Source organism: Pseudomonas sp. PWP3-1b2, from assembly GCF_049896045.1.
In the GTDB taxonomy this organism is placed as follows: domain Bacteria; phylum Pseudomonadota; class Gammaproteobacteria; order Pseudomonadales; family Pseudomonadaceae; genus Aquipseudomonas; species Aquipseudomonas antarctica_B.
Window position 1 is genome coordinate 1 of sequence record NZ_JAFCTN010000046.1, and the last position, 45,828, is coordinate 45,828.

The following is a 45,828-nucleotide window of genomic DNA, read 5'->3' on the forward strand; positions in this document are numbered from 1 at the left end:
ATCCAGTGGCTGACTGAACCACCGCTATCGCAGGCAAGCCAGCTCCCACATTTTTAAGCCGGTTTCTTCAGGAGGTTTTGCAGGGTTTGGGTGACACCGTTGTCACGCAAGCTCACAAAACACCGCTCAAAAGCTGCCACAAACTCAGGCGAATTGGGAATAGCCGTGCCGAAAATCTCTTCCACGCCCAACAGCCGTTTACTGATCAGCGCATCATCACTCACCAGCCCCTGGCAAAACGCCGCGCGCGGATCCGGGATCTTGTAGCTCACCCCATTCTCATCCACGCCCTTCAAATACAGAGCCCACGCCGCCACTACCAACGCCGCGCGTTCAGTTTCGCGCCCATCGGCAATCAAGCGGTTGATGGTCGGCACGGTGAACTTGGGAAACTTCGACGAGCCATCGGAACACACGCGTTCCAACTGGTCGGCAATTGCCTGGTTGGAGAAGCGGTCGACCAGCGTCTGTTTGTAGTCGGTCAAGTCGATGCCCGGCACTGGCGCCAGGTTGGGCGTGACGTCGAGGTCCATGTAGGCGCGCATATAGGCCACAAACACCGGGTCATTCATAGTGTCGTGAACAAACCGGTAACCCTTGATAAAACCCAGGTATGTCAGCGCCAGGTGGCTGCCGTTGAGCAGGCCGATTTTCATTTCTTCGTAGGGCGTTACGTCATCGGTGAATTGCACGCCGACCTTTTCCCAGGCCGGGCGACCATTCACGAACTTGTCTTCCAGCACCCACTGCACAAAGGGTTCGCAGACCACCGGCCAGGCGTCGTCGATGCCGTGTTCGTCGTGCAATTGCAGGCGGTGGGCGCTGCTGGTCATCGGCGTGATGCGGTCGACCATCGCGTTCGGGAAGCTTACGTTGGCCGCTATCCAGTCATGCAGCTCGGCATCTTGCAGGGCTGCAAATGCCAGGAGCGCCTTGCGCGTGACGGCGCCGTTGTGCGGCAGGTTATCGCAGGACATCACGGTAAATGCCGGCGTCCCGGCCGCGCGGCGTTTGCTCAGCGCGGCGCAGATAAAACCAAACACGGTGTTGGGGGCATCGGGGTGTGCCAGATCATGCTGGATCTGCGGCAGTTGAGCCATGAACTCGCCGTTACTGTCGTCGATGCAGTAGCCGCCTTCGGTGATGGTCAGCGAGACAATCCGAATGGCCGGGCTGGCCAGCTTGTCGATCAGCGCCTGGGCGCCGTCTTCGGCCAGCAGCATGTCACTGATCGAGCCAATGACGCGCACTTCGGTGTCGTCGGTGTCGCCCAGTTCATACAGGGTGAACAGGTAATCCTGGCCGGCCAGATCGTCGCGGGCCTTGCGGTCTTCGCTGCGCAGGCCGACGCCGCAGATGCTCCAGTCCAGGCCCTCGCCGGTGTTCATCAGCGCGTCGGTGTAATAGGCCTGGTGCGCCCGGTGAAAGCCGCCGACGCCAATATGCGCGATGCCCTGGCGGGTGTCGGCGATGGCATAGGCCGGCAGCTTCACTTCGGGCGCCAGCTGGGTGAGGTGCTGTTTATTCAGTTTCATCACAAAGTCTCGCGTAATCAGGCGGCAGCGCGCAGTGGACGGGCCACAGCCACGCCGTCGGAGTCGAACAGGTGGCAGTGCGCCGGGTCCAGGTGTAGTTGCAGCGTCTCGCCATATTGGCTGGCCATGTCGCCGCGAATCCGCATCGTCAACGGCTCGCCATTGGCGGTGATGACGTGGCAGAAGGTGTCGCTGCCCAGGCGCTCGCCGACATCGGCGGTAACGGTCAAGGCGGTTTGCCCAGGTGCGGCGATTTCCAGGTGTTCCGGACGAATGCCCAGGGTCACCGCGCTGCCCACGCTCAAGGTTGCGCCGCTCAACGGCAGGCTGATCGTCGTGCCGGCGTCCAGTTGCACGTCACAGCCCTGGCTTTCGATGCGGGTGACGCTGCCCTTGAGGAAGCCCATTTTCGGCGTACCCAGAAAGCCTGCCACGAACAGATTGGCGGGCTGGTGATACAGCTCCAGCGGCGAACCGACTTGCTCAACGCGGCCGCTGTTCAGCACCACCACTTTGTCGGCCAGGGTCATCGCTTCGACCTGGTCGTGGGTCACGTAGATCATGGTCGCTTGCAGTTCTTTGTGCAGGCGCGACAGTTCCAGGCGCATTTGCACACGCAGCGCGGCGTCGAGGTTGGACAGCGGTTCGTCGAACAGGAAGATCTTCGGGTTGCGCACAATCGCGCGGCCGATGGCAACACGCTGGCGCTGGCCACCGGAAAGCTGCTTGGGCTTGCGCTCCAGCAACGGACCGAGTTCCAGGATGCGCGCCGCTTCGTTGACCTTGCTTTCCACCAGCTTCTTGTCGACACCGGCCAGGTCCAGGGCAAACGACATGTTCTTGCGCACGCTCATGTGCGGGTACAGCGCATACGTCTGGAACACCATCGCCAGGTCACGCTTGGCCGGGGTGACTTCGGTGATATCGCGCCCGTCCAGTTCGATGGTGCCTTCGCTGACTTCTTCCAGGCCCGCGATGAGGCGCAGCAGGGTGGATTTACCGCAGCCCGAGGGGCCGACGAACACCACGAATTCCTTGTCGTTCACTTCCAGGTCGATGCCCTTGATGATCGAGAAACCTTCGAAGCCCTTTTGCAGATTCTTGATTTTCAGGTTGGCCATGGGATGGGCCTCCACGTTGAATTTTTTATAAGGAAGCCGTTATTTCACGGCGCCGAAGGACAAACCGCGCACCAGCTGTTTCTGGCTGATCCAGCCAAAAATCAGGATCGGCGCGCAGGCCAGGGTCGAGACGGCAGACAATTTGGCCCAGAACAAGCCTTCGGGGCTGGAGTAGGAGGCGATCAACGCGGTCAGCGGCGCAGCATTCGACGAGGTCAGGTTCAACGACCAGAACGCCTCGTTCCAGCACAGGATCAGCGACAGCAACACCGTGGAGGCCAGACCGCCTTTGGCGATTGGCAGCAGCACCCGGACCATTTCCTGCCACAGGGTGGCGCCATCCAGGCGGGCCGCTTCGAGGATGTCCTTGGGGATGTCCTTGAAGTAGGTGTAAACCATCCACACCACAATCGGCAGGTTGATGAGGGTGTAGATGATGATCAGCGCAATGCGCGTGTCCAGCAGGCCCATGCTTTTCGCCAACAGATAGATCGGCATCAGCACGCCCACGGGCGGCAGCATCTTGGTCGACAGCATCCACAGCAGCGTGCCCTTGGTGCGCTTGGTTTCGTAGAACGCCATGGAGTAGGCGGCGGGCACCGAAATCAACAGGCACAAGGCGGTGGCGCTGAACGAAATCACCACCGAGTTCCAGGCGTAGGCGAAGTAGTTGCTGCGCTCGTTGATGTGCAGGTAGTTCTCCAGCGTCGGCGTGAAGATGAACTGCGGCGGCGTGGCGAACGCGTCGATTTCGGTCTTGAAGCTGGTCAGCACCATCCAGAAGATCGGGAAGAAAATCAGGATCGCGATGGCCCAGGCCAGGGTGCCGAGCAATACGCTTTGCAGGCGGCGGGATTGTTGAAGCGTCATGGCGCGGCCCTCAAGGCTTGTCAGTCAGGTTTTTGCCGATCATCCGCACCAGGATGATCGCCGCGATATTGGCGATGACCACGGCAATCAAGCCGCCGGCCGAGGCCATGCCCACGTCGAACTGCACCAGCGCCTGGTTGTAGATCAGGTACGCGAGGTTGGTCGAGGCGTAGCCCGGGCCGCCGTTGGTGGTGGTGAAGATTTCGGCGAACACCGAAAGCAAAAAGATGGTTTCGATCATCACCACCACGGCAATCGGGCGCGCCAGGTGGGGCAGGGTGAGGTGCCAGAAAATCGCGATGGCGCCGGCACCGTCCAGGCGCGCAGCTTCCTTTTGTTCCTGGTCGAGAGACTGCATGGCGGTCATCAATAGCAGGATGGCGAAGGGCAGCCATTGCCACGACACAATGATGATGATCGACAGCAACGGGTAATGCGCCAGCCAGTCCACCGGCTCGGCGCCGAAAAACTTCCACACGGCGGCGAGAATCCCCGACACCGGGTGAAAAATCAGGTTTTTCCAGATCAGCGCACCGACGGTGGGCATGATGAAAAACGGTGAAATCAACAACACCCGAACGATCCCGCGGCCAAAGAACTCACTGGCCTCCAGCAACGCGCTGATCAACACGCCGAACACCACGCTGATCAGCAGCACGCTGCCCACCAGCAGCAAGGTATTGGTGGCGCCGGGCAGGAAGCCCGAATCGGTGATGAAGTAGGTGAAGTTCTCCAGCCCCACGAATTGGTTTTCGCCGGGGTAGAGCAGGTTGTAGCGGATCAGGGAGAAGTACAGGGTCATGCCCAGCGGCACGATCATCCACAGCAGCAGCAAGGCCACCGAGGGGCTGACGAGGAACCAGCCGGGGTTGGCCAGGCGGTTTTTGGGTGTTGTATTCATGGTATTCAAGGCCAGTCAGATGCGTACAGAATCTGCGTCAGAGCGCGGTCAGTGTGGGAGCTGGCTTGTGTGGGAGCTGGCTTGCCTGCGATGGCATCCACTCGGCTTAACTGACAGACCGAGGTGTCTGCATCGCAGGCAAGCCAGCTCCCACAAAAGCCCAGCTCTCACATTTTCAGTGGCGAGTCAGAGTTACTTGGGGTAACCCGCTCGCTTCATTTCGCGCTCGGTGGTGGTCTGCGCGGCGGCCAGGGCTTGATCCACGGTTTGCTGACCGGTCAGCGCGCCCGAGAAGAACTTGCCGACCTGGGTACCAATCGCCTGGAACTCAGGAATGGTCACCAACTGAATACCGATGTACGGCACCGGTTTGAGCGTCGGTTTGGTCGGGTCTGCGACTTTCAGCGATTCCAGGGTCACCTTGGCAAACGGCGCGGCTTTCATGTACTCGTCGCTGTAGGTCGACTTGCGCGTGCCTGGCGGGATGTTGGCGATACCGTCGGTCTTGGCCACCAGCTGGCTGTATTCCTTGGACGTCGCCCAGCTGGCGAACACCTTGGCGGCGTCCTTGGCTTTGGAACTGGTCGGGATCGCCAGGCTCCAGGAGTACAACCACGACGTGCCTTTGTCAGTCTTCTCGTGGGGGGCGAAGGTAAAACCGACGTGGTCGGAGACCTTGCTTTGGGTTTTGTCGGTCACGAACGAACCGGCGACGCTGGCATCCACCCAGATCGCGCACTTGCCGCTGTTGAACAGCGCAAGGTTTTCGTTGAAGCCGTTGCTGGAAGCACCCGGCGGGCCGGATTTCTTCATGTTGTCGACGTAGAAGTTCAGCGCGTCCTTCCACTCAGGGCCGTTGAATTCCGGTTGCCACTTCTCATCGAACCAGCGCGCACCGTAGCCGTTGGCCAGGGTGGTGATCAGCGCCATATTTTCACCCCAACCGGCTTTGCCCCGCAGGCACAGGCCGTATTGCTCTTTGGTTTTGTCGGTGAGTTTGGCCGCGTATTCGCCGATCTGGGTCCAGGTCGGGTGCTCAGGCATGGTCAGCCCGGCGTCCTTGAACAGGTCGGTGCGGTAATAGGTGATCGAGCTTTCGGCGTAGAACGGCAGGGCGTAGAGCGAACCTTTGACAGACAGGCCGTCACGCACTGAAGGGAATACGTCGTCGAGGTCGTAGGACGCCGGCAGGTCCTTCATCGGTTCCAGCCAGCCCTTGGCACCCCAAAGTGCAGCTTCGTACATGCCGATGGTCAGCACGTCGAACTGTCCGCCCTGGGTGGCGATGTCGGTGGTCAGGCGTTGGCGCAGCACGTTTTCTTCGAGTACCACCCAGTTCAGCTTGATCTCCGGATGCTCGGTCTCGAAGGTTTTCGAGAGCTTTTGCATGCGGATCATGTCGCTGTTGTTGACGGTGGCAATGGTAAGGGTTTGCGCGCCAAGGCTGACGGCGCTGAGGGTCATGCATGCTGTCATGCAAGAACAGGTAAGCAGAGCTTTTGCTGTGAACTTCATCGCGCACTCCTTTTCTGCGCCCAGGGGCTGCAGAAGGACAGTTATTGTTGTTGTGTCTTCCCACGGGCAGTCAGGAAGAGTGTGCGGTTGATTACAGCCTTGAAATGGGGATGTGACAAATCCTTGGGCGCACTGGGACTGATACTTTTTTGCACTCGGGCAGCGGTTGGCAGCAACCTTTATGTAAGGCTCAGGCGAAAATCGCGGTGATGCATCACCGTCGCTTTCGCCTGGCGTATCTGCAGGTTATAAGCGGTTATAGCCATGAGCGTACGGGGTTTTTGGCTGTACGATGAGCGTGTTCATCCAGTTTTTATCCAGGGGGCTCATTCGCTTGGCTCCCTCCGTTATGACTAATTTTTCACTGCCCCATTGAGCCATCACGTCTTTCAGTTTCTGTGTGTATTCGTGCGCGGGGCAAGCGATGTCTGACCATGGGTCGACGATCCAGGCATCCTTCCAGGCGGGGCCGGAGAAGTCGACCGTTCCTGCAGGAAGCTCGGTCGGGCCGCCTACCACCGTGAACGCGTGAGCGTCTGAGGCGGCCCATTCATAAGCACGGCCTCCGCTCTTCTTAATGGTTTCTTTTGCCACCAGCGCCATTTCTCCACAGTTACCGGCTCCCGTCTTCAAAACCATGTCGGCTCGATTCAATGCATGAGGCGCAACAGTGTTGCGTATCCACTGATTGGTCGTGTCTGCAGCTTGCGCTCGCGCCAAATCCGCCTTCGAAAGCACCTTATTGCCGGCACCCAGCCCCGTGGCTTTCATACTATGGTTAACGCTGGCTTTGGCCTGTTCTGCATAAAATCTGTTTTGCTGTGCTGCTGTCAGCGTTTCGAAGCCAGCAGGCTTGGTCAACGTGGTCACTCGGTTCGGCCTGAAGGCGATCCCCAGCTGGTTGATCGCTGTGCTCCGATGCAACTGATAGACCACTTCGCGCTGCTGTTCTTCGGTGAAGTTTTTGCAGTAAGTTCTGAGTTCATCCACCTCCTGTTTCGGGTAGCCCAAACGCTCCAGCTGTTCAAACGCGGACTTGAGTTTTGGCAAGGCGATGAAGTCGGCGTCAAAGGGTACCCTGGATGTACCCAGGCGCTTGATGAATGCATCTCTGTAGCTGTCCACCAGTGGCTTCTCAAGTGGCGATGCCGCTATAAATTTCAGTTCGCCGGTGGGCGCGTTGTTCAACTTCGCATAATAAAACCTGGCCGTATCCGCCTCTATCACCAGATACTTATCGGCGCTTCCGGCAATCGGGGATTTAACGATCACGCCTCTGATTTCGCGTTTGTCGTCGACCATGTCGCTGATGCTGTTGAGCTTGACCACGCGCGTCTCCTGCGCCAATGCATCACTGCCTTGCGCGCCGAAAAAGCCGAATTGTGGATCGTGTTTGATGCTGCCGCTGATTATCGTTTTGTACTTGATTGGCCTGACATCCGTCGTCGGCATCAACCGGGGCCCCGTTTCACCTTCGACCAATTTGAGAACACGGTTCTCGACAATGACAAATTGATCCTTTCTGAATAATTTCGGGGGCGAGGGAAACAGGCGTGCATGCTCAAGCGCTTGAAGTTCCTGGGCAAACTGCCCACTGGCGTTTGTGATGACCCTGGAGAAACACGTGTCTTCGGCCCCGCGTTTGACTCTGCCACCCATCGAAGGCACTGCGCAGAACGCTTCAAAACCCTCGAGAGGCTTAAAGTGGTCGGCCGATGCCAAGTCAGTCAGTACGCCAGGGGTGCGCGTGTCGTAACGGTAAACTTTGCCTTCATTGACCACGTCGAAGCCATGGCTACGGGGAATGGTATAGGCATCGGCAGCCAAGGACCTTTCAGTCACCAGCGCTTGAGTGCCATCTGCAAAGGTCTCCTGGCGCAGGGCTGATGAAGTCTGCGATACAAAACCTTCCAGCGCCGGCCCATAAGCCGCCTGTGTCTTAGCGTCAAAGGCGTACCAGTTGCCGTCCTGAAACACAGCGCTGATGTTCGCCTGCTGTGCACCTGCGCCAGTTATCGTGCCCTCCGCCCTGTTGGCGGGCGGGGTGATCGCGCTTGACGACTGCGCGCTGCCGGAACTCGTCAGGTCCGTGAGCGCAACGTTTTCAGCCTCTTTAGCCCCAAACTTTTCGATGAACCCGGCAGAGACCTTGGCGGCCGCCCAGGATGCGCCTGATTTTGCCAGGCCCCACAGCTTGCCCGCGCCCTCTGTGGCGGCGTAGATCGCGACATCAATGGCCAGATCAACACCGGCCTTGAGCAATTGGCCGTGATAAATATCCTCCAGGCTGCTGGCGCCCGGCAGGGCATGCCAGACTGCCTTGAAAAAGTCGCTGGGCTCTGTCGCGGTTTCAAGGGTATTGCTCGACGCGTTGCGGTGCAGGTTGAGAAACTGAGTTTTGTTCAGGTAAGTCGAGTCGACCATGGTTCTGGCCAATCGGTCTATCCGCCCCCGCGCGTAATGGGGGGAGAACGGGTCATTTTCCTTGTGCGCAAGGAATGATGTTTCCTGTGGCCAGGGTTCATCATTATCGTCGAGCAGGTGTTGGTCAGTGATGCTCAATACAACGTTGGATGTGACCCCCGCTTTGGGCTCGGCGCCATTCTTGAACGCCTCGGCATCGATCTCGAGGCTGACGTTTTTGCCGAGTGGGGTTGAGGGGGCTATGTCGGCAATCCGCACAATCCGGCCCCTTGCCGGGTAGACCGCAAAATCTCTCCTGACGCCCTTGTAGAACGACGTCATCACCATGCCGCTGCCGGCGCCCGCGACGTTCAGGAACTCCACGTCGCCATAAAGCACGCTCTTGCGCTCTTCTACCGGCAGGTTTGCGAGCATGTCTTTCATCAGCGTTACGGTGTGGCGCCTGCGCAGCTTGAAGTCTTGCTTGATGGCTTTGTCGAATGCATCGTTGATAACCGGAAAGTCGGGTTCTTTGGCTCTGTTACGCAGGCGATCGAAATCAACATGCTGGCCTTCCTGCAGCCATGACTCATCCAGCCTGCCGGCTTCATAGATTTCTGCGAGGCTGTAATGCCTACCGGTGATGACACCCCAGAGTTCGTTTTCCACCATGAACCGGGATTCATAATCAATGTTGGCGCCAAATTCTTCTCTTAAAACCTTAAGTGTCATGCTCCGTCGAGTGGGTGCTTCAACCGTGCTCAACCAGCTTACGCCCTCGGCGGTCGCCTGCGTCTGTGCCTGCAGTTTTACCTGGCTGTCTTTCAGCTGTTCTAACGTGTAGCTGTCCTTGTCGACGTCGTTGTTGAGGGCGGCCCAATCCAGCAGTGGGTTCATCTGCGCGTAACTCTTTATCTGCGCCTCAAGTGCTGAAATGGGTTGGATGGTGTTCTGATCCATGACCTGCCGGTAGGTCATGTTCGCGGTGGCGCCGGGGGCCGTCCATTCAATCCGGTTCACGGCTGCGGTAAAGCTGAACCACTCAGGGGAGCCGAGTGTTACGTGCTGGGGTACCTCTTTTACCAGCAGGTGTGGCGCCGTACCCGATATCAAAAATTGCGTGGCTGCGTGTGCAAGGTTTACCGGAATGCCTTTTTTCGCGATCAACTGCTGGGTTACCTGCTCACGAATGAAGTCGGTGCCATGCCCCGAGTACGCGGCGCCCGCCAGGTCAATGCCTGCGAGGGTCCTGTGCTGGGTGCCGGCCGTCGGGTCAAGCTCCAGCACCAGAGCGGTCAATAGCCACTGCTTGAGGCTGGTGGCGGTTGCGGCGCCCTTCATCTCGGTTTGCAGGTCTGTCCCGAATTTAAGGGCTTGCGGGGTGGAGATGAGTTGATCCAGCGCTTTGTCGGGGTCTTCACTGAGTTGCGCGACGTGTGTGCCGAGGTAGCTGAGCAGGCTGGAGTCAGGGGCGGTGCGTTTTACAAATGCGCTGACTTTGCTGCGTTGGTCGTTACTCAGAGGGATGTCGGTGGACAGGAAACCCCAGTGGTTGCCAAGCGCTGGCGACTTGGGAGTCGGTGTACGCAATGCCGCTATCAGGTTGTCGGACTCGACTTTCGACGTCGGTATGTACCAACCGTTTTCAGCCAGAAAAGCCCTTGCCTCCTTAACACCTTTGGGGTGGTGAGAGGAGTCCGGGTCGACGACAAAACGCATGGAGTCCGCACGGTCGTCTTTATCTATTTCGCCGTTTTCCAGGGTGCTGAGCAACGCATAACGGTCGTTGCTATCGCCCACTGCCATTATCCGCCGGTTCAGCTCATCGGCTGCCCGCGGTAGGTTTTCAGGCGTGCGCGGCAGTTGCTGAGTACGGCCTATGAGTTCCAGCTGTTTTGCGAACGCCGGGCTGCCGGGGTCGGTACTGATGCCGTAGAAATTGAACACCCATTGGAACGGCACGCTGTTGCCATCAGCGAGGTCGACCCTGATCGACTCTCCATTGGCAGAGAAGGGCGTTGCCGCAGCGCTCCTGTGCATCAACGCGTCGGCGTGCTCAGGGAATTTTTTTGCAATTTCGCGGGTTCTGGCATGTTGATCAGCATCATCACGTGGCGGGAGCCAGACCGCGCCGAGTGGGCTGAAGTTGTTTTTCCGGTAGAACTCTGCCATTCCGAGCGAGTTTGCGGCCTTTTTCAGGTAAGTCTTCTGAAGATCGAACAGGCTGGACGGGGTTGACTGCATCACTGTCGACGCGGCCCTGGACGGATCGGCCTTAAGCTCAAGCATGGTTCGATGCACGGCGATCGCCATTTCTGATTCGGCGCGCGCCATAACGTCTTCGCGGGTTTCTACGCTTTGTTCGGTGAAGTCTGGGTTGGCCTCGACAGCGGCCGCCAGGCGTTCCAAGGGCGAGAGCGAAACAGGCTTGTCCAGTTGCACAATCGTGGCCTGTTGGCGTTGGCGCACGGTTGCGGATTCGGGGTCGCTGGAACCCGTGTCGATCAAGGCCTTGAAAGCGTTGTTTTGGTTTATTTCGACTACCCGGCTCAGGGTGGCAATGAGCTGGCGTTGTTGCCTGTTCTGTTGTCCTGTGTTCTGTTGGTGGGACGGCGCCTCGTTGTAAAAACTCATGACTTCATACAGGGGCGCGGACGTGCTGCGGGGGTATTTGACGAGCCCGTCATCGCCTGTGGGCATCTGTTGCGCCGCGTCCTTAATCTCGGCCCAGGCATCGGCCCACCCGGATACATCGTTCAAGGTGAACGTGGTGTTCACACCTCTCACGGTACCCGCCAACTCACCGCTCACCGGGTTAATAGCGATGCTGGTGGGGGCCAGGTCGTTCTCTTGCGCAAAGGTTGTAAAAGCACTGCCGTTGAGCGCGCTCAGGAAGTTTTTGCGCACCAGGTTGAAGGTTGAATACTCGGGAATGTTTTCCAGAACCACCGACGTCTCGTATTGACGGGTTTCTGGAACCAGTTTCATCAGCCCCTGGCTGACCTTCTGCGCCAGCGCCTGATCGGCTTGCTGAACCTTTTGCTGCATCGTGGAAGGCGTAAACCGTTCAACGATGCTTGTCAGCGCTTGGGAGGGTAAATCCACAATGCGCTGGATGGCCTCCCGTTGTCGCTGCTTGATAGGCGCGTCGATTGGGTTGGCGCTGCCTAACGCCCTGAAGCGCCCATCGCTCAACAGTTGCGCGGCGGTGGACAGCGTGTCGTTGCTATTGATGTTGCCCAGTTGCAAACCATAGAAATGCGCAATGGCGCTGGCCGGCGCTTGCTCTCGCCCAAAGAACCGCAGTTCTTTGGGCGGCGCTCCCGTCAGCTTCTTTACAACGGCTAAAACGGCCGCTGAGGCGGCGGACCATTCGGGGTCATCGTGCGAGAAGCTACTGACCAGGGCGCCGTGTTCTTTTTCACTCAAATCGCCGTTGGCGGCAAAGATCAGGTTTGACGTTTCGATCAACCTGGCTTCGGCAAACGATTTGAAAGGCTCCGATTCCAATGCATCGGCCAGCTCCGACCAGCGCTGGCCGAACGCAGAGTGTGGCGGCACGGCAACGTTCTCTTGCGCATCGCTGGAGCGCCCGGTTTCGCTGGCGAGCCTTTGGCGGATCAAACTGTTGCCAACACCCACGGCAAGTTCGCTGTCCCCCTGTTCAACCAGGGCCTCGGCAAACCGACGGATTGCCGCATCGCGTGGCGCGGCCGCCAGCTGCGTATTCTGCAAATCCCGGCGTGAGCGTGACAGCACAGGGCGAACGTACGATTGGCTCGCCGGCGTGCTTTCGAGGGGTTCCGGATTCGGCTGGGCGTTGGCTATTTGCGGCGTACGGTTGCTTGTCTCGGCGGAGCGCGGGAGTGCGGCGTGAAGGGGGGACGGTCGAACGTTGATCATGGAGTTGCCCTTTGCCAGTCAGTCAGAAATAGCATCGGTCAACGTCGGACTGCCCACGTGTGATGCTTGCTTTGAGTGACAGAGCGCTCGATCAGGTTCCTTTGGTCAGGTAAGAAACGCAGCCGTCTTACGCGTATTTTTTTCCAATATGTTTCGCTGGCCCGCTCAAGCCAGGTTTTGTTCCGTCAGCCGCTGCACCGCCAGGCGCCGGTGGGCAGGTTTTCAGGCGTTGTATGCATGGTATTCAAGGCCAGTCAGATGCGCACAGAATCTGCGTCGGAGCGCGGTCAATGTGGGAGCTGGCTTGCCTGCGATGGAATCACCTCGGCGTTACTGAAACACCGAGTTGTTTGTAGCGCAGGCAAGCTCTCACAAAAGCCCAGTTCCTGTATTTATTGCGCTGTCAATCGTCGGCGAAGTCGAATACATCTCGGATCTGCGCGGTGCTGAACACGCCTTTGCCCGTGCCTTCAATCAACTTGAATGTGCCGTCCGGGTTGATATTAACCCCTAGCGAGCTGGCGATCGTGGTCTCTACGCCAGGTTTTCTGAGGAGGGCCAGCAGCGGTTTTTTCCCCTGGTATTCTTGCCCCAATACAGCCCCCATGCCTGTCGCAGATTGTGATTCGATACCGCCTACGAATATCACCTTGCCGCCACCTGCCAGTGAGTCATTTAGTGTTTGCAGTAGCTGATAAGAGTCTTTATCAAATAAACCAAACTCCAGATTGCTGCCGGTCAGGTGCATCAGTGTACGTTTCTGATAAACCCCGTCCTTCAGGTCAGTCAGCACCGCCAGTGCGGAGCAGTCTGTAAGGCTGCGAGTCGACAGCACTGAGTGCGCGTCTTCAGCGGTGTGCGAGTAACCCATCAATACTTCAACTGGCTTTGCAGGCGCAGGCTTGATCTTCGGTGTTCCAAAGGTACGCGGTTGATAATCGACTTTGGTTCTATAGATCACCGGCTTTTCATCACTGCCGATATTGAGCTCGATCTCCGTGCCGGTATCTTTGAAGATATTGAACTTGATATCCCGGCCAGCAAGCTTGCGGTTCAGTTCTGCTTCAGCCATGCGTTGGATCTCACGGTCGCTGAGAGCTGTATAGTTTTTGCGGTAACGTGCCAAGGCGTCTTCGTAGAGCTTGAATGGGTCTTCATCGCCAACGCCCAGGTAGTCTGTAATGATTTCCTGATCAAAACCCTTTACGCGCGCACCTGTAAGTGCGCTGAGTTTCGCCGCGAGAGACTGTTCACCGCCGTTGCCGGAGTAGCAGGCTAATAACCGCACATCGCTATAGTCCCGGATGTCTATGCCGCGCGCCAACAATTCCCGGTCAATGTCTTCTGCCTCGTAATGCTTGCCATCTTCTCCAAAGATGTGTGCCGCTTGCTCACCTATGGGTTTTTCACCGTGGCCCATGATGTTGAGGCGTTGCTTGCCGTTGTAGGTGTCCAGAAAGACTTGAACGTCGCCGGCAAGCGGTTTGATATCCGCCGGACCTCCCAGGGCAATGCGGTTATTGGACGCTGGAGTGGGCGTTGCCACCTCTTCCACCAACAGGCTGCCGCCGGTTGCCGGTCTTGGTGAAAGGGTTGTGGAGGGTTCGGGTAATGACCGCGCCTTGAAATGGATCAACAACGTCGCAAGGTTGACCAACAGATCTGTCAGCGCCGCCTCTTTGCCTGTCGAACGCTCATCGTCCAGAACCTCCAGGTCGTGGATGATGCCCTCAGCCTGCAGCAGCAAGCCGAGCACGGCGCCAGGGCCGCGCAGCACTGGCAGCAGCGCATTGAGTAGCAGCAAACCCCCCGTCTTGAGGGACGCCCAGCGGCTTTGCGCATCGGATGTCGATTGTTGGTCGGCCAGGGTAATCAAGCTGTTCGCGTTGGCTTCGTACAGGTATTCCATCAGTTTGCCCTCCTGCAGTGTTTGCTGCAGGCGGGAGTCCACGGCCAAGGGAACTGTCTCGTTGAGGGTGACGGACCCCAGGTTGAGCCCGAATATCACCAGGTTGGGGTGTTTAAAACCGTTACCGCTGTAGAGCTTTCGCGTATTTTCGTCAGGTAACCAGGCCAGGGTATCGTTTTGCAGCTTGCCTGGCGTCTGGATGGCTTCCAGCAGAGCCTCGCGAGTAGGAAACTGCAGAAGCGGGGCATCCGGAATCAGCGGGCGATACAAAATATGCGGGCCGGTTGTGCTGTCTTTGGGTTCGATCAGGTAAGCCCCTTCAACCACATCGGTTTTGCCATTGGGCTTATTATCGAAAGCCAATGGCCGTATGACGATTTCTTTCCCGTCTACGGACTTGGAGCCTGGCCCCGGCTTGAGTATTTCCTGGATATACCGGAACCCTGTGTTGTTGAAACCGGCTTTTCCCTTGATGCCAAGTTCCAGCGCTTTGAGCTGCAGCTCGATGGGCACTTGCTGGGCAAACAGTGATCGGCGTTCGGCCATTTTGGCCGGGTCGTCGAGTAGTTTTTCCTTGAGTAATGCGGGGTAGGTTTTGCCGATATCAAGGTCGCTCACCAGTTGCTTGAGCACGCCCTCTTTCTCAAGTGCTGGCACCCGGACTTTGACTTCTGCGCCGTTCTCATCGTTGAAACCTGACTTGAAAAAAACTTCGATCTGACCATTAGGCAGCCCCGACAGGTTATTGAGTAGCATGTCAGCCAGGCTCATGGTTTGGCGATCGATAAAGCCGGAGCCCAGCGTCCCGTAAGGTACTTTGAAGACCACCTCCAGGTTCTCGGCGGCGTACTGCGTCAGCTTTTTATTGTCGGGCAACAGGTTGAACTGCTGTTGCGCAAACGTACGGATGTCTTTGATGTCGCTGTTGTACGCACGGCCCTTGTTACGTTGTATGAAGCTTGCCAGCCCCTGGCTGAGCTCATGCATCACAAAACGTTCGGCTTCGCCGGCATTACTCATCCAGTCGGGCAGCTTGATTGTTACTGGCGTCGGGTTCTCTGCGCCAATCGATGGTGGCGGGTTGAACAGGCTGTCGCCTTGATGCTGTTTGATGAGGGTTTGGGCCTGGGTGTCGAACATATTAGCGGTGAGTTCCTGCCGGATGTGTCCTAACTTTTCTACGTCATCCCAGGAGTCATAAGCGCTGATTTTTCCACTGGGCTCCACTACCAAGAGGATGTTGCGGTTTGATTGCGCCAGGTATCGATGAATCAACATGTTCGGGGTTGAATCGCCCAATGAATAGACGGTAACACCCGATGAATTAGGGTCGAGTGGCGCGGGCCGCGTCGATCCTTCGGGATGCCTCACGACACTGTCCACGGTTATACGTTGCTCGTCATCCAAACCGGTTTGTTTCAGGCTGGCCAGTTGCAGGTTGCTGCGCAGCATATGGCTGATCAACGCAAGACGGCTGTCGCTGAAGACGCTGTCGGCATTGGTCGGACTGCTGAACGCCTGTTTGCTCCAATAGTCTCGCGAATCAGCCTCGTAAGCTGTGTTCAGACGCAACGGCAACGCACCTATGACACCGCTTAGCGCTGACACATCGAGAGCGAGTGGGGTGTCGGCAGCGTTGCCCGTGCGGGCCAGTAAATCAGGGCGCGTGTCAAAAGCCCTGTCGGTGCCGGTGAAGTTCGGGGCCTCACTGCCGGCCAGGTAGCCCAGGGCAAGCGCCATCAATTGTGTTCGCTTAACGCTTCCAGGGTTGTCCGGGTCGGGTGTTTCAATGGCGATCTGGTTAACGTCGACGTCCAGTGAAGGGGCGGCCTGCTTTATCCGCTCGCTGAGCAATCGTGCGACCACCGAGTACACGTTGGGCTCACCGGCAAACTGACGGCGTGCAATAGCGGCCATCGGGTCGAGGACGGGGCGGGTCTTTTCAGTCGGCGGTGCAGCCGCTTCAGGTTCAGTTGTGCTTGGGTTCGCGAGCGTCTGGATGGCGGCGCGTTGCCGTTGCTGGACCGCGTGGGAACGTTTGTCTGTTGGCGGGGTGTCTTTGCTCAATGCGCGAAAGCCGTTGCGAGTGAGTGTTGAGGTGTGTGTGAGCACGCCCACCAAGGTTTCGTTATTGCCCGGCTCGGCGTAAAACCGGGTTATCCAGGCGAGGCTGATCTGCGCGTCTTTGCCTGGCGGCACCTTCGTGTTGCGCAGGGTTTGCCCCAGGGTTGAGTGTTCAGGTATCTCAGACATTGCAAAACCGGTGCGCGGGCCTTTGCCGTAACGTGCCATTTCGGGCCTGAGGCTTAACATGGCACTGCTGCACATTCTGGCCAGTTCCCGATCAGCGTCCTCAACCCATTGCGTGGGCTTGCGTTGCGAAGGGGAGAGAAGCGCGGGGTTCAAGGCGATTTCCCCGGCAAAATTTTCTATCGCTTCCCGTTGTTGTTCTCGGATGTGCGAATACGCCGGACGGTTGAAATCGGGTGCCTTGGAGTCAGGCTCACGCAACGCATTGAAGGAGTGGTGGTCTTGCTGTTCGGTGATCAAACGGAAGATGTCCGCTGGTATGTCGCCTGGGCGTACGCCGTAGAAGGTGCCTATTACCTCGGCAGTGGCACGGCTTGCGCCGGTATATTCGAGCGGGCCAAGCCGCGAGGAGAACGCATGCGCGGCGGCGCTAACCGCTGCAGTGGCCTGTTCATAGCCCGTATCGTAGATGCTGAACGTGGCGCGCTTGCCGTTTGCAACACAATCCATAGCCCATCCTGACTGAGTGTTCAGCTTGAGGGTTGACGTATCAATCTTGTGTTTACTGGCGAAACTTGCAAAAGGTTCGCTTTGAATCGCATGGGTGAGCTGAGCCCAGGCTCTACCGAACGTTGAGGTGGAAGGAATATCGGAAATAACCGGGCTTTGCAGCGGGGACTTCCTCCCGGCGGGATCGGCAATGAGCTGATTCATCAATGCAGCGCTATGCAGGGAGGAGAGGGCAGCATCGCCTGCTCTGATGAGAGCCGTTGCGGCTTTTTTGGTCTCCAGATCCACCACTGTGCTGCTACGTTTAGTCCGTGCATGAACAGCCGAGGCTATTTCGGATTTAGTTTGAAGGGCGTATGCAGAAGGGGGGAGCGGGCTCCAGCGTAATGGCTCGATTCTCATGAGAGCATTTTCCTAAGGCGTGCGACAGCTGACGTGTCCGCAGTCGTTATCGAGTGCGAAGATCGCGGATAAGCCTCGTGGAAACTTATCTTTTAACCGTAGGACTATTGGTCGTGAGGGGGGCAGGCGTTCACTTCAACCTGTTGCAGCGTGTTAGCCGCGCCAGGCCGCTGTGCATGAGTGGGCATGGCAGGCGTACACCTAGGCCAAATTCTGCTCGGTCAAACGCTGTACCGCCAGGCGGCGATAATGTGAGGGGGTCATGCCCTTGAGCTGCTGAAAGCGTCGGTTGAAGTTGGAGATGTTGTTAAAGCCTGACTCGAAACACACATCTGTCACCGCCTTATCGCCGTCGGCCAGCAACTCGCACGACTTGCTGATCCGCAGCCGATTAACAAACTCGATAAACGTTCGCCCGGTCGCCTGCTTGAACACCCGCGAAAAGTAGGTAGGTTTCATCCCCAAATACTCCGCCACTTCCTCCAGCGACAACTCCCGCGCGTAATGCGCAAAGATGTAATCCACCGCCCGGTTAGTCCGATCAATGCTGTGTTCATCCGCCAGCTGCGGTGTGGTCACGCCCGACAGCAATTGGTAGTCCTCACACGCACTGAGCACTTCCAGCAAGATAAAGAAGTGCCCCAGCCGCGCCATGCCCTGGGCGTCCTCTATGCGTTGCATCAAGGTCATCGCCTGGGCAATCGTGCGTTTGCAGCGAAACTCGATCCCGTACTGCGCCCGCTCCAGCAACGGCGCCAGTGTCTTGAGTTCAGTAAAAATCTGGCTGCCGCCCTCGAACAACTCATCGGTGAAGTTCACCAACATGTCGCGCTTGGGCACCACCTCGTCTTCCTCCACCTGGCTGATCCAGTTGTGGGGCAGGTTGGGGCCGGTGAGGAACAGGCTTTCCGGGTAAAAGTTGCCGATGTAGTCGCCGATAAACACCTTGCCGGAGCTGGCAACGATCAGGTGCAGCTCGTATTCCTTGTGGAAATGCCAGCGCACCAAAGGGCAGGGGAAGCCGTGCTGACGATAGATGATGGACAGGCCGTTATGGTCGTCCATCAGCTCGTAGGAAGGGTCGGTGATTCGCGTTGCTCGGGTCATGCTGCCGTCGCTTTATTGTGGTTGCTGCAAGGGATAATGCCCCCTTGCGCGCAACCTCGCCAGCAGCGGTGTTTAAACCACGCGGTTTTTTGCCTCGATCCACTGCGACATGTACTGCGTACTTTTATGCGCATGGTGGCGCAACATGCCGCCAGTGAAGTTGCGGCGGCGATGGGCATCCAGGTCGCTGCGGCAACGTTCCAGGCAGTCCACCAGCGCCGGGCCGTGAATGGCGTAAGCATAGCGACGGGCGAGCAACTGGCGGCCGTCTTCCTGGGCCTGGGTCCAGCGCTCGCGGTCCAGATACAGCGACACGGCAGCGGCAGCCAGGGCGGCGGCCGAATTTTCGATCACGCCCGGCCATGGCTGCTCATCGCCCATGGCCTCGGCGCCGATGGGTGTGGTGATGTTCGGCGTGCCACACAGCATCGCATCCGCCAGTTTGCCCTTGATCCCGGCGCCAAAGCGCAGGGGCGCCAGGCAGATACGCGCGGCCGACATCACTTGCAGCGCGTCTTCGGCCCAGTTCATCACGTGAAAACCTTGCGCGGCATTGTGCAGCGCGGTGGCCTTGGGTGGCGTGTAGGAACCGTAGATATGCAGCTGCGCCCCCGGCAATTGCTGGCGGATCAACGGCCACAGGCGGTTCTTCATCCACAGCACCGCGTCCCAGTTCGGCGCGTGACGGAAATTGCCGATACTCAGGAAATGCGCGCGGTCTTCATAGGGTGTGAACGGCTCGCCTGGCGGCGCGAGCATCAACGGGCACCAATGGAGCAGGGCGGACGGCACGTGGAACTGCTCGGTGAGCAGGCGCATTTCGACGTCGGAAATCATCAGGCTGATATCACAGCGGTAAATCGCCGCAATCTCGCGCTTGGCCAAGTCAGTGTCGGCCATCAACAGGAATTCTTCTTCAAGCGCCGGGTTAAACAGCGCGGTGAAGTCGTCGCTGTCGGGATGGGCCTTGAGGTGGTCCTTGAAACGCTGGTGACGTGCGTCGCGCAGGCTTTGCAGGTCGGAGGTTTCCAGCACGCGCAGGGCATTGGGGCAGCATTTTTCCACACGCCAGCCAAACTGTTCTTCCATCATGAAACGGTCGAACAACACGATATCCGGGGCCAGTTCGCGGATAAAGTCATCGAAACTGCTGCTATTGAGCTCAATTGCGCATTCAGCGATATCCAGTGCCGCCAAGTCCGCCTTGTGCTCGCCCACGGTGGCCGGGCTGCTGAAGGTGATGTGCCAGCCCTGGTCCAGAAAACTTTGCAATATCTGCATCATGTGCCCGCCAGCCGCCGAGGAGCGGGGCTCCGGCCAGACGTAACCGATGACCAGGACTTGGGTGGCGGGCTGATTCATCAACGGCGGTTTCCTCGAGCGGGGGCGAAAAGCGCGCAATTAAACCATAGCCGCTCTGAATAGGCCGCTGGCATGACAATTTGCGCGCGAGGATAGGTAGCCACGGCAGTTTGTGGTTAACTTCGGCCTCTCGAATTCGTTTCAATAAACCCAGCATAAGGATTCTGTTCATGGCTCAAGTTACCCTCCGTGGCAACCCAATTAAGGTTGAAGGCGAGCTGCCGCAAACCGGTACCCAGGCTCCAGACTTCACCTTGACCGCCGGCGATCTGTCGGACGCAACCCTGGCCACTTTCGCCGGCAAGCGCAAAGTGCTGAACATCTTCCCAAGCGTTGACACCCCAACCTGCGCCACCTCGGTGCGCAAGTTCAACGCCCAGGCCAACGAGCTGAACAACGCGGTGGTGCTGTGCATCTCCAGCGACCTGCCGTTTGCCCAGGCACGCTTCTGCGGCGCCGAAGGCCTGGAAAACGTGAAAAGCCTGTCGGATTTCCGCGACCCGGGTTTCGCCGTTGACTACGGCGTGTCGATCACCGAAGGCCCGCTGCGTGCCCTGACCGCCCGTGCCGTTGTGGTACTGGACGAGAACAACAACGTGTTGCACAGCGAACTGGTCAGCGAAATCGGCCAAGAGCCTAACTACGAAGCAGCCCTGGCTGTTTTGAAGTAACTGTTTCAACGCATTACTGTCGTTTGGCAGTAACACGTGTGATGCATGATTGCGGCCTGGCCTAGTCCAGGCCGTTTTTATTGGTTGCTCAAACGCTTAGCGAAATAGCGAACGGACTAAGGTCAGAAGTTAAAAGTTGTAAGCCCAAGGTAAATAGCCGGTAAAGGCGCTTTTCTTAATGCGCCCCAGTGCTTATCTTTCAGCCTCCCAAAGAAGAAGCTCTCGCGCCCAATGGTTGATCACTCCATGCAATCCTCCCCCCGTAATTCCCGTCGCTGGCTGTTTGGCCTGCTGGTACTGCTGGTTATCGCCGGCCTGTGCTGGAAATTCTGGCCTGGCACCCACAAGGATGCCGACGCGAAGAAACCCGCAGGGCATGCCGGCAAGTCGGGGATGACGCGCCCGGGCTTCGGAGGTTCCACTGGCCCGATCCCGGTGCGTGTGGCGCCGACGGTGCTGGGTGAGTTCCCGGTGTACTACAAGGCGTTGGGCACGGTTACGGCACTTAACACTATTAATGTGCGCAGCCGGGTGGGCGGCGAGCTGGTGAAGATTGCCTTTGAAGAGGGCCAGATGGTCAAGGCCGGCGACCTGTTGGCAGAAATCGACCCGCGCAGCTACCAGAACGCCTTGCTCCAGGCCCAGGGCACGCTGTTGCAGAACCAGGCCCAACTGAAAAACGCCCAGGTTGACGTGCAGCGTTACCGCGACCTGTATGCCCAGGACAGTATCGCCAAGCAAACCCTGGACACCGCCGAAGCGCTGGTCCTGCAATACCAGGGCACCGTCAAGACCAACCAGGGCGCGGTGGATGACGCCAAGCTCAACCTTGAATTTACCAAGATCCGCGCGCCCATCGGTGGCCGCGTCGGCTTGCGTCAGGTCGACGTAGGCAATCTGGTCGCCGCCAATGACACCACTTTCCTCGCGGTGATCACTCAGACCCAGCCGATCAGCGTGGTCTTCACCCTGCCGGAAAACACCCTGGACACCGTCCTCAGCCGTTACCACGCCGGTAACAAATTGCCCGTGGAAGCGTGGGACCGTGGCGACGTGAAAAAACAGGCGGTCGGCGTGCTGCAAAGCCTCGACAACCAGATCGACGTCACCACCGGCACCCTGAAATTCAAGGGCCGCTTCGATAATAAGGACCAGGCGCTGTTCCCCAACCAGTTCGTCAATGTGCATTTGCTCGCCGACACCCTGCACAACGTGGTGCTGGCGCCGTCCGCGGCGATCCAGTACGGCAACAACGGCACCTTCGTCTACAAGCTCGATGGCGACAAAAAGGTCAAGGTGCAGCCGCTGGTGGTAGGTGACACCGATGGCGACAACACTGTGATCAAGGAAGGCCTGGTCGCCGGCGACCGCGTGGTGCTGGAAGGCACCGACCGCCTGAAAGACGGCAGCGAAATTGAAGTGGTAAACGACAGCAGCGCAGTACAGACCACTCCGACCGAACACTTGCAAGGCAAGCCCGCATCGAAAGGGGAGACCGGCGCTGACGCCGGCAAGGCGCAAAAGGTCGGTTCATGAACCTGTCGCGACTGTTTATCCTTCGCCCGGTTGCCACCACGCTGAGCATGCTGGCCATTGTTCTGGCCGGCATCATTTCTTATCGCCTGTTGCCGGTTTCGGCCTTGCCACAGGTGGACTATCCGACTATCCGGGTGATGACCCTGTACCCCGGCGCCAGCCCGGACGTGATGACCAGTGCGGTCACCGCGCCGCTGGAGCGCCAGTTCGGGCAAATGCCCGGCCTCACCCAAATGGCCTCCACCAGCTCCGGCGGCGCATCGGTGCTGACCCTGCGCTTTAACCTCGACATCAACATGGATGTCGCCGAGCAACAGGTGCAGGCCGCGATCAACGCCGCCACCAACCTGCTGCCCAAGGATTTGCCGGCACCGCCGGTCTACAACAAGGTCAACCCGGCGGATACCCCGGTGCTGACCCTGGCGATTACCTCCAAGACCATGCTGTTGCCCAAGCTGAACGACTTGGTCGACACGCGCATGGCGCAAAAAATTGCGCAGATCAGCGGCGTCGGCATGGTCAGCATCGCCGGCGGCCAGCGCCAGGCCGTGCGCATCAAGGTCAACCCCGAGGCCCTGGCGGCGAATGGCTTGAACCTGTCCGACGTGCGCACCTTGATCGCCGCGTCCAACGTCAACCAGCCCAAGGGCAACTTCGACGGCCCGACCCGCGTGTCGATGCTCGACGCCAACGACCAGTTGGTCTCGCCCGAGCAATACGCCGAGCTGATCCTGGCCTATAACAACGGCGCGCCGTTGCGTCTTAAAGACGTCGCTCAAATTGTCGACGGCGCCGAAAACGAGCGCCTCGCCGCCTGGGCCAATGAAAACCAGGCCGTATTGCTGAACATCCAGCGCCAGCCGGGCGCCAACGTGATTGAGGTGGTCGACCGTATCAAGGCGTTGCTGCCGAGCATCACCGACAACCTGCCGGCGGGCCTTGACGTGACCGTGCTTACGGACCGCACCCAGACCATCCGCGCCTCGGTCACCGACGTGCAGCACGAATTGCTTATCGCCATTGCCCTGGTGGTGATGGTGACGTTCCTGTTCCTGCGCCGTTTCAGCGCCACGATTATTCCGTCCATCGCTGTGCCGTTGTCGCTGATCGGCACCTTTGGCGTGATGTACCTGGCCGGTTTCTCCGTGAACAACCTCACACTGATGGCCCTGACCATCGCCACCGGCTTTGTGGTGGACGATGCGATCGTGATGCTGGAAAACATCTCGCGCTATATCGAGGAGGGCGAAACGCCGATGGCGGCCGCGCTCAAAGGCGCCAAGCAAATCGGCTTCACCCTGATTTCCCTCACCGTATCGTTGATTGCGGTACTGATCCCGCTGTTGTTCATGGCGGACGTGGTGGGGCGCTTGTTCCGCGAATTCGCGATCACCCTGGCGGTGGCGATTCTGATTTCCCTGGTGGTGTCCCTGACCCTGACGCCGATGATGTGCGCGCGTTTGCTCAAGCGCGAGCCGACACCGGAAGAGCAAGGCCGTTTCTACAAGGCCAGCGGTGCCTGGATTGATTGGCTGATCGAAGCCTACGGACGCAAGTTGCAGTGGGTGCTCAAGCATCAGCCGCTGACGTTGCTGGTGGCCATCGCCACCCTCGGCCTGACCGTGGTGCTGTATCTGGTGGTGCCCAAGGGCTTCTTCCCGGTGCAGGACACCGGTGTTATTCAGGGCATTTCCGAGGCGCCACAGTCGGTTTCCTTTGCCGCCATGAGCCAGCGCCAGCAGGAGTTGGCCAAGGTCATCCTCGCCGACCCGGCGGTGGAAAGCCTGTCGTCCTACATTGGTGTGGACGGCGACAACGCCACCCTCAACAGCGGCCGTTTGCTGATCAACCTCAAGCCCCACGGCCAGCGCGACTTGAGTGCAGCGCAAATCATCACCCGCTTGCAGCCGGAAATCGACAAGCTGGTAGGCATTCGCCTGTTCATGCAGCCGGTGCAGGACCTGACCATCGAAGACCGCGTCAGTCGCACGCAGTATCAGTTCAGCATGTCGTCGCCCGACGCCGAGCTGTTGGCGCTGTGGAGTGACAAGCTGGTGCACGCCCTGAGCCAGTTGCCGGAACTGACCGACGTCGCCAGTGACCTGCAGGACAAAGGCCTGCAGGTGTACCTGGTGATCGACCGCGATGCAGCCTCGCGCCTGGGCGTCAGCGTGTCGAACATCACCGATGCGCTGTACGACGCCTTCGGCCAGCGGCAGATTTCCACGATTTACACCCAAGCCAGCCAGTACCGCGTGGTGTTGCAGGCCCAATCCGGTGAAACCCTTGGCCCGGCTGCGCTGAACCAGATTTATGTGAAAACCACCGACGGCGGCCAGGTGCGGCTGTCGAGCCTGGCCCGTGTGGAGCAGCGTCAGGCGCAGTTGGCGATTGCGCACATTGGCCAGTTCCCGGCGGTGATGATGTCGTTCAACCTGGCCCCCGGCGTCGCGCTGGGCAAGGGCGTGGAGCTGATCAACCAGACCCAGAAAGACATCGGCATGCCGGTCGGCGTGCAAACCCAGTTCCAGGGCGCGGCGCAGGCATTTGAGGCGTCGTTGTCGAGCACCTTGCTGCTGATTCTGGCGGCGGTGGTCACCATGTACATCGTGCTGGGTGTGCTGTACGAGAGCTACATTCACCCGATCACCATTCTCTCGACCTTGCCGTCGGCAGCGGTGGGGGCCTTGCTGGCCTTGCTGCTCAGCGGCAATGACCTGGGCATGATCGCGATCATCGGCATTATCCTGCTGATCGGCATCGTGAAAAAGAACGCGATCATGATGATCGACTTCGCCCTCGACGCTGAACGTAATCAGGGCCTGGACCCGCAGACGGCGATCTACCAGGCGGCGCTGTTGCGCTTCCGGCCGATCCTGATGACCACGCTGGCCGCGCTGTTCGGTGCGGTGCCGCTGATGCTGGCCAGCGGTTCCGGCGCGGAATTGCGTCAGCCACTGGGCCTGGTGATGGTCGGCGGTTTGCTGGTGAGCCAGGTGTTGACCCTGTTCACCACGCCGGTGATCTACCTGTACTTCGATCGCCTGGGCCGTCGCTGGCGCAAAGAGCCGCAAAGCCTGGAGCCGGTTGAGTCATGAACCTGTCCGGACCTTTTATTCGCCGGCCGGTAGCGACCATGCTGCTGAGCCTGGCGATCATGTTGCTCGGCGGCGTCAGCTTCAACTTGTTGCCGGTGTCGCCGTTGCCACAGATCGACTTCCCGGTGATCGTGGTGTCGGCCAGTTTGCCCGGCGCCAGCCCCGAGGTGATGGCGTCTACCGTGGCCACGCCGCTGGAACGTTCGTTCGGCGCGATTGCCGGCATTACCACCATGAGCAGTTCGTCGAGTCAGGGTTCCACGCGCGTGATTCTGGCGTTCGATTCCGACCGGGATATCAACGGCGCGGCGCGGGAAGTGCAGGCGGCGATCAACGCCTCGCGCAACCTGCTGCCGAGCGGCATGCGCAGCATGCCCACCTACAAGAAGATCAACCCGTCCCAGGCGCCGATCATGGTGCTGTCGCTGACCTCCGACGTGTTGCAGAAGGGCGAGCTGTACGACCTGGCGTCCACCATCCTCTCGCAAAGCCTGTCCCAGGTGCCGGGCGTGGGCGAAGTGCAGATCGGCGGCAGCTCCTTGCCGGCGGTGCGTATCGAGCTGGAGCCCAAGGCCCTCGACCAGTACGGCGTAGCCCTGGACGATGTGCGCAACACCATCGCCAACGCCAACCAGCGGCGCCCCAAAGGCTCACTGGAGGATGCCGAGCGCAATTGGCAGATCCAGGCCAATGACCAACTGGAAAAGGCCAAGGATTACGAGCCGCTGCTGATTCGCTACCAGAACGGCGCAGCCCTGCGCCTGGGTGATGTGGCGAAGATCAGCGACGGTGTGGAGGACCGCTACAACAGTGGCTTCTTCAACAATGACTCCGCCGTATTGCTGGTGATCAACCGCCAGTCCGGCGCCAACATCATTGAGACGGTGCGCCAGATCAAGGCGCAATTGCCGGCGTTGCAGGCGGTGCTGCCCTCCAGCGTCAAGCTCAACCTGGCCATGGACCGCTCGCCGGTAATCACCGCGACTTTGCATGAAGCCGAGATGACCCTGCTGATTGCCGTGGCCCTGGTGGTGTTGGTGGTGTACCTGTTCCTGGGTAATTTCCGCGCCTCGTTGATCCCGACCCTGGCGGTGCCGGTGTCGCTGGTCGGCACCTTTGCGGTGATGTACCTGTTCGGTTTTTCGTTGAACAACTTCTCGCTGATGGCACTGATCCTCGCCACCGGTTTGGTGGTGGACGACGCCATTGTGGTGTTGGAGAACATTTCCCGGCATATCGATGACGGTGTGCCGCCAATGAAGGCCGCGTACCTGGGCGCCGAGGAAGTCGGTTTTACCTTGCTGTCGATGAACGTGTCGCTGGTGGCGGTGTTCCTGTCCATTCTGTTTATGGGGGGCATTGTTACCAACCTGTTCCGCGAGTTTTCCATCACCTTGTCGGCGGCGATCATTGTTTCGTTGATTGTGTCGCTGACCTTGACCCCGATGCTGTGCGCGCGCTGGCTCAAGCCGCACATCAAGGGCCAGATGACCGGTTTGCAGCGCTGGAGCCAGAAGGTCAACGACCGCATGGTCGCCGGCTACGCCACCAGCCTCGACTGGGTGCTGCGTCACCGTCGGCTGACCTTGCTCAGCTTGTTCCTGACCGTCGGCGTGAACGTTGCGTTGTACGTGGTAGTGCCGAAAACCTTTATGCCGCAGCAAGACACCGGCCAGTTGATTGGCTTTGTGCGCGGCGACGACGGGCTGTCGTTCAACGTGATGCAGCCGAAAATGGAGACCTTCCGCAAGGCCGTGCTCAAAGACCCGGCAGTGCTCAGCGTGGCCGGCTTTATCGGCGGCAACAACGGCACCAACAACGCGGTGATGCTGGTGCGCCTCAAGCCTATCGCCGAGCGCAAAATCTCGGCGCAGGCGGTGATCGAGCGCCTGCGCAAAGACGTGCCGCTGGTGCCGGGCGGTCGTCTGTTCCTGATGGCCGACCAGGACCTGCAATTTGGCGGCAGCCGTGACCAGACCAGCGCGCAGTACTCCTACATCCTGCAAAGTGGCGATTTGACCGCGTTGCGCCTGTGGTACCCGAAAGTGGTCGCCGCCTTGCGCGAACTGCCGGAGCTGACCGCCATCGACGCCCGCGAAGGCCGTGGCGCGGCGCAGGTGACGCTGGTGGTGGATCGCGATCAGGCCAAGCGCCTGGGCATCGACATGAGCATGGTCACGGCGGTATTGAATAACGCCTACAGCCAGCGGCAGATTTCCACCATCTACGACAGCCTCAACCAGTATCAAGTGGTGATGGAGGTCAATCCGAAATACGCCCAGGACCCGATTACCCTGAACCAGATGCAGGTGATCACCTCAACCGGCGCGCGGGTGCCGTTGTCGACCATTGCCCACTATGAGAACAGCCTGGCGGACGACCGCGTCAGCCACGAAGGCCAGTTCGCCTCGGAAAACATCGCCTTTGACATGGCGCCGGGAGTGACGGTGGAGCAGGGCACGGCCGCCATCGAGCGGGCGATTGCCAAGGTCGGTTTGCCGGAAGACGTGATCGCCAAGATGGCCGGCACCGCCGATGCATTCGCCGCGACCCAGAAGGGCCAACCGTTCATGATCCTCGGCGCGCTGGTGGCGGTGTACCTGGTGCTGGGCATCTTGTATGAAAGCTATATTCACCCGCTGACCATCCTGTCGACCTTGCCGTCGGCGGGTGTCGGCGCGTTGCTGTCGATCTACCTGTTGGGCGGTGAGTTCAGCCTGATTTCCCTGTTGGGGCTGTTCCTGCTGATCGGCGTGGTGAAGAAAAACGCGATCCTGATGATCGACCTGGCGCTGCAACTGGAACGGCATGACGGCATGAGCCCGCTGGAATCGATCCGCAGCGCATGCCTGTTGCGCTTGCGCCCGATTCTGATGACCACGCTCGCCGCCATCCTTGGCGCCTTGCCCTTGCTGCTCGGCGCCGGCGACGGTGCGGAAATGCGCAAGCCGCTGGGCCTGACGATCATCGGCGGCCTGGTGTTCAGCCAGATCCTGACCCTTTACACCACCCCGGTGGTTTACCTTTATCTCGACCGCGCGCGCCACCGCTTCAACGCCTGGCGCGGCGTGCGTACCGATGCTGCCCTGGACACTGCGCTATGACCGACTCAACAAACGCCAATGCAAGCTCCTTGTGGCAAGGGAGCAAGCGCCCTCGCCACAGTTCGGGTTTCAGTCAGGGGGTGAGGGCGGTAACCATGGTGCTGTGCGGCGCACTGCTCAGCGCCTGCGCTATCGGCCCGGATTACAAGCGCCCGCAAGTTGTCGAGCCTGCACAGTTCAAGGAAGCCCAGGGCTGGACGCAGGCGAATCCGAGCGACTCCCTGGCCCGTGGCGCCTGGTGGGAGCTGTATGGCGATCGCCAACTCAATGACTTGGTGACGCGCCTCAACAACGCCAACCAAACCGTGGCCCAGGCCGAAGCGCGCTTTCGCCAGGCCCAGTCCCAGGTGCGCAGTGCCCGGGGGGCGTTTTTCCCCACGGTTGACTTGAGCGCCGGGAAAACCCGCGCCAGCCAGGGCACCGGCAGCAGCAGCGCGAGCCTCAGCAGTTCCAGCAGTGGTATCCGCGACACCCTTAACGCGCAGTTGGGCGTGAGTTGGGAAGCGGATGTGTGGGGCAAGTTGCGCCGGGGCCTGGAAGCCAATGAAGCCACGGCCGAAGCCAGTTCGGCGGATTTGGCGGCGATGCGTTTGAGTCAGCAATCGGAATTGGTGCAGGACTATTTGCAACTGCGCGTCATGGACGAACAGACGCGTCTGCTGCAGGCCACGCTCGACACCTATAAACGTTCGCTGCAAATGACCGAAAACCAGTATCGGGCGGGTGTTTCCGGGAAAGACGCGATTGCCCAGGCGCAGACTCAGCTCAAGACAACCCAGGCGAGCCTGATTGATTTGATCTGGCAGCGTGCACAGCTGGAGAACGCCATCGCCGTGTTGATCGGCGAGGCGCCAGCCAATTTCAATTTGGCGGTGAGCAAGGATATTCCGGCGCTGCCGCAGATCCCGCTGAGTGTGCCGTCGCAGTTGCTGGAGCGTCGTCCGGATATTGCGTCGGCTGAGCGTTCGGTGATTGCAGCGAATGCGAATATCGGGGTGGCCAAGGCGGCCTATTACCCGGATTTGAGCTTGAGCCTGGCGGGCGGGTATTCGAGCAGCACCTATGCGAATTGGATCAGTTTGCCGAACCGGTTTTGGTCGGTGGGGCCGAAGTTGGCGATGACCTTGTTTGACGGCGGGCAGCGCTCGGCTGAGGTGGATCGCTCCGAGGCGACTTACGACGAGACGGTGGCCAAGTATCGGCAGACGGTGCTGGATGGTTTTCGCGAAGTTGAAAACTATATGGTGCAGTTGAAAGTGCTGGAGGATGAAGCGGTAGTCAGCAATGAAGCGCTGGACGCGGCTCGGGAGTCGTTGCGGTTGACCGAGAACCAGTATAAAGCCGGGTTGATTGCGTACCTGGATGTGGTGACGGTGCAGGCTACGGCGTTGAGTAACGAGCGGACGGTGTTGACGCTGCTGCAGACGCGGTTGGTGGCGAGTGTGCAGTTGATCGCAGCGTTGGGTGGGGGTTGGGATGGTCAGACTTCGTCTGGCGTTACAGAGTGATTGGGGGTATATCCGGCATTTGCATTACGGCTGATATGGGGTTCGCTCTTACAGCCAGCCCTTTCAAGGTCTTTGGGAATCTGTCTGATAGGGCGAACACCATCCCCGTGGCGAGCGGGCTAGCCCCGCGTTGGGCTGCGTAGCAGCCCCAAAAACAGCAGCCGAAGAGTGCCTGACTCACCGCATTCCTCCTTTTAGGGTCGCTTCGCAACCCAACGCGGGGCTAGCCCGCTCGCCACAGAGACAGTATTCGCCCTTAACGCTTTTCAAAGACCTTGAAAGGGCAGGTCCTTAGAGCCCCAACTCAGACAGCCCCGGGTGATCATCCGGTCGCCGCCCCAACGGCCAATGAAACTTGCGCTCACTCTCCTTGATCGGCAGGTCGTTGATGCAGGCAAAACGATTGGCCATCAACCCGTTTTCGTCAAACTCCCAATTCTCATTGCCGTAAGAGCGAAACCAGTTTCCCGAATCGTCGTGCCATTCATAGGCATAACGCACTGCGATCCGGTTACCGTTAAATGCCCACAGTTCCTTGATCAACCGATAATCCAGCTCTTTGGCCCATTTACGCGTCAGAAACCCCTTGGCCTCTTCGCGGTTATGCGCGAACTCGGCACGGTTACGCCATTGCGTGTCCAGGGTGTAAGCCAGAGACACCCGTTGCGGGTCCCGGGAGTTCCAGCCGTCTTCGGCCAGGCGCACTTTTTCGATGGCGGACTCACGGGTAAACGGCGGCAGGGGTGGACGTGTTTCAGCAGTAGAGGTCATTCGGCATCTCCTTCATACACTACGGTTTAATCGAGCGTTGCGAGGCGTGTGGGTTCACAGTCCCAATAGCGTGCGCGCCACGCATTGGGCGTTATCTGCGGCGGTGCAATCACCCATCACTAGGGCGACAGTAATGGCGCCATCGATCAGTATCAGCAATTGCGCGGCCTGCCGTTGCGGGTCGCCAGTGCCGTGGGCTTCACACAGTTCAAGGGCGTACTCGAACAGTTTCTGTTTATGCGCCTTGGCCAGCAGGCGCACCGGGTCTTGCGGGTTGCCGGTTTCGCCACTGGTGTTGATGAAGGCGCAGCCGCGAAAATCCGCCGTGCCGAACCAGGCCTTGAGGGCACTGAACACTGCCAACAGGCGTTCACCGCTGCCTTCGCTGCGCTCCACTTCGTCACGCAGCCACTGCATCCAGCGTTCGTCGCGGCGTTGTAACGCGGCAATCACCAGTTCGTCTTTATTGGCGAAGTAGCGATAAATACTCTTGCGCGAGACACCGGCGGTTTTCACCAACAAATCCATGCCGGTGGCGGCGATGCCATGGCGATAGATCAATTTTTCGGTGACGTCGAGGATAACGTCGCGGGTTTCATTAGAGGTTATGTCGTTCATGATTTATACAGTAGAACGACCGTTCTTCTTGGTCAATTAAATTTTTTCCATGCTGCGCGGCGAGACCTGAGCACCCCCATGGTGTAAGCTCGGGGCCTCTTCGGATTCGACCCATTGCGAGCCTTATGCCGTCGTTCTTCAAACGCTCCCTGTTGCCCAAACTGCGCGGTTTTCCACTGTCCCCCGATGCCATCGAGGTGCTGCCCAGCGCCGATGCCTATCGCCGTTGCCTGCTGGAAAAAATCCCCCAGGCCACGCAGCGCATCTACATCGTTGCGCTGTACTTGCAGCAGGACGAAGCGGGGCAGGAGATCTACGATGCCTTGCACGCGGCCAAGGCTGCCCGGCCAGCGTTGGACATTGTGGTGGTGGTCGACTCGCTGCGGGCCCAGCGCGGGCTGATCGGCGCCGGCAAGCAGCCAGGCAACAGCGCCTGGTATCAGGCCATGACCCAGTCCCACAGCAGTGAAGTGCCGGTGTATGGCGTGCCGGTGCAAACCCGCGAGCTGTTCGGCGTGCTGCACCTCAAGGGCTTTGTGATCGACGACAGCGTGCTGTACAGCGGCGCCAGCCTGAACAATGTGTACCTGCACAAGTTCGACAAGTACCGGTTTGACCGCTATCACCTGATCCACTGCCAGCCGCTGGCCGATTCGATGCAGCATCTGATCGAGCATGGCCTCGTCGCGTCCAAGGCGGTGCATCGCCTTGACCTGCCGAACCCGCCGACTACCCGCAGCCTGCGCAACGATATCGGTGACCTGCGCAGCCGTTTGAAGCACGCCGCCTACGACACCACGGCGGGGCAGTTACCCAATGGCCATCTGTCGGTCAGTCCGCTACTCGGCGTGGGCAAGAACAACGCCTTGAGCCGCGTCATTCTCGAATTGATCGCCAGCGCCCAACACCAGCTGACCATTTGCACGCCTTACTTCAACCTGCCATTGCCGGTGACCCGGGAAATCAACCGCGCCCTGGCGCGCGGTGTGAAGATCGACATCATTGTCGGTGACAAAACCGCGAACGATTTCTACATCCCGCCCAGCGAGCCGTTCAAGGTGATTGCCGCGCTGCCGTACCTGTACGAAATCAGCCTGCGCCGCTTTGCCAAACGCCATCAACCGATGATCGAAAGCGGCCAGTTGAACCTGCACCTTTGGCACGACGGTGACAACTCCTATCACCTTAAAGGCATGTGGGTCGACCAGCGTTACACCTTGCTCACCGGCAACAACCTCAACCCGCGTGCATTCCGCCTGGACCTGGAAAACGGCCTGTTGATCGATGATCCGCAGGGGCAATGGCTGGCGCCGCGCCGCCTCGAACTGGCGCAGATTTTCCAGCACGCCACGCGCATCGAGGGTTACCAGCAATTACAAACACTGGTGGACTATCCGCCAGCGGTCGGCAAGTTCCTGCGCCGGGTGAGCCGGGTGCGCATCGAGCGGTTGCTGTACCGCATTCTGTAGCCGTTCAACTGCGTCTTGCTGAGACCGCGCCCGGCCGGGCGCGGGATGTTGATGCTTGGGATTTTCCTTACACCGCCCTCAGAGGCGGGGTCTTAAGGTCGCCTGTGCTGCTCTGGATTTAGAGCAGTGGCTTCATTCATCCAAACTCAGTGGGAGAGTCGTTATGCCAATTTCCGGCATTAGTGCTTCCAGGACGTTTAATTTCAGGGATGTTATCAACACGCAGGCGTCGGATACCCTGGCCACAGAGCCAGAGATTCGCGCCAAACGCAGCCCGCCGCAGGGTACAACCCCACAGAAAAAAAGGCCCGGTTGGGCTTTTCTGCCGCAAACCGCCCGCAGCAAAAGGCTCATGCCACTCGGCGACCGCAAACTGCAAGACGCCCTCAGCGGTGCGGCTTTCGGCGGGACCGCAGACAAGCGCGTGCATGTGCCGACCACCGCCAGCATTTTCCCCGCCTTTGACGCCTATCGCAGCACAATCAACAGCCCTGAAGCCGCCGCCTGGTTCCTCAGGCAAGGCTTGGACATGTCCACGGTTGTCGTCAAACCCGACTCAGTGTCGGGCAACGTCACGCGCGACGGCGTCACCCGCCTTGTAACGTTCACTCCCACGGATGGATCTGGATGGTGGCGGCTCAGTCCGCGAATCAATGCCGCTGCGGCGGCCCTTGATGTGCAAGGTGCGGGGTTACCTTACATCGATGAAGGCAGCGATATGCTGTCGCGCAACACGGTTTTACAGGCGTATGGCATCAAACCTCCCGCCAGCGACAGTGACCTTTGGCGAGTACAAAATGAACTCGCCGCGTCGGATTGGTTTTCCCTGCCGGCCAACACCAAGGCTCAACTTGAGCAACGGATACTCACCGCCAGAACCCTGGTCGACACCCTCGACGAGCGCAGGAGCCTGGCCAGTCAGCTCGGCGCACTGCTGGGCGACAAGCCTGACGATGAGGCAATCACACTGGCCGGTATTCAGGCGCAGATTGGCAGCAGTTCACCGCTTGCCAGCAAGGCGGCGACGACTGCGCCGATCAATGCCGTGCTGCAAGCGCACGGCCTGGCGTTGCCGAAAACGGCGGGAGAGCTGCGCAACGCCATCCGTTGGCTCAACGCCTCGCTGCCGCCGGCGCCGGCCCTGGGCAACTATGCGCAACTGATCTCAAGCCCATGGGCGCCGGGCGGTTTGTCTGGCCCCGACAAGGATTATCTGGCCGGGTTGAGCGATACGGACCCCGCTCACCGAAATCCGTCACGGGATTTGCTGTCGGTGGGCGTTGTCAACGCGGGCTCCGTTGATGAATTGCGTGCCCAGGCTGAGTCGTTTATCACCCAGGCGCTCTATCGAGGCCGTCCACAGGCGACGTGGGCGCATATTGCAGCGAATCGACAGTTCCTCGGGGCCTCCGGCGAGCAAGGGCTCTCGACGGGCGAAATTCAGCAGTGGGCCATGGCGGCGATCATGCTGCAGATTGACCCCCAAGCGCCCGGTGAGCCTGGGTTCATCGCCGGTTATGACATTTACCAGCCCGCCAACAACGGCCGCTCTCTTGCCGCCGTGCGCGAGGACATAGAAGCGCACCTCGGGAAAAAGTTGGGCGCCGATGCCAAGGTGGCGCCGCTGGTGGCGCATTTGTTCCTGGCGAGTGCTGCCCCGGAGTTTCTGGTTCCGGGCGTCTCGCCCACGTTGCGCATGGGCACCACCGAATGGGCAGACTTGCGCCTGGGCGTCGCATTCGCCGAGCGTCAGGGCGGGCCGGGGTGTTCTCGTGCCATGAATTACCAGGAAATCGTTTCCCTCACGCGGTTGGACCCCCGTTCGCCGGAAGAGGCCGCCGTGCTGGATAACTACGCGATGGCGGCTCTGCTCGACTGGGGCATGATGCAGGGGCTCTACACCAAGCCGGTAGACGGCGTTTACACCCCCCAGCATTACCAAAAGGCTGCCAATGCCTTTGAGTCCCAGCGCGAGCAACTGCTTCAGGCCCTTGAGGCATTCAAGACGCCGCTGCCGACTCGACGGGACTTGGCCATCGCTCAATTGCACACGGCGTTTCCAGACTACAGCGTCCAACAGCTGCAAGGGCTGCGAGTGCACATCGCAAACCCGAATGAGCGGCGCAGCCTGAAGCTGTCGGAGCCCAGAACCCGCTCCCTGGTTGAAACCTACATGACCGGGGACCTGAAAAAGAACCGCTGGATGCTGTTGGCGCCGGGTGAGCAACCGCCTCAACTGACTAAACCGAAAACCCCTTACGCGGCTGCAAGAGGGCTTAGCCCGGCTGATCAAGCCGCCGTGGACCGCAATGTCCAGGCCCTGAACGTCAAGATCGACACATTGCCGGATGTGCAAGCCAGGGTTGGCGCGGAAGTCGACGCTTCCCTGGCCAGCCTTAAACAGGGCCTGAGTACCGTGACCCGTCAGATGATTGCCAACTTGCCGCTGGCTGATCGTCAGGCGCTGGAACTGGGCAGTGTTGAGTTGTTTGCCTTGCGCGAGCAAACCGACAGCGTGCCCACGGTGGATCAGACGCCGGGGCAGGTGGAGGAGCGGCGAGGGCGCAAAGGCACGGTGATACGTTGCGAATACAACGGGGTGATTCGCTACTTCGAAGTCTTTCCGGACAAGATGCTGATCATCAAACGCGAGGGATTACCCGATACGTTACAGCTGGGCGGCACCTTGCACGACCACCCGAAAACCTACGGCCCATGGGCGCCAACCACCACTCAGTTGCAGAACGGGGCGGTGGAACCGTTTGATTTTACGGCCTACAGCACAGACGCTCTGCCCAGGTCCGGCACGACGTCGCCGGGCATCATCATCGATAAACTCGGCGACACCCTGCCCGCAGCGCCAACGGCAGTGACGGGGGATGGGGCCAGCGTTGTGCCCAATAGTTTTGCCTCTGAGCGCAGTCAGGCGATTGTCGACCGCATCATGCAGGGCAACTTTATCCATCACCGAGACACCGTGTTGAAAGCCGCCGAAGGTAAGTTGCCACTTGAGCAACGTCGTGAGGTATTGCGCCGCAACGACAGCATTCTGCTGGGCATGATTCCCTTTGTAGGCGCAATTATGGATCTGACCAAGGGCAATTGGGTCGAGGGCACGCGCGGCCTGATAATCGATACTGTCGGCGCCTGGGTGGGCGGCGCGGGCGCGACGCTTGGGCCGTTGGTGAAATCCACCAAAGTCGTTGCGCCTTTTGGTGCCAAGGCTTTTCGTGTGCTGGAAAAGGGCGTTGCCGTGGTCAGTGGGTTTTTGAACCCGCTGGACGGTTCGGCCGATCTGCTGGTCGCCGGCGCAAAAGGGATTTTTTCCGTGCCCAAACTCTTGAGCAAGGCGCCAAAGACAGCAATGTTGAGGACGTTGGGCGCGGTGGAGGAAAAGCTGCGTACCTACCTGGGCGTTAGCAGCGGGGTTCAACAACAGGCGACGGCTCAAGGCGCAGGGCCGCAGGCTGCCACTTGCGATGTGAGTTATCACGGGATCAGCGTAAAGGCGATGCAGGTGGATGGCCTTTGGTATGCGACTGATCCGAAAACCGACCTGCCAGTGGGTACGCCGCTGGAAGGGTTTTTCACCGTTTGAAGCCATCATGGCGCTCAACATGACCCAGGCCTGATTCAGGCCTGAGTTTTTTTTGAACGGATAGTGCGGAACAGGCTTTTCAGTAACGTTCAGCTTCCCGTGTTGCGCATTCGGACGACTCCTACAGGCCCGAATGATACGACCTCATAGGCTCGCGGTTGATGGTTCTTAAGGACAAGAACTCTTGCGATTTCAACCGTTAAGAGAACTTGAAATGTCTGTAAACACTGTAAGTAACGCAGTCATGCCTGCTCGTATGCCCGCGATAGGCAACGCCAGCGACGCAACGCATCAACCGGCCCCTGCGCCAGGGCCGCAGGACAGCCCTGGCGATGCTGGGCAGTCGGTGCTCTCGGGCGTCCCAAGACATCGGGATGGACAGCTCACTCAATTAAAACTCGAACAATCATTGCCACGCCTCAAGCGTGAGGCTTCGTCCGAAGCGCCCACTCACATTGCTGATGCCGAGCGTAAAAGCCCTGTTTTTCCGGCGCCCTCTGCTGCCAAAAAAGCGGACGATAAAGCGCGCAAAGCCCTCGCTCACTGGCTCAAGACCGGCAAACTCAAAGACGACCCTGTACCTCCAAACTCTTCTATCAAACCTTTCGTCGAGGCCTACAAGGACGCTGTACGTGAGCCACAGGTGCAGGCCTGGCTCACATCCAAAGGCTTGGACTTATCGACCGTCCGGGTCTTCAGTGACGCGGTTGAGGGCGCGGTGGTTGTCGACGGGGTAAAGCACATTCGCAGGTTTACCACGACAGACGGTTCTGGCTGGTGGGAGGTGGGTGCCAAGGTCACCGAAGCGGTGAAGGCATTGCATCCCGGCTATATCGGGGTTTCGTTGCCACTTAAAGAAACCGACGAGTTTCTTGACTCAAACGTGCTGTTTGGTTTTTACGGTATTGAAGGGCCAAATGATCAAAATGACAGAAAGAAGATTTCCAAGAAGCTCCACAAGGAAGGTTGGCCGGCGATAACCGACGAAAAACGCAGCCAATGGCAAAAGCAATTCAACACACTCCAGCAAAAAATCAGTGATGAAGATGTTCGCTCGCGCCTGGCGGCACAACTGCAAGCGCTGCTCAAGGAGAAAGTCGGGACAGAGGCGTTTGATTTGAGCGCGGAGCGCGCTGTTGTTTATCCGCAATCGTCTCTGGCGCGAAAAAGCCAAGTGCCGCGTGAGCGTTTTGTCGAATGGTTGGAAGCGCCGCTGTTCAAGGCGTTTATCAAGAAAATCGGGTACGGCGGGAGTGAAAACGACTACAGGATATCCGAAGGAACGCTGGAGCTGCGTCGGGGTTCCGGCAACCATTGGATTTCCTTGCAACCCTATCTGGACGATGAGATCAACAAGGTCATGGTGGGCGGTAGCCCGGACGAAAAAGCCGCGATCAACCGTTTCAGTCAGCAATTTAATCAGCTGCTGGCCTTCAGTAGAACCACCGGCAATGCCTTGTATGCGTCGGCGACATACGACGTACGCCAGATGCTCGAGTTTTCCGGGCTGGGTTGCCCCGGTACGGCCACACAACTGAACTCAGCGATTGGCTGGCTGGCCACCAAGCTGCCGCCAGCCCCAGTGGTGGGTGATTACGCCGGCCTGTCGCCTTATAGCTGGGCGCCGGGTGCGCTGTCGCCCGGTGATGTGGCGCTGCTCAAAGAACAGTCGACGCAGGCCGGATCGGTCACCCAATTGTTGATCAGCCATTTGGCGCGGCACGACGTGCCGAATGATCCGCACCTTGAACTTCAAGTGTTCTTCGACTCACCCGAAGCCGTCGCCAAGGCGCAGGAACTGGCAGGTGTGTTGAAGATGGCCGAGGTGGCTGATGGCAAGGTCCTCTCAAGAGCCACCCGTCATCAGTTGTTGGCCTGCGCCATCAAGGCTGGCATCACTGCTGAAATGCCCGGTAAACCCGGAGTGGTCGCCGGGTACGCGCTCTATCAGCCAGGCAACCTTGGCCGCACCCTGAATGACGTGCGAACTGACGTCGAAACCCACTTGCAACGCCAAGGCGCCAATGCCAGGACGGCCCCCTTGATTGCCCATATGTTGCTGGCACAGGCTGCGCCTGAGTTCTTGATCATCCCTGACCCCAATATTTCGTCAGACGCCCCGGCCGCGCTGAAGCTGTCACCCGGGCAAGTCAGCATCGGTTCGGCGTCCTGGATGAACCTGCGTCTGGGCTGTGCCATGGCTGAGGCACTTGCTGGCAAAGGCAGTTCGCGGTCACTGAACATTACTGAGGCTCAAGCCCTTGCTCGGCTCAACCCCATGGGGGCCGAGCAAGAACAGCTGATGAAGGGCCTTGGAGCGCCACCGGTGCTCGATTGGGCAGTGATGAATGGCGTATTCCCCAAGACCTCGGATGGGCGATATTCGCCAGGCGATTACACAGCTGCCACGCAGGCGTTCGCAGACCGGGAGAAAGCCATCTATAGCGCTTTCCAGAGCATGACGCGCGAGCCTCCCAGCCAAACAAACCTGCTGGTAGATCAACTGGCAATACTGTTTCCCGAGATGACCAAAAATGAGATCCGTAAATTCAAGCTTGAGCTTGTTACCGATACGCCTTTTAACCCGCGCCAGCACGGGCATCTGGAAACACGTCAGCCGCTGTTAACCGAATTGCTTCTGACCGGGCAAGCCAGACTGGACCCGCTATTTAGTTTTCAGAAGTGGCTGAACGAACTGTTCTCCGGCGAGAAAAAGTACACATTCACCCACCCGCTTATTTCTCAGGAAACTTTCAACGAGCGCATCAAAAAACTGCCGGACATTGCCCCCTTGGTGGCGCCGGCTGTGGATAAATACCTGGCCGATAGTCGAACGGCACAGGAAACCATGGTCCGGCTGATGATCGCCAATGCACCGCTGGATGTGCGCAAAGGGCTGGAGGCGGGCGATGTGGAAATCTTCACCCTGCGTGAAGAGACCGGAACACCTCTGGACGAGGACGAGGGAGCCGACTCGAAGGTATTTGAAAAACGCGCCAAGCAAGGCGTGCTGTTGCGCTATAAAACCCCAGGGACAACGGATGGGTATACCTATCTCGAGATGTTCCCGGGCTCTATGAAAATGGAAAAGCGTCACCTGCTGTTCTCCAGCCTGAAACTGAACGGGGAGATTCAAAAGGGCCAGGTACCTGATGTTGGTTTCAGCTACAGCCGGAAAGATTTTCGCAAGGCGACACCGGTGGACTTTGACCTGCAGGCTTACCAAACAGGTGACGCACCCCGCCCTGGGGTGCGTACGAACGCAATCATCGAAAAGTTCGGAAAGACGCTGCCGGGGCGCACTCAACCCCCGCGCTTTGCGACTTCGCCTGAGCATGCCCCAAACAGTTGGTCCTCGACTAAAACCCGCGATATTGCCAAAGCGATTGTGGATGCCACGTTCGATGTAAAACGCGAAGCGTTGATGGAATACGCCAACAAGCCCACAGCACTTCAGCGAAGACGCACCTACCCGTTCGATTCCGGACAGGTCTTTACCCGGGAGAACCTGAGAACGGTGCTAAGCCTTATCCCGTTTGTCGGCGGGATTGCCGACATAGCCGAAGGGAAGTTGGCGGCGGGGCTCACGGGGCTGGTGATTGACTTTGGATCGTTCGTGGTGACGGGCGGTCTACCAGGCGCCGCAAAATTTTTTCGGGGCCTTAAGACCGTTGTCAGGTTTAAAAACAGTGCATTCGGTGTGCGGGAGGTGAAGGGCGCTTCGCCGTTTTTCCGCAGTGTGTTCAACCCTCTCGATGGTTCGCTTGATGTAATCAGGTCTGGCCCTAAATTGGCAAAGGCAGCCAGGAAGATACTGGCGGGTGAGAGGGTTGTTGTGAGCGAGGGCTTTTTTCTGACGACTACTGCGTTTGAGAAGTGTCGCTGGGGCGTGGGGGCCTACGATACCCTGGTGCCTGAGACCGTGGGTGAGGCTGCGACTACCTACCCGGGGAGCCAGACTGGCTTTAGTCAAAACTGTGCGATATCTGCCGTGCAGATCAACGCGAAGTGGTACGCGATTGACCCTGCCACTCACAAACCCACCGGAGCACCGCTTGAAGACTTCCAGCCGGATGCTCCTGTGAGTTAAGCGTTGGCCGTCCCTCGGTCGCGCAGTGCGCGATACGAGGGAGCAGGTCAGTTCAGACCCAATTTGCCGCGCAGGGTCGACAGGTCTTCCGCCAGGGTGTTGACCGGACCCACCAGCGCCTTGCGGTCGTTTTCCTTGACCTTGTCGTAGGTCTCATACCCGCCATCCTTGGTTTTGTACTTGGCGAGAATTTTGTCCACGGCGGCGAAATTCTTGTCGACCTTGGCCAGGAAGGCTTTGTCTTGTTTCTCGATCTGGCCACGGAACAGGTCGACGATTTTCTTCGCACCGTCGATGTTGCCCTGGAAGTCATACAGGTCGGTGTGGCTGTAACGGTCTTCTTCACCGGAGATCTTGGTGGCAGCGACTTCTTCGAGCAGCGCTGCAGCACCGCCGACGACTTTTTCAGGCGGGAAGGTCAGGCCGTCAACGCGGGTTTTGAGGTCGTTGACATCGGTGTTCAGCTTGGCGGTCAGCGTTTCCAGGCCTTTGGTGGTCTTCTCGGAGAACAACACGTATTCGATGCGGTGAAAGCCGGTGAAGTCTTCAGCGGTCACGCCTTTTTCGTGGTCGTCAACGCGCGAATCGATGGAGGCATCGAGGTCGCTGAACAGCTCGGCGATCGGCTCGATGGACTCATAGTGCACGCGGGTTGGTGCGTAGAGCTTTTGCGCTGTGGCCAGGTCGCCCTTGTTGATGGCGTCGGTGAAGGCTTGGGTCTGGGTCACCAGCTCACCGATTTCTTCGGTGACGTAAATCTTGTAGTCCGACACCGGGCCTACCAGGTCCAGCGGTGCGGTAGCGGCGAACGCTGCCAGCGGCGAAAGGGTCATTAACAACGACAACGCAATAGTCGACTTCTTCATGGGACGGTATCCGCTCTGGTTTGTTTTAGGTGTTGGCAGTGGTTTGAGGATGCGTTGCAGCGAGCAGCGTGCGCCCAATGAAATCCTTGGGCCCTGCGACACCTGGCAAGGTGAAGAAATACCCGCCGCCGACCGGCTTGAGGTATTCCTCCAGGGGCTCGCCGTTGAGCCGGGTTTGCACGCTGATAAAGCCTTTCTCCAGGTCAGCCTGATAGCAGATGAACAACAGCCCCATGTCCAGCTGACCGTTTTTGTTGACGCCGTTGGAGTAGTTGAACGGCCGACGCAGAATCAGGTTGGCCTGGGTCTGCGGGGTGCGCGGGTTGGCCAGGCGGATGTGGGCATCGAGCTTGGTCAACTTGCCTTCCGGGTCCTTGCTGTAATCGGGAACCTGGGTTTCTTTAACGCCATCCATCGGTGCGCCGGAAGGCTTGACGCGGCCGATGATGCTTTCCTGCTCTTGCAGCGGAGTACGGTCCCAGCGCTCGACGAAGTTGCGGATGATCCGCACCACTTGATAGCTGCCGTTGGCTGCCCAGGCCGGTTCTTCGCTTGCAGGTTGCACCCAGACAATCTGGTCCATGGCCTTGTTGTCGGTGGAGTTCGGGTTGGCCGAACCGTCACGAAAACCGAGGAAATTGCGCGCACTTTGTGCCGGCTCGCCAGGTTTGGCGGGTGCCTGGGGCGGCACGCTGCCTTCCTGCTTCCAGCGCACCAGCAGCAGGTCGGGCAGGTTTTTGACGATGTCGCGCAGGGCGTGAATGTTGGTATCAGTGGTGTTAGAGCAAAACTGCAGGCTCAGGTCGCCGTGGCACTGCGCCGGTTCCAGTGCGTCATTGGGAAAGCCGACCATGCGGCTCAGGCGCTTGGGCTTGACCGCCGTCAGGCCGAAGCGCTCATCGAACAGCGACTCGCCAACCGACACGGTGATGGTCAGGTTATCCGGCGTGACCACCGGGCCGAGGATGCCGGAATCAGTGGGCGGCAGTTTCGGGTCGACCTGCGGCACGGGGCCGCCGGTCATCAGGAACGCGATGCGCTCGTTCAAGGTGCGAAACAGGCGTTCGAGGTCGTCGCGGTCGCTTGCCAGTACATCGAACGCCACCATCATGCCGCACGCTGGGCGCGGCGTGACGATGCCGGTCTGGTGCTTGCCGAAAAACTCGTGGTGGTCCTGGGTCTTGTCACTGCGCGGCGCCGTGGTGACCTGTTCGGCGGCAGCTGCCAGCGCAGGGCAGGTCAAGGTGCTGCCGGCAATGGCGGCGCCGGTCGCGGCCATGCCCAACAGGACACGGCGGCGCTGAAGGTTAAGCTGTTCTGAATCACTCATCTGTGCGGTCGTCTTCACTGCAGGCCGGAAAGGCCAAGGGCGGGGTCGATTCCATCGAGTGCAACGGCCAGAGCCTTGGCCTTGTCGGCGATCTGCTTGCGCTGATCGGCCGTAACGCTGTCGTACGCGCTGTAGCTGTTATTGACTTTGAACCCGTCGAGTTCGGCATCGAACGCGGCGAGGGCGCTGTCGATCTTCGGCAACAGGTCGTCGGCGGATTTGCTCAGCAGCGGGCGCATCAGCTCGACGACTTTGTGCGCGACGTCGAGGTTGGCCGCGAAACCGTTCAGGTCGATATGACTGTAGCGTTCCTCTTCACCGCTGGCGGCGCGCACGTCGGCCAGGCTGTTGAGGTTGCGCACCACGATGCTCACCAGTTGCTCCGGTGGCAGCGATTGAGCCAGCAGCTGTGCCTTGAGGGTGGTGACGTCGGCGACCAGGCGCTGCGCAATCGGCGCAAGGCCGTCGAGGCTGCGTTGCTGGAACAGGCTGTACTCAATGCGGTGGAAGCCGCTGAAGGCCGGGTCTTGCTCGCGCTGTTCAAAGTAGTCGGCGCGGGCGTTGATCGCGTTGTCCAGCTCGGCGAGGCGTTGAGCTGCCGGCGCCAGGCGCTGGTAAGCCTCACGGGCTGGCACATACAGCGCCTGGGCCTGGGCGAGGTCGCCGGCATCGATGGCGTGTTGCAGCGCCGTCGCCGCCTTGACCAGCGCACTGCCTTGGCCGCTCAGGTACACGCGAAATTCCGACAGCGGGCCAATAAACGCCAGCATCGACGGCTTGGCTTTGGCCTGGGCGTCGGACTCGGCGGTCGGCGTCACATGCAAGGTGCCGCGCGGGTTGCTGAGCAGGCCGCAGGTGATTGCGTAGTCGCCGGGCAACAGGTTGGCATTGATGATTTGGCTCAGGCCCGGGGCAATATTTTCCCGCTCCTCGATCACCAGCACGCCGTCGAGAATTTCCCACTCCACCGCGCGGTCGGAGCGGTTGATGATGCGAAAGCTCGCATGCCCGGCGGGCACGGTCAGCGCGTTGGGCTCGCAGGCATGGCCGTGAATGGTCACGGTGATTTCATTGCTGTTGGTTTGACGCTTGGCCGCCGCCAGTTGCGAGGCGTAATAGAACAGGCCACCGGCGGCGATCATCACGATCACCGAGCCGGCCACCGCCCAGCGCAAGGCGCGGGCAGGCGGAGCCGGTTGAGGAGTTGGGTTGGACAAGAGACGGTCCTTACTGGCTGGAAACGGAAGAGGTGTTGGCAACAGGCTTGGGCGGCGCTGAGGGCAGGAAAAACATCACCAGCGCCACCACCAGGTAAATCAGATAGGCGCCCAGGGTGCTCACGGTCGGCGCCTCCTGGTAGCCGAACATCCCGGCGAGCACCGAACCCAGCGGGCTGTCCATCGGCAGCACGGCGCTGAAGTCGAACAGTACGGTTTGCAGGTGGTTCCACACTCCGGCTTCGTGCAGGGCCTGCACCGAGTTGGCGAGAATGCCGGCGGCCACCACCAGAATGAACAGGCCGGTCCAGCGGAAGAACGCCCCGAGGTTCAGGCGCATGCTGCCGGAATAGATCAGGAAACCGACGATGATTGCCAGGATCAGGCCGAGCAGGGCGCCAATCGGTGCGCCCGGGCCTTCGCTCTGCTGGAACACGGCGAGCAGGAAGAACACCGTTTCCAAACCTTCGCGGGCCACGGCGAAAAACACCATGGCAATCAGCGCGAACACCTGGTGCTTGGAGCCGGCCAGGGCGTGGTCCAGGGATTCATGCAGGGAATGCTTGATGGACCGCGCGACTTTGCGCATCCAGAACACCATGGAACTGAGAATGCCCACGGCGACGAGCCCGACCACGCCTTCAAACAGTTCCTGCTGTTTTTGCGGAAACTCAGCGCTGACCAGCTCCAGGCCACCACCGACCAGCAACGCCAGGGCGGCGGCGAGGAACACGCCGACCCACACGGCGGGCATCCACTGGCCACGACCGGTCTGTTGCAGGTAACTGGCGATGATGCCGACGATCAACGCGGCTTCAATGCCTTCGCGCAGCATGATTAGAAAGGGAACAAGCATTCAGCACCGCACCGAGACCTATTGAGATGCTAATTTGTAACATAATGATACTCATTACTAAACAGGCAATGTTGACCTTTGCTGAACCGTTGCTGAACGGTGGTGGCGAATCGTAACCACCCTTATGATGCACGCCATGTTTATGCAGAGCTGAATAGCCGAATTCCCATGGCGGAAAAAGACACCATCTCCATCCATCTCGTGCGCGAAGCGTTATTGCAGAGCTGTGCGCCGGGTGCGGCGACGCTTGAGGCCTTGGGCAAAGTCGGAATCGACCCGGCTTTGCTCGCGCTGCCCACTGCACGCGTGCCGGCCACGGCGTATGCCCGCCTATGGCGCCTGCTGGCGCGGCGTATGGACGATGAGTTTTTTGGCATGGACCCGCGCAAGCTCAAGTCCGGCAGCTTTGAGTTTTTGTGCCGTGTGGCCATGGCGCAGCCGAACCTGGGTGCCAGCCTGGAAGCGGGTTTGGGTTTTTTGTCGTTGATGCTTGAGCATCTGCCTGCGCAATGGGTGCGCCAGCAGAGCCTGGCGGAAATCGTCTTGCTTGAACCGCAGGTGCCGCCCAAGCGGGCATTTACCTACTTTGCCTACTGGATGATTGTTCACGGCGTGGCGTGCTGGCTGGCAGGGCGGCGGATTCCCATTCTGGCCATTGAGCTGCGATGCCCGCAGCCGGATTTTTGTGATGACTACCAGGTGATGTTTTCTGACAACTTGCGGTTTGATCGGCCGCGTACGCGGATGATCTTTTCGGCGGATTGTCTGGATTTGCCGATCAAGCGCAGCCCGCAGGAACTGCAGCGGTTTCTGGCGCATGCGCCGGCCAACATCCTGGTTAAATACCGCGACCCGCAAAGCCTTGCCGCGCGAATCAAGCACGACTTGCGGCAGATGCCGCCCGACACCTGGCCGGAAACCGAGGGCCTCGCCGCCAGCCATTGCATCTCGGCTTCGACGCTGCGTCGCCGTCTGGCAGAAGAGGGGCAGACGTATCAGGGGCTTAAGGACAGCGTGCGCAAGGAGCTGGCGATTGTGTGGCTGGCGGAGCCACACGTCAGCTTTGCCGAGATCGCCGGGCGGTTGGGGTTTGCCGATGCGAGTTCATTTTATAAGGCGTTTCGCAAGTGGTCGGGGTCGAATCCGGGGCATTACCGGAGTTTGATTTTGAATGAGGGGTTGGGGCGGTAGGGGGTGCGTGTATATCCGTTATTTAGTTAACGGCTGGTATTGGTTCCGCTCTTACAGCGGCTCACTTTTGGAAAGACCCAAAAGTAAGCAAAAGGTCTTCGCCCCACCACTCGGCAC

At 59.3% G+C, this 45,828-nt stretch carries 24 protein-coding genes; 9 read left to right on the forward strand and 15 right to left on the reverse strand.

Annotated elements, in window-relative coordinates; genetic code table 11:
• Nucleotides 1-53: 53 nt before the first annotated feature.
• The 9 genes from ACP7A2_RS22980 to ACP7A2_RS23020 all read right to left on the reverse strand — a co-directional run bounded on the left by ACP7A2_RS22980 (nucleotide 54) and on the right by ACP7A2_RS23020 (nucleotide 19,788).
• Nucleotides 54-1,535 (reverse strand): mannitol dehydrogenase family protein, encoded by a 1,482-nt coding sequence (locus tag ACP7A2_RS22980; protein WP_426136083.1) that lies wholly within the window; start codon nucleotides 1,533-1,535, stop codon nucleotides 54-56.
• A gap of 17 nt (nucleotides 1,536-1,552) precedes the next feature.
• A complete protein-coding gene (locus tag ACP7A2_RS22985; protein WP_426136084.1) occupies nucleotides 1,553-2,656 on the reverse strand; it encodes an ABC transporter ATP-binding protein in 1,104 nt (367 codons plus the stop codon).
• A gap of 39 nt (nucleotides 2,657-2,695) precedes the next feature.
• The gene (locus ACP7A2_RS22990; protein WP_375070480.1) at nucleotides 2,696-3,526 is read right to left on the reverse strand and encodes a carbohydrate ABC transporter permease; all 831 of its coding nucleotides are present in this window, start codon (nucleotides 3,524-3,526) and stop codon (nucleotides 2,696-2,698) included.
• A 10-nt stretch (nucleotides 3,527-3,536) separates the two neighbouring features.
• Nucleotides 3,537-4,427, reverse strand: coding sequence for a carbohydrate ABC transporter permease (locus tag ACP7A2_RS22995; RefSeq protein ID WP_375070477.1), 891 nt, complete (start codon nucleotides 4,425-4,427; stop codon nucleotides 3,537-3,539).
• 192 nt (nucleotides 4,428-4,619) lie between these two features.
• Nucleotides 4,620-5,942, reverse strand: coding sequence for an ABC transporter substrate-binding protein (locus ACP7A2_RS23000; protein ID WP_348059646.1), 1,323 nt, complete (start codon nucleotides 5,940-5,942; stop codon nucleotides 4,620-4,622).
• Nucleotides 5,943-6,188: 246 nt separating this feature from the next.
• Complete coding sequence (locus tag ACP7A2_RS23005) at nucleotides 6,189-12,248, reverse strand: hypothetical protein (protein WP_426136085.1); 6,060 nt, start codon at nucleotides 12,246-12,248, stop codon at nucleotides 6,189-6,191.
• Between the two features lie 403 nt (nucleotides 12,249-12,651).
• Complete coding sequence (locus tag ACP7A2_RS23010) at nucleotides 12,652-17,205, reverse strand: dermonecrotic toxin domain-containing protein (RefSeq protein ID WP_426136086.1); 4,554 nt, start codon at nucleotides 17,203-17,205, stop codon at nucleotides 12,652-12,654.
• A gap of 315 nt (nucleotides 17,206-17,520) precedes the next feature.
• The gene (locus tag ACP7A2_RS23015) at nucleotides 17,521-18,426 is read right to left on the reverse strand and encodes an AraC family transcriptional regulator (RefSeq protein WP_348059639.1); all 906 of its coding nucleotides are present in this window, start codon (nucleotides 18,424-18,426) and stop codon (nucleotides 17,521-17,523) included.
• 72 nt (nucleotides 18,427-18,498) lie between these two features.
• Nucleotides 18,499-19,788 (reverse strand): glycosyltransferase, encoded by a 1,290-nt coding sequence (locus ACP7A2_RS23020; RefSeq protein WP_426136087.1) that lies wholly within the window; start codon nucleotides 19,786-19,788, stop codon nucleotides 18,499-18,501.
• Between the two features lie 170 nt (nucleotides 19,789-19,958).
• On the opposite strand from ACP7A2_RS23020, the gene tpx reads away from it, so the two are divergent.
• From tpx to ACP7A2_RS23045, 5 genes are all read left to right on the forward strand, one after another.
• Nucleotides 19,959-20,459 (forward strand): thiol peroxidase, encoded by a 501-nt coding sequence (tpx, locus tag ACP7A2_RS23025; protein ID WP_426136088.1) that lies wholly within the window; start codon nucleotides 19,959-19,961, stop codon nucleotides 20,457-20,459.
• Nucleotides 20,460-20,690: 231 nt separating this feature from the next.
• Nucleotides 20,691-21,995, forward strand: a complete 1,305-nt coding sequence (locus ACP7A2_RS23030; RefSeq protein ID WP_426136089.1) for an MdtA/MuxA family multidrug efflux RND transporter periplasmic adaptor subunit — start codon at nucleotides 20,691-20,693, stop codon at nucleotides 21,993-21,995.
• On the forward strand, nucleotides 21,992-25,093 hold the full coding sequence (locus tag ACP7A2_RS23035; protein ID WP_426136090.1) for an MdtB/MuxB family multidrug efflux RND transporter permease subunit: 3,102 nt from the start codon (nucleotides 21,992-21,994) through the stop codon (nucleotides 25,091-25,093). Before ACP7A2_RS23030 ends, ACP7A2_RS23035 begins: the two co-directional genes overlap by 4 nt.
• Nucleotides 25,090-28,197: an efflux RND transporter permease subunit gene (locus tag ACP7A2_RS23040; protein WP_426136091.1), complete on the forward strand. Its 3,108-nt coding sequence runs from the start codon at nucleotides 25,090-25,092 to the stop codon at nucleotides 28,195-28,197. Before ACP7A2_RS23035 ends, ACP7A2_RS23040 begins: the two co-directional genes overlap by 4 nt.
• 95 nt (nucleotides 28,198-28,292) lie before the next feature.
• On the forward strand, nucleotides 28,293-29,705 hold the full coding sequence (locus ACP7A2_RS23045; RefSeq protein ID WP_426136099.1) for an efflux transporter outer membrane subunit: 1,413 nt from the start codon (nucleotides 28,293-28,295) through the stop codon (nucleotides 29,703-29,705).
• Between the two features lie 291 nt (nucleotides 29,706-29,996).
• Here the strand turns inward: ACP7A2_RS23045 and ACP7A2_RS23050 are convergent, their stop codons facing one another.
• Entirely contained in the window at nucleotides 29,997-30,476 is a 480-nt protein-coding gene (locus ACP7A2_RS23050) for a nuclear transport factor 2 family protein (protein WP_348061460.1), read from the reverse strand.
• 54 nt (nucleotides 30,477-30,530) lie between these two features.
• Entirely contained in the window at nucleotides 30,531-31,094 is a 564-nt protein-coding gene (locus ACP7A2_RS23055; RefSeq protein WP_426136092.1) for a TetR/AcrR family transcriptional regulator, read from the reverse strand.
• A gap of 125 nt (nucleotides 31,095-31,219) precedes the next feature.
• Here ACP7A2_RS23055 and pssA point away from each other — a divergent pair, with 125 nt between their 5' ends.
• From pssA to ACP7A2_RS23070, 3 genes are all read left to right on the forward strand, one after another.
• Complete coding sequence (pssA, locus tag ACP7A2_RS23060; RefSeq protein ID WP_426136093.1) at nucleotides 31,220-32,563, forward strand: CDP-diacylglycerol--serine O-phosphatidyltransferase; 1,344 nt, start codon at nucleotides 31,220-31,222, stop codon at nucleotides 32,561-32,563.
• A 352-nt stretch (nucleotides 32,564-32,915) separates the two neighbouring features.
• Entirely contained in the window at nucleotides 32,916-36,161 is a 3,246-nt protein-coding gene (locus ACP7A2_RS23065; protein WP_426136094.1) for a hypothetical protein, read from the forward strand.
• A 184-nt stretch (nucleotides 36,162-36,345) separates the two neighbouring features.
• A complete protein-coding gene (locus tag ACP7A2_RS23070; protein WP_426136095.1) occupies nucleotides 36,346-40,251 on the forward strand; it encodes a hypothetical protein in 3,906 nt (1,301 codons plus the stop codon).
• Nucleotides 40,252-40,298: 47 nt separating this feature from the next.
• Here the strand turns inward: ACP7A2_RS23070 and efeO (ACP7A2_RS23075) are convergent, their stop codons facing one another.
• The 4 genes from efeO (ACP7A2_RS23075) to efeU are packed head-to-tail and all read right to left on the reverse strand — an operon-like array spanning nucleotide 40,299 to nucleotide 44,520.
• Complete coding sequence (gene efeO / locus ACP7A2_RS23075; RefSeq protein ID WP_348061469.1) at nucleotides 40,299-41,117, reverse strand: iron uptake system protein EfeO; 819 nt, start codon at nucleotides 41,115-41,117, stop codon at nucleotides 40,299-40,301.
• Nucleotides 41,118-41,142: 25 nt separating this feature from the next.
• On the reverse strand, nucleotides 41,143-42,447 hold the full coding sequence (gene efeB / locus ACP7A2_RS23080; protein ID WP_426136096.1) for an iron uptake transporter deferrochelatase/peroxidase subunit: 1,305 nt from the start codon (nucleotides 42,445-42,447) through the stop codon (nucleotides 41,143-41,145).
• A 14-nt stretch (nucleotides 42,448-42,461) separates the two neighbouring features.
• Entirely contained in the window at nucleotides 42,462-43,664 is a 1,203-nt protein-coding gene (gene efeO / locus ACP7A2_RS23085; protein WP_426136097.1) for an iron uptake system protein EfeO, read from the reverse strand.
• 10 nt (nucleotides 43,665-43,674) lie between these two features.
• Nucleotides 43,675-44,520 carry an iron uptake transporter permease EfeU gene (gene efeU / locus ACP7A2_RS23090; RefSeq protein WP_375070172.1) on the reverse strand — a complete coding sequence of 282 codons (846 nt, stop codon included), beginning with the start codon at nucleotides 44,518-44,520 and terminating at the stop codon, nucleotides 43,675-43,677.
• Nucleotides 44,521-44,688: 168 nt separating this feature from the next.
• On the opposite strand from efeU, the gene ACP7A2_RS23095 reads away from it, so the two are divergent.
• Entirely contained in the window at nucleotides 44,689-45,711 is a 1,023-nt protein-coding gene (locus ACP7A2_RS23095; RefSeq protein ID WP_426136098.1) for an AraC family transcriptional regulator, read from the forward strand.
• Nucleotides 45,712-45,828: the final 117 nt, after the last annotated feature.

What these genes read in the sequence shown, in the direction of transcription:
- ACP7A2_RS22980 (WP_426136083.1), bottom strand. Translation starts at nt 1,535, where the DNA reads ATGAAACTGAATAAACAGCACCTCACCCAGCTGGCGCCCGAAGTGAAG.
- ACP7A2_RS22985 (WP_426136084.1), bottom strand. Translation starts at nt 2,656, where the DNA reads ATGGCCAACCTGAAAATCAAGAATCTGCAAAAGGGCTTCGAAGGTTTC.
- ACP7A2_RS22990 (WP_375070480.1), bottom strand. Translation starts at nt 3,526, where the DNA reads ATGACGCTTCAACAATCCCGCCGCCTGCAAAGCGTATTGCTCGGCACC.
- ACP7A2_RS22995 (WP_375070477.1), bottom strand. Translation starts at nt 4,427, where the DNA reads ATGAATACAACACCCAAAAACCGCCTGGCCAACCCCGGCTGGTTCCTC.
- ACP7A2_RS23000 (WP_348059646.1), bottom strand. Translation starts at nt 5,942, where the DNA reads ATGAAGTTCACAGCAAAAGCTCTGCTTACCTGTTCTTGCATGACAGCA.
- ACP7A2_RS23005 (WP_426136085.1), bottom strand. Translation starts at nt 12,248, where the DNA reads ATGATCAACGTTCGACCGTCCCCCCTTCACGCCGCACTCCCGCGCTCC.
- ACP7A2_RS23015 (WP_348059639.1), bottom strand. Translation starts at nt 18,426, where the DNA reads ATGACCCGAGCAACGCGAATCACCGACCCTTCCTACGAGCTGATGGAC.
- ACP7A2_RS23020 (WP_426136087.1), bottom strand. Translation starts at nt 19,788, where the DNA reads ATGAATCAGCCCGCCACCCAAGTCCTGGTCATCGGTTACGTCTGGCCG.
- tpx (WP_426136088.1), top strand. Translation starts at nt 19,959, where the DNA reads ATGGCTCAAGTTACCCTCCGTGGCAACCCAATTAAGGTTGAAGGCGAG.
- ACP7A2_RS23030 (WP_426136089.1), top strand. Translation starts at nt 20,691, where the DNA reads ATGGTTGATCACTCCATGCAATCCTCCCCCCGTAATTCCCGTCGCTGG.
- ACP7A2_RS23035 (WP_426136090.1), top strand. Translation starts at nt 21,992, where the DNA reads ATGAACCTGTCGCGACTGTTTATCCTTCGCCCGGTTGCCACCACGCTG.
- ACP7A2_RS23040 (WP_426136091.1), top strand. Translation starts at nt 25,090, where the DNA reads ATGAACCTGTCCGGACCTTTTATTCGCCGGCCGGTAGCGACCATGCTG.
- ACP7A2_RS23045 (WP_426136099.1), top strand. Translation starts at nt 28,293, where the DNA reads ATGGTGCTGTGCGGCGCACTGCTCAGCGCCTGCGCTATCGGCCCGGAT.
- ACP7A2_RS23050 (WP_348061460.1), bottom strand. Translation starts at nt 30,476, where the DNA reads ATGACCTCTACTGCTGAAACACGTCCACCCCTGCCGCCGTTTACCCGT.
- ACP7A2_RS23055 (WP_426136092.1), bottom strand. Translation starts at nt 31,094, where the DNA reads ATGAACGACATAACCTCTAATGAAACCCGCGACGTTATCCTCGACGTC.
- pssA (WP_426136093.1), top strand. Translation starts at nt 31,220, where the DNA reads ATGCCGTCGTTCTTCAAACGCTCCCTGTTGCCCAAACTGCGCGGTTTT.
- ACP7A2_RS23065 (WP_426136094.1), top strand. Translation starts at nt 32,916, where the DNA reads ATGCCACTCGGCGACCGCAAACTGCAAGACGCCCTCAGCGGTGCGGCT.
- efeO (WP_348061469.1), bottom strand. Translation starts at nt 41,117, where the DNA reads ATGAAGAAGTCGACTATTGCGTTGTCGTTGTTAATGACCCTTTCGCCG.
- efeB (WP_426136096.1), bottom strand. Translation starts at nt 42,447, where the DNA reads ATGAGTGATTCAGAACAGCTTAACCTTCAGCGCCGCCGTGTCCTGTTG.
- efeU (WP_375070172.1), bottom strand. Translation starts at nt 44,520, where the DNA reads ATGCTTGTTCCCTTTCTAATCATGCTGCGCGAAGGCATTGAAGCCGCG.
- ACP7A2_RS23095 (WP_426136098.1), top strand. Translation starts at nt 44,689, where the DNA reads ATGGCGGAAAAAGACACCATCTCCATCCATCTCGTGCGCGAAGCGTTA.